Annotated in this window: 49 protein-coding genes, 3 pseudogenes and 1 other annotated feature (2 of these 53 only partly in view); of the genes and pseudogenes, 25 read left to right on the top strand and 27 right to left on the bottom strand. The window is 66.4% G+C overall.

Going from position 1 to position 56,821, the window contains the following annotated elements; all coding sequences use genetic code 11:
- The 8 genes from ACRAQ3_RS12180 to ACRAQ3_RS12145 all read right to left on the bottom strand — a co-directional run.
- Positions 1-655, bottom strand: the 5' portion of a protein-coding gene (locus ACRAQ3_RS12180; protein ID WP_432254804.1) for an ABC transporter permease. It extends 458 nt beyond the left edge of the window; 655 of the gene's 1,113 nt are visible here — the first part of the coding sequence; its start codon is at positions 653-655; its stop codon lies off the left edge, out of view.
- Positions 656-891: 236 nt separating this feature from the next.
- Positions 892-2,103 carry an efflux RND transporter periplasmic adaptor subunit gene (locus tag ACRAQ3_RS12175; protein ID WP_432254803.1) on the bottom strand — a complete coding sequence of 404 codons (1,212 nt, stop codon included), beginning with the start codon at positions 2,101-2,103 and terminating at the stop codon, positions 892-894.
- 4 nt (positions 2,104-2,107) lie between these two features.
- Entirely contained in the window at positions 2,108-4,477 is a 2,370-nt protein-coding gene (locus tag ACRAQ3_RS12170) for an ABC transporter permease (protein WP_432254802.1), read from the bottom strand.
- On the bottom strand, positions 4,471-5,259 hold the full coding sequence (locus ACRAQ3_RS12165) for an ABC transporter ATP-binding protein (protein ID WP_432256287.1): 789 nt from the start codon (positions 5,257-5,259) through the stop codon (positions 4,471-4,473). The genes ACRAQ3_RS12170 and ACRAQ3_RS12165 overlap by 7 nt, the downstream gene beginning before the upstream one ends.
- Positions 5,260-5,694: 435 nt before the next feature.
- Positions 5,695-6,348 carry a DUF6639 family protein gene (locus tag ACRAQ3_RS12160; protein ID WP_432254801.1) on the bottom strand — a complete coding sequence of 218 codons (654 nt, stop codon included), beginning with the start codon at positions 6,346-6,348 and terminating at the stop codon, positions 5,695-5,697.
- A gap of 71 nt (positions 6,349-6,419) precedes the next feature.
- The gene (locus ACRAQ3_RS12155) at positions 6,420-6,596 is read right to left on the bottom strand and encodes a hypothetical protein (protein WP_432254800.1); all 177 of its coding nucleotides are present in this window, start codon (positions 6,594-6,596) and stop codon (positions 6,420-6,422) included.
- A gap of 505 nt (positions 6,597-7,101) precedes the next feature.
- Positions 7,102-8,094, bottom strand: a complete 993-nt coding sequence (locus ACRAQ3_RS12150; RefSeq protein ID WP_432254799.1) for a substrate-binding domain-containing protein — start codon at positions 8,092-8,094, stop codon at positions 7,102-7,104.
- Positions 8,095-8,121: 27 nt separating this feature from the next.
- Positions 8,122-9,399 carry an ROK family protein gene (locus ACRAQ3_RS12145; protein ID WP_432254798.1) on the bottom strand — a complete coding sequence of 426 codons (1,278 nt, stop codon included), beginning with the start codon at positions 9,397-9,399 and terminating at the stop codon, positions 8,122-8,124.
- Between the two features lie 432 nt (positions 9,400-9,831).
- Between ACRAQ3_RS12145 and ACRAQ3_RS12140 the strand changes: the two genes are divergently transcribed.
- The 18 genes and pseudogenes from ACRAQ3_RS12140 to xylA all read left to right on the top strand — a co-directional run bounded on the left by ACRAQ3_RS12140 (position 9,832) and on the right by xylA (position 29,869).
- Positions 9,832-10,656 (top strand): sugar phosphate isomerase/epimerase family protein, encoded by an 825-nt coding sequence (locus tag ACRAQ3_RS12140; protein WP_432254797.1) that lies wholly within the window; start codon positions 9,832-9,834, stop codon positions 10,654-10,656.
- Positions 10,657-10,715: 59 nt separating this feature from the next.
- Positions 10,716-11,837 (top strand): substrate-binding domain-containing protein, encoded by a 1,122-nt coding sequence (locus ACRAQ3_RS12135; protein ID WP_432254796.1) that lies wholly within the window; start codon positions 10,716-10,718, stop codon positions 11,835-11,837.
- Between the two features lie 96 nt (positions 11,838-11,933).
- The gene (locus tag ACRAQ3_RS12130; RefSeq protein ID WP_432254795.1) at positions 11,934-13,103 is read left to right on the top strand and encodes a Gfo/Idh/MocA family protein; all 1,170 of its coding nucleotides are present in this window, start codon (positions 11,934-11,936) and stop codon (positions 13,101-13,103) included.
- On the top strand, positions 13,082-14,683 hold the full coding sequence (locus tag ACRAQ3_RS12125) for a sugar ABC transporter ATP-binding protein (RefSeq protein WP_432254794.1): 1,602 nt from the start codon (positions 13,082-13,084) through the stop codon (positions 14,681-14,683). Before ACRAQ3_RS12130 ends, ACRAQ3_RS12125 begins: the two co-directional genes overlap by 22 nt.
- Positions 14,667-15,638: an ABC transporter permease gene (locus ACRAQ3_RS12120; protein WP_370162794.1), complete on the top strand. Its 972-nt coding sequence runs from the start codon at positions 14,667-14,669 to the stop codon at positions 15,636-15,638. Before ACRAQ3_RS12125 ends, ACRAQ3_RS12120 begins: the two co-directional genes overlap by 17 nt.
- Positions 15,639-15,641: 3 nt before the next feature.
- Positions 15,642-15,950, top strand: coding sequence for a putative quinol monooxygenase (locus ACRAQ3_RS12115; protein WP_099278412.1), 309 nt, complete (start codon positions 15,642-15,644; stop codon positions 15,948-15,950).
- Positions 15,951-15,975: 25 nt separating this feature from the next.
- On the top strand, positions 15,976-17,040 hold the full coding sequence (locus tag ACRAQ3_RS12110) for a sugar phosphate isomerase/epimerase family protein (RefSeq protein WP_432254793.1): 1,065 nt from the start codon (positions 15,976-15,978) through the stop codon (positions 17,038-17,040).
- The gene (locus tag ACRAQ3_RS12105) at positions 17,037-18,152 is read left to right on the top strand and encodes a Gfo/Idh/MocA family protein (protein WP_432254792.1); all 1,116 of its coding nucleotides are present in this window, start codon (positions 17,037-17,039) and stop codon (positions 18,150-18,152) included. Before ACRAQ3_RS12110 ends, ACRAQ3_RS12105 begins: the two co-directional genes overlap by 4 nt.
- Before the next feature lie 145 nt (positions 18,153-18,297).
- A pseudogene (gene xylB, locus ACRAQ3_RS12100) lies at positions 18,298-19,742 on the top strand (xylulokinase).
- Between the two features lie 122 nt (positions 19,743-19,864).
- Entirely contained in the window at positions 19,865-20,893 is a 1,029-nt protein-coding gene (locus tag ACRAQ3_RS12095) for a LacI family DNA-binding transcriptional regulator (RefSeq protein WP_432254791.1), read from the top strand.
- A gap of 118 nt (positions 20,894-21,011) precedes the next feature.
- Positions 21,012-22,271 carry an ABC transporter substrate-binding protein gene (locus tag ACRAQ3_RS12090; RefSeq protein WP_432254790.1) on the top strand — a complete coding sequence of 420 codons (1,260 nt, stop codon included), beginning with the start codon at positions 21,012-21,014 and terminating at the stop codon, positions 22,269-22,271.
- Between the two features lie 73 nt (positions 22,272-22,344).
- The gene (locus ACRAQ3_RS12085; protein ID WP_432254789.1) at positions 22,345-23,274 is read left to right on the top strand and encodes a carbohydrate ABC transporter permease; all 930 of its coding nucleotides are present in this window, start codon (positions 22,345-22,347) and stop codon (positions 23,272-23,274) included.
- Positions 23,271-24,101 carry a carbohydrate ABC transporter permease gene (locus ACRAQ3_RS12080; protein WP_432254788.1) on the top strand — a complete coding sequence of 277 codons (831 nt, stop codon included), beginning with the start codon at positions 23,271-23,273 and terminating at the stop codon, positions 24,099-24,101. The genes ACRAQ3_RS12085 and ACRAQ3_RS12080 overlap by 4 nt, the downstream gene beginning before the upstream one ends.
- A gap of 5 nt (positions 24,102-24,106) precedes the next feature.
- The gene (locus tag ACRAQ3_RS12075; RefSeq protein WP_432254787.1) at positions 24,107-25,753 is read left to right on the top strand and encodes a glycoside hydrolase family 43 protein; all 1,647 of its coding nucleotides are present in this window, start codon (positions 24,107-24,109) and stop codon (positions 25,751-25,753) included.
- Between the two features lie 27 nt (positions 25,754-25,780).
- Positions 25,781-26,788: an ABC transporter ATP-binding protein gene (locus ACRAQ3_RS12070; RefSeq protein ID WP_432254786.1), complete on the top strand. Its 1,008-nt coding sequence runs from the start codon at positions 25,781-25,783 to the stop codon at positions 26,786-26,788.
- Positions 26,785-27,900 (top strand): Gfo/Idh/MocA family protein, encoded by a 1,116-nt coding sequence (locus ACRAQ3_RS12065; protein WP_432254785.1) that lies wholly within the window; start codon positions 26,785-26,787, stop codon positions 27,898-27,900. Before ACRAQ3_RS12070 ends, ACRAQ3_RS12065 begins: the two co-directional genes overlap by 4 nt.
- On the top strand, positions 27,897-28,553 hold the full coding sequence (locus tag ACRAQ3_RS12060) for a ThuA domain-containing protein (protein ID WP_432254784.1): 657 nt from the start codon (positions 27,897-27,899) through the stop codon (positions 28,551-28,553). The genes ACRAQ3_RS12065 and ACRAQ3_RS12060 overlap by 4 nt, the downstream gene beginning before the upstream one ends.
- Positions 28,554-28,567: 14 nt before the next feature.
- Entirely contained in the window at positions 28,568-29,869 is a 1,302-nt protein-coding gene (gene xylA / locus ACRAQ3_RS12055) for a xylose isomerase (RefSeq protein ID WP_432254783.1), read from the top strand.
- Positions 29,870-29,907: 38 nt separating this feature from the next.
- Here xylA and ACRAQ3_RS12050 read toward each other — a convergent pair whose 3' ends face one another.
- The 13 genes from ACRAQ3_RS12050 to ACRAQ3_RS11990 all read right to left on the bottom strand — a co-directional run bounded on the left by ACRAQ3_RS12050 (position 29,908) and on the right by ACRAQ3_RS11990 (position 43,386).
- Positions 29,908-30,855, bottom strand: a complete 948-nt coding sequence (locus ACRAQ3_RS12050; protein WP_432254782.1) for an ABC transporter substrate-binding protein — start codon at positions 30,853-30,855, stop codon at positions 29,908-29,910.
- A gap of 40 nt (positions 30,856-30,895) precedes the next feature.
- Positions 30,896-31,897: an ABC transporter permease gene (locus tag ACRAQ3_RS12045; protein WP_432254781.1), complete on the bottom strand. Its 1,002-nt coding sequence runs from the start codon at positions 31,895-31,897 to the stop codon at positions 30,896-30,898.
- Position 31,898: 1 nt separating this feature from the next.
- Positions 31,899-33,413 (bottom strand): sugar ABC transporter ATP-binding protein, encoded by a 1,515-nt coding sequence (locus ACRAQ3_RS12040; RefSeq protein WP_432254780.1) that lies wholly within the window; start codon positions 33,411-33,413, stop codon positions 31,899-31,901.
- Entirely contained in the window at positions 33,410-34,555 is a 1,146-nt protein-coding gene (locus ACRAQ3_RS12035) for a Gfo/Idh/MocA family protein (RefSeq protein WP_432254779.1), read from the bottom strand. Before ACRAQ3_RS12035 ends, ACRAQ3_RS12040 begins: the two co-directional genes overlap by 4 nt.
- A complete protein-coding gene (locus ACRAQ3_RS12030; RefSeq protein WP_432254778.1) occupies positions 34,552-35,610 on the bottom strand; it encodes a sugar phosphate isomerase/epimerase family protein in 1,059 nt (352 codons plus the stop codon). The genes ACRAQ3_RS12035 and ACRAQ3_RS12030 overlap by 4 nt, the downstream gene beginning before the upstream one ends.
- 196 nt (positions 35,611-35,806) lie before the next feature.
- Positions 35,807-36,628 (bottom strand): TolB family protein, encoded by an 822-nt coding sequence (locus ACRAQ3_RS12025; protein WP_432254777.1) that lies wholly within the window; start codon positions 36,626-36,628, stop codon positions 35,807-35,809.
- Positions 36,629-36,649: 21 nt separating this feature from the next.
- Positions 36,650-37,846: a mandelate racemase/muconate lactonizing enzyme family protein gene (locus ACRAQ3_RS12020; RefSeq protein ID WP_432254776.1), complete on the bottom strand. Its 1,197-nt coding sequence runs from the start codon at positions 37,844-37,846 to the stop codon at positions 36,650-36,652.
- The gene (locus ACRAQ3_RS12015) at positions 37,846-38,601 is read right to left on the bottom strand and encodes a sugar phosphate isomerase/epimerase family protein (RefSeq protein WP_432254775.1); all 756 of its coding nucleotides are present in this window, start codon (positions 38,599-38,601) and stop codon (positions 37,846-37,848) included. Before ACRAQ3_RS12015 ends, ACRAQ3_RS12020 begins: the two co-directional genes overlap by 1 nt.
- Before the next feature lie 17 nt (positions 38,602-38,618).
- Positions 38,619-39,098, bottom strand: coding sequence for a VOC family protein (locus ACRAQ3_RS12010; RefSeq protein WP_432254774.1), 480 nt, complete (start codon positions 39,096-39,098; stop codon positions 38,619-38,621).
- 78 nt (positions 39,099-39,176) lie between these two features.
- The gene (locus ACRAQ3_RS12005; protein WP_432254773.1) at positions 39,177-40,421 is read right to left on the bottom strand and encodes an ABC transporter substrate-binding protein; all 1,245 of its coding nucleotides are present in this window, start codon (positions 40,419-40,421) and stop codon (positions 39,177-39,179) included.
- A gap of 25 nt (positions 40,422-40,446) precedes the next feature.
- On the bottom strand, positions 40,447-41,547 hold the full coding sequence (locus ACRAQ3_RS12000; protein ID WP_432254772.1) for an ABC transporter ATP-binding protein: 1,101 nt from the start codon (positions 41,545-41,547) through the stop codon (positions 40,447-40,449).
- A 13-nt stretch (positions 41,548-41,560) separates the two neighbouring features.
- Positions 41,561-42,490 carry a carbohydrate ABC transporter permease gene (locus ACRAQ3_RS11995; protein WP_432254771.1) on the bottom strand — a complete coding sequence of 310 codons (930 nt, stop codon included), beginning with the start codon at positions 42,488-42,490 and terminating at the stop codon, positions 41,561-41,563.
- Positions 42,487-43,386, bottom strand: a complete 900-nt coding sequence (locus ACRAQ3_RS11990) for a carbohydrate ABC transporter permease (RefSeq protein WP_432254770.1) — start codon at positions 43,384-43,386, stop codon at positions 42,487-42,489. Before ACRAQ3_RS11990 ends, ACRAQ3_RS11995 begins: the two co-directional genes overlap by 4 nt.
- Positions 43,387-43,572: 186 nt before the next feature.
- Here ACRAQ3_RS11990 and ACRAQ3_RS11985 point away from each other — a divergent pair, with 186 nt between their 5' ends.
- The 4 genes from ACRAQ3_RS11985 (at position 43,573) to ACRAQ3_RS11970 (ending at position 47,610) form a co-directional block, all read left to right on the top strand.
- On the top strand, positions 43,573-44,406 hold the full coding sequence (locus tag ACRAQ3_RS11985; protein WP_432254769.1) for an aldo/keto reductase: 834 nt from the start codon (positions 43,573-43,575) through the stop codon (positions 44,404-44,406).
- A gap of 76 nt (positions 44,407-44,482) precedes the next feature.
- Entirely contained in the window at positions 44,483-45,556 is a 1,074-nt protein-coding gene (locus ACRAQ3_RS11980) for a LacI family DNA-binding transcriptional regulator (protein WP_432254768.1), read from the top strand.
- Positions 45,553-46,374 carry an aldo/keto reductase gene (locus ACRAQ3_RS11975; protein ID WP_432254767.1) on the top strand — a complete coding sequence of 274 codons (822 nt, stop codon included), beginning with the start codon at positions 45,553-45,555 and terminating at the stop codon, positions 46,372-46,374. Before ACRAQ3_RS11980 ends, ACRAQ3_RS11975 begins: the two co-directional genes overlap by 4 nt.
- A gap of 105 nt (positions 46,375-46,479) precedes the next feature.
- Positions 46,480-47,610: a Gfo/Idh/MocA family protein gene (locus tag ACRAQ3_RS11970; protein WP_432254766.1), complete on the top strand. Its 1,131-nt coding sequence runs from the start codon at positions 46,480-46,482 to the stop codon at positions 47,608-47,610.
- 607 nt (positions 47,611-48,217) lie between these two features.
- Here the strand turns inward: ACRAQ3_RS11970 and ACRAQ3_RS11965 are convergent.
- Entirely contained in the window at positions 48,218-48,544 is a 327-nt protein-coding gene (locus ACRAQ3_RS11965) for a hypothetical protein (RefSeq protein WP_432256311.1), read from the bottom strand.
- Between ACRAQ3_RS11965 and ACRAQ3_RS11960 the strand changes: the two genes are divergently transcribed.
- The gene (locus tag ACRAQ3_RS11960) at positions 48,528-48,740 is read left to right on the top strand and encodes a hypothetical protein (RefSeq protein WP_099278410.1); all 213 of its coding nucleotides are present in this window, start codon (positions 48,528-48,530) and stop codon (positions 48,738-48,740) included. The genes ACRAQ3_RS11965 and ACRAQ3_RS11960 overlap by 17 nt on opposite strands.
- A gap of 234 nt (positions 48,741-48,974) precedes the next feature.
- Here ACRAQ3_RS11960 and ACRAQ3_RS11955 read toward each other — a convergent pair.
- From ACRAQ3_RS11955 to ACRAQ3_RS11940, 4 genes and pseudogenes are all read right to left on the bottom strand, one after another.
- Positions 48,975-49,316 (bottom strand): annotated as a pseudogene (locus ACRAQ3_RS11955) (relaxase/mobilization nuclease domain-containing protein); the annotation flags it as partial.
- Positions 49,317-49,353: 37 nt separating this feature from the next.
- A complete protein-coding gene (locus ACRAQ3_RS11950) occupies positions 49,354-49,809 on the bottom strand; it encodes a hypothetical protein (protein ID WP_432254765.1) in 456 nt (151 codons plus the stop codon).
- A gap of 501 nt (positions 49,810-50,310) precedes the next feature.
- Complete coding sequence (locus ACRAQ3_RS11945; RefSeq protein ID WP_432254764.1) at positions 50,311-52,467, bottom strand: AAA family ATPase; 2,157 nt, start codon at positions 52,465-52,467, stop codon at positions 50,311-50,313.
- 373 nt (positions 52,468-52,840) lie between these two features.
- Complete coding sequence (locus ACRAQ3_RS11940; protein WP_432254763.1) at positions 52,841-54,157, bottom strand: DUF6035 family protein; 1,317 nt, start codon at positions 54,155-54,157, stop codon at positions 52,841-52,843.
- A 157-nt stretch (positions 54,158-54,314) separates the two neighbouring features.
- Here ACRAQ3_RS11940 and ACRAQ3_RS11935 point away from each other — a divergent pair, with 157 nt between their 5' ends.
- Both ACRAQ3_RS11935 and ACRAQ3_RS11930 read left to right on the top strand, forming a co-directional pair.
- Complete coding sequence (locus ACRAQ3_RS11935; protein ID WP_099278406.1) at positions 54,315-54,560, top strand: helix-turn-helix domain-containing protein; 246 nt, start codon at positions 54,315-54,317, stop codon at positions 54,558-54,560.
- A 77-nt stretch (positions 54,561-54,637) separates the two neighbouring features.
- Positions 54,638-55,327 (top strand): annotated as a pseudogene (locus ACRAQ3_RS11930) (IS3 family transposase); the annotation flags it as partial.
- Positions 54,959-55,072: a sequence feature (AL1L pseudoknot), on the top strand. Its footprint overlaps the pseudogene before it by 114 nt.
- A 23-nt stretch (positions 55,328-55,350) precedes the next feature.
- On the opposite strand, the gene ACRAQ3_RS11925 reads toward ACRAQ3_RS11930, so the two are convergent.
- Positions 55,351-56,821, bottom strand: the 3' portion of a protein-coding gene (locus ACRAQ3_RS11925) for an insulinase family protein (RefSeq protein WP_432254762.1). The gene runs 1,091 nt beyond the window's last position; only the last 1,471 of its 2,562 coding nucleotides appear in the window; its start codon lies beyond the right edge, outside the window — the gene reads right to left on this strand; it ends in the stop codon at positions 55,351-55,353.

The following is a 56,821-nucleotide window of genomic DNA, read 5'->3' as shown; positions in this document are numbered from 1 at the left end:
CGGCGACGATGATCGCGGTGAGCAGGATGCCGAGTTCGCGCAGGATCGAGATGGCGATCAGCTCGACCACGAAGATCTCCGCGCCGAAGGGACGCAGCTGGGTCGCGCCCTGAAAGGCGAGCACGACGCCGATCAGGAACGCCATCAGCGCCACGATCGGCACCGCGCGCAGCCCGACCTCCTCGCAGTGATGCACGAGCGAGGTCAGGTGAAACCCGCGCGGCCGCCGGAGCGCTCCGAGCAGCCGCGCGGTGAAGATGCCGAGATATCCCAGCAGGTCGCGCAGGAAGGCCCCGGCGCCGGCGACCTGCCTGCCGAGCCGGTCGAGCAGCGTGGCGACGGTGAGCGGCGGCCGGGTCGCGGGCTCGGCCCGCTCGAGGTTCGCGCGCACGACCTCCACGAGCGGCAAGGCGTGTGGCGGCACCGATGCGATGGTGAGATCCGTCCCCTCCTGCCGCAGCCGCGCCTGCTCGGTCAGTAGCAGCCACGCGCCCGCGGAATCGAGGCGCTGCAGCGCCGAGAGGTCGAGCGTGGCGTGAGGGGCGAAGGGGATCTGCGCGAAACGGCGGCGGGCCTGTTCGAGTTCGGGCAGGCCGAGGGAACCCGAGATTTCGATCTCTGGCCGTCCGGCCGTCGTGCCGATCTTGATGCTCATCGGTCGGGCCGCCGCGACGCGCGGGCCTCGGACCAGCCAGCCGCGCGGGGCACAGGACGCGCCGCCGGGCATTCGATCGCGGTGAGGATCATGGAGCGGCCTTTCCAGCAGAGGTGGGGCGAGTATCGCCGCCCCTGGACAACCCGGCCCTGATCTGGATCAAGGCACGGGAGCCACGGGTAGATATGATGCCGCCCCGCGATGGGGCGGCGCCTGTCGGGTCGGCGGTCTCCGGGTCATTCGCGCTCGGCCGCCCGGACCGCGACGCCCTCGGCGATTTTCTCGCCGGGATGCGCGATGACCACGTCACCGATCTCCAGTCCGCCCAGCACCTGCGCGACCGTGTCGTTGCGCCGGCCGATCTCTAGCACGGCGCGGCGGGCGCGACCCTCCTCGACCACGAAGCTTGCCCAGTTCTGGCCATGGCGGAACAACGCGGCGATCGGTACCTGCAACTCGTCCGGAGACCGCCACAGCACGATGCGCAGGCGCAGGGCATAGCCGTCCCCGAGCCCGACGGGCGGTGAGTCGGGCGTGGTGAAGTCGAAGATCGCCTCGACCCGCTGCTCTTCGAGCCCGAGCGCCGAGACCTCTGTGCGCGCCGAGGGCTCGATCCGGCGCAGGTGGGCAGGCGGCTCGCTTGCGCCACCCCAGCGCGCGACACGGGCCAGAGCGTCCTCGGGAAGGCGGACGGCATCGCGCGACAGCAGGTCCGCGACGATCTCCAGATCGTTCGGATCGCCGATGTCGAGCAGCCGCTCGCCGGCGGCGACCGGCCGCGCGCTGAGCTGGTCGATGGCGAGGACGACGCCGCTGGCCGGGGCTCGGATCTCGACGCAGCAGCCACCGCCATCCCCGGTCTCGTCGCCGGGACCGATCAGAGCGGCGCGGCTCCGGTCGAGCGCGCCCTGTGCCATGATGCGCGTCGATAGCGCCGTGTCGCGGGCGGCCTGCGCGACCTTGAGCGCCTGCGTCGCCTCCTCCAGCCGGTCCGCCGGGGCGGCGCCGCGCTCGACCAGCGTCCGGGCCTGGTCGTGGCGCGACTTGGCGTAGCTGAGCTCCTGCAGGGCCTGCTGCAACCGGCTTTCGGCGGCGGAAAAGGCCGCCTGGGCCTCCTGCGTGGCGGCCTCGGCCTCGACCCGGCTGCGCCGGTCGAGCAGGCTGGGTTCGATCGGCTCGACCACGGCGACCAGCGTCTCACCGGCTACTACCGCGTCGCCAACCCGGACGGGCGAACGTCGGGCGGTGCCCGTGATCGGCGCCGAGACCTCCCAGACCTCGCGGATCCGCGTCTTTCCCTCCACCTCGAGCGTGACTTCCATCGGCCCGCGCGCGACCTCCACCAACTCGGCGGTGACGGGGATCGGTCGAAACGCGATCCAGAGGAGACTCGCGACGATCAGCGCCGGGATGGCGAACAGGGCGATCAGGCGGATAGGGCGGGCCATGGTTTCATTCCCTCGTCTTGAGGACGTCCAGAAGATCCAGTCGGTCGAAACGCCGCCGGACCAGCAGCGCGGCGGCCAGGATCGCGGTCAGCGTCAGCAGGCTCGCGCGCGCGAAATTGGCCGGGGTCAGCACCAGCGGAATCCGGTAGAGATCGCTGTCGAAGCCCGAGACCATGCCCTGCGCGATCAGCGCGCCGATCCCCCAGCCCAGCGGCTGCGCCAGAAGCGCCAGCACGGCGGTTTCGCCCAGCAGGATCGACGCCACCTCGGTGCGGGTGAAGCCGAGGATTCGCAGGCTGGCCAACTCGCGCGCCCGCTCGGAGAGCTGGATGCGGGCGCCGTTATAGGCGACGCCGGCGGTGATCAGCCCGGAGATCGTCAGGAACAGGATCGTGTTCCAGCGGATGTTCTGCCGGATCGTCTCGCGAAAGCTGTCGCGGACCTCGGTCAGCATGACGCTGGCCGCCAGCGTGGGCAGCGTCTTGAGCGCGGCCTGGAACTCGGGCAACGCGGCGGGGTCCAGCGCCAGATGCAGGGCGGTGACCTGCGGCGCCCGGCCCAGCCGCGCCGCGAGCGCGTCGTGGTCCATGTAGGCCCCGAGGCCGAGATATTGCCGCGTCACCGCCGCGACCGGCTCGCTGAAGTCGCGCTCCCGGTCCCCGGCGACCTCGACCTCGACCACGTCGCCCGGGCCAACCTGCAGCTGCTCGGCCAGCTGGCGCGACAACATCAGCGCCGTCTCCGGAGCCGCGACGACCCGGCCCTCGGTGTCGAGGATCCGGACCAGGTCGCCGCCGGGGGGCTGGGCGGTGATCGAAAGTCGCTTGGACAAATGCCCGTTGCGCAGCGTCACCGCGAGATCGAATTGCGGCTCTACCCGCAGGACGCCGGGCAGGGCACGGGCCTGCAAGGCCGCCCTGGCCGGCGCTTCCGCGCCGAGGACGAGCGTCGCGTGCTGGCGGTTCGCCCGGTAGAAGGCGCTGTCCATCACCACGTCCATCGCGTCGATCATGAAGCTGGAGGCCACGAGGATCGCGACCCCGGCCGAGAGCCCCAGCATCGTCATCGCGGCACGGACCGGCCAGCGCAGCAGCCCGCGCAGCACCATCTTCGCGGGCTGCGACAGCCACCGCCCGGCCGCCAGCCGGTCGAGCGGCCCCTTGCCGAAGTTCGGGGGCGCAGGCGGGGCCATGGCCACCGCCGGGGCCAGCCGCGCCGCGGTCAGCGCGGCCCGTGCGGCCCCCAGCCCGGCCACCACGAGAGCCAGAAGCCCCGAAATCGCGTAGACGTCGAGACCATCCGGTCGGATCAGCCATGGAAAATCGAAGAACCGGGCGTAGATCCGCGCCATGCCGCCCGCCAGCCAGCTGCCGGCAAGCCAGCCGATCGCGATGCCGATGCAGGCCACCAGCATCGCGAGAAGCAGATAGTGCAGCGCGATCTCCGACTTGCGGTAGCCCAACGCCTTGAGCAGGCCAATCTCGGCGCGCTCCAACGCCACGATCCGACCCAAGAGCATGTTGACCAGGAAGCCCGCGATCACGAAGAAGATCGGCGGCAGCACGACGGTCATGTTGCGCAGCTGCTGGAGTTCGGCGGCGATGAAGGCATGGCTCGGATGCTGATCGCGCAGGCGGACGCCGGTGCCGCCCCAAGGCGCAAGCAGCGCATCGACCCGGTCCGCGACCTCCGCCGTGACGGCGGTCGCGTGCAGGGTCAGGGCGACGTCGTTGATGGCGCCTTCGAGGTCGAGCACCGCGCCCGCGGCCCGCTCAGGCATCCAGATGATCGCGAAGCCCGCATCGTCGGGCATCAGCCCGCCGGGGGGCAGGCTGTAGAGGAATTCCGGGCTGCGCAGCATGCCGGTGATCGTCAGGTCGAGCCGCCGTCCATTGGCGATCGCCGCAAGGCCGTCACCGGGGCGAAAGCCGTTGGCCTGCGCGAAGCGGGCGTTGACGGCGACCTCGCGGTCGCTGTCGGGGTCCGGCATCCGCCCCGAGACCAGCAGGGGCATGTTCAGGAGCGGCGCACCGGCGGGCAGGGACATCAGCCGGCCCGATCCCGGTGCCGGTCGATCCGGCAGGTCGAGCGTGACCGGTCCGACCTTTCGCGCCTCGGCCGAGCGGACGCCCTCGATCGCGCGTATTTCCTCGACCAGCTTGCCGGGTGCGCGGCGCACCGAGGCGAACATCTCGGCGAAGCGCTGGCGGCCGTAATAGTCGTTGAGCGTGGTGTCCAACGCCCGGATCATGCCGAAGGCCGTCAGCAGGATCGCCACGCCGCAGGCCAGCACCAGCGCGATCGCCGCGACCTGCGACCACAGCCGGCGCAGGTCGCGCAGCAACTTGCGGTCGATGGCGCGCGGCTTCACCATCGGATGCCCTCGGCCGCGACGCGGTTACGGTTGCGCGCGACGTCGATGACCCGGCCATCCTGAAAACGGATCACCCGATGCGCCATCCGTTCGATGTCGGCATTGTGGGTGATCACGAGGATGGTGGTCCCGAACCGGGCGTTGACCGCTTCGAGCGCCGACAGCACCGCGACGCCGGTGCGGCTGTCCAGCGCGCCGGTCGGCTCGTCGCAGAGCAGCACCTCGGGGCGCTTGGCGATGGCCCGCGCGATGGCGACGCGTTGCTGCTCGCCGCCCGAAAGCTGGGCGGGAAAGTGATCCAGCCGTGCATCGAGCCCGACCAGCGACAGGGCCTCGGCGGCGGGCATGGGGTCCATGGCGATATCGGTGACCAGCTCGACGTTCTCGCGTGCGGTGAGGCTGGCCACGAGGTTGTAGAACTGGAACACGAAGCCGACATGGTCGCGCCGGTAGCGGGTGAGCTGCCGGTCGGTCATCGCGGTGAGCTCCATCTCCCGGAACCACGCGGCCCCGCGCGTCGCGTGGTCCAGACCGCCGAGGATGTTCAGAAGGGTGGATTTGCCGCTGCCCGATGGTCCGAGAAGCACCACGAGTTCCTCGCTCGGCAATTCGAGATCGACGCCGTCGAGCGCGCGGACCTCGTTCGGGCCTCCGGCGCCGTAGGTCTTGCTCAGCCCTTCGGTGCGGAACGCGGCCTGGCGGTCCGTACCCGCGTCATCGGCCGGCGCGCCGGTCTTCGATCGCGCCGAGAGGTTGCGCTGTCGGTCGCCGAGATGATCCATGGGCATCCGGGCCCCCTGTTCCGAGCGCGCCCCGAATTCTTTATCCGAAGGACGCCTGACGATCCCGTTCAGCCCGCAGGCGTTTCGCCCGTCACGACATCAGCCGTCATCATGGGCTTCGCGGTTGAACCAATGTCTCGCCCGATGCTGCGGCCATCGGCCCGAGGCCGCGTTGATCTACGTCAAACGACCCCCGGCACAGATCCGACCGAACCAGCGTCTCGATCTACCGCTTCGTTAACAACAGGCTGGCTGGCGACGGGATGACGCTGAGCATCTGCCGGAGCCACAACCGGCGGCTCCCTTCGCCGTTCGTGAACGCCGGGCCGGGCAGTGGGATCCCACCTCTCACCGCGATCGGCGGGAGCCAGGAGTAGCTTGGAAATCACCAGATCCCGGCCGGGGATCGGGGAACCCCTAGGTCCGGCATCCTCGTCAGAAGCGTTCCCGGTCAAAGAAGGCCGCGCCGCCCATGATCCGTCCAATGAGTTGGCAGCCGTCATCGCGCTGGGTGAAATGCAGCCACGCTTTTTGCGCAAAGCGGTCGGGAGCGAAGGCATGGTACATCGCGCTCAGTTCGTCCCGCGAGACGCGGTGATCGAAGACGGAGGTCGCCTCGAATGCCTCGCGCGCCTCGGTCGGCAGCGACCGAATCTGCATCGCATAAGCGGCGTATTCGGCGGTCGCCGGGCAATCGACGAACGGGCATTCCGCACTGTCGTAGGCGGCGTGTGTCAATTCGTGTACGACCACGCTATCGAAATAGGGCTCGTCCGGCACGCTGGCAAAGGCGAGGTCCGGATCGCGCCGCTTGGCCATGAGCTCAGGCGTCAGCAAGCTGATGAGCGCTTCGCCGCAATGGAAGATGCCCATGCAACCCTCGGGAAGAGTATCCACGAATCTGAGTGTGACCCCCTCGGGCACGGCAACATTGCAGGCTGCAAGCTTCGGAATCTCACGGGCGGCAATCCGGCAGATGCGAGCACGAGTCTCTGACGTCCCACCCTCGACGATAAGACCAGCAGCTTGGCAGATGGTCTCTTCCTCGCCTGCGACGCTTGCGGTTGCCGCCAAAAGCCCGGCGATCAATCCGGCGGACCTGAGCACATCCTCCTCCTCTGGCGGGTCATGCGAAAGGTATCACGGTGCGCGCGCGATGATCAGGCCTTGATGTCCGCTGTCGTCATGGTCGCCCCCTCCATGAGGGGGCTCTTGGCATCGGCGGGGGCGAGCAGGTTGTTCTTCAGTGCGTCCACGATCTTCTGTCCCTCTGTCTCGTAGACCGTGAGCAGCGCGGCAGAGCGCTTCACCGCGTCGAGCGGGATTTCGGTCCGCAAGGAGAGGCACAGAAAAAGGTTTGATCCATGGTTTGGATCGACCTGGGGAAGTCGTTTTCGAAAGTAGAAGACCCGCCCGCGGCGGAGCAGGTAGGGCCCGGCGTGGTGTCGCGCGCGTCGGCGACGTTTGGATGGGCGGGAAGGTCGGGGCTGTGGCACATCATGTGTCACAGCCGCGGACGGCTGTAGCACATGAGTCGACCCAGAGCGCTTGGGGCTCTGATTTCATTGGGTTTTTGTGAAAACCTGGCTGGGGTGGTAGGAGCCCCAGTGAATTTTTCACGATGCCCAAGGCACTGAATATTCTTTAGAAATTCGAGCGAGCGCTGCGTGTATGACGTCCCTGTAGGGTAGCCGTGAATCACTGAGCGTCAAGCGAACCCAGCAGATAAAGCAATGACTCTTCTAACATGCGGGCAGGTTTCCATGGCAATGCCGTCACCTCCTGAAGGGGAGGGCCGCCACGATGCAGCGCACTGAAGGGGCCGCATGGCGGCTTCGTGTGTCACAGGGCAGAGAGGATCTCCTGCGGCGCTTGCGTGCGCCAAACGGTCTGGTAGCTATCGGCCACGTTGGCCTTCGTAACGGCAAGTCCGGGCAGGGCGATCCAACTCGGAACTGCGCGCCCCAAAAGAGAAAGTATCGTCGCTTCCGCGACGGCGACGCCCTGCCGGAACGGCTGCTGCGCGGCGATGCCTACAATGTGATTGTCTTGTGCCAGACATATCGCTGCATCGCGGCCAAGATCGACGGTGGTGACCGGCATGTCGTGCCCGACCGTATTCAGTGCGGCCACGGCTTCCATTGCCGGCGTATCCCAGACCACGAAGAGCCCTGCAAGGTCGGGGCTTTCCTCGATCATCGACAAAGTGGTTTCGTGAACCGCCCCTAGTGATGGGAAGCGGATCGTCCGCAGCTTCAGATCGGGGCGATTGGCCACTATCCAGCGCCCGAAGGCGATTTCGCGCTCATTCGTGGCGTAGAAGTCGACGCCGTAGGTCATTAGCCCTACCTCGCCGCCCTGCGCGATCCTGTCGGAGAGCAGCTTGGCGCCAATCAGCCCCAGACCGAAATTGTCGGCCGAGACGAGCGAGGTGTAATCCGCGCCCGGCAGCATGCCCGTAGGCACGTTGTCGTGCAGGATGAGCCGTATCCCGGCGCGGGACACCTGCCGATGCGCCTCGGCCACCGCGGCGTTCGCCACCGGGATCGAGATGATCGCGTCAAGCCCCTCGTGGCTCAGCCGTTCGAGCGCGGCGATCTGGCTCGCGGCCTGAAAGCCGCAATCGACGACCTCGCTAACGATGACGCCGCAGTCGCCCAAGGTCCCGGCGATCCCGGCGAGCTGCTGGCGGGACCAGTCGCTCTCGCCGGTATGGAGCACAACGGCCACCCGGAACCGCCTGTCACGCGCGGCGGTGACGTCGTTGGGCGTCAGGCTCAGCCGGCTCGGCGGCGCGGCGCGTTCGCCGTGGGGGCCCAGTCCGCTTATCGACATAATCCTTCGTCTTCCCTGTTCAGGTCATCATGCACCGGGCGGCGCGGCGGCTGCGGGGGGCGAAGCGGGCGCGCCGATCGCCGCCGTGCCCATCTGGTCGAGCGCAGCCAAAAGCCGAGGCATCGCTGTCGGGGCGCCGTGGGTGACCCATTCGCGCAGGAAGCTCGGGTCGAACAACGCCTCGCTCACGACCTTGGCGGCTCCAACGAGCCCGGCAGAGCTGCCCATCCGCGAGGCACTTATCCGCAGGTCGCGTGTCACGAGGGGGTGCGATTCGCCATAGACAGCCTCGCGCACCGCGGCGAGGAGGATGTCGTTGGTCTGCGCGATCGAGCCGCTCAGCACAATCAGCGACGGGTTGAGCATGTTGGCAAGCGTGGCAACCAGTTGGCCGATCAGGTGACCGCTGCGCGACATGATCTCCATGCTGACTGAATCGCCGACCTGTGCGGCTTGACCGACCTCAATAGCAGTGATCTCGCCGCCCCGGTTCAGGATGTCGGCCAGCGCAGGGCTGGTGCCGGCCTGCGCGGCGGCGAGGCCGTCGCGAGCGATCATGTCGCTTCCGGCCAGCACGTCGAGCGAGGCGGTTCGGCCGCCCGCCGCCCGCGGCAGATGGCCGATCAACCCTGCCGCCCCTTGCGCGCCGCGATAGAGCTTGCCGTCGAAGACGAAGCTCGCGCCGATCCGCTTGCCAACCTTGATGAAGAGCATCTCATTGATGCCGGCGCCGGCGCCGGCATGCAGTTCGCCCATGGCCATCGTCTCGACGCTACTGCGCATCCAGACCGGCACGCTAAAGCGTCGAGCCAGCTGCTCGACCAGCGGAAAGCCCTCCCATGCGGGCAGGAATGTCGGCGTCGCTTGCAGGAAATCGTCGCCGGGCGACAACTGCACCGGGCCAGGCACCGAAATGCCTAGCCCCCAGAGCGGCGCCGAGTGTTCGTCCTTTGCGAGTAGCCATTCGAACAGCGTTCCGAGCCGCTCCGCCGTCGCCTCGGGCGGGGCGCTGAGATCCATCGCTTCGTGGTGTTCGGTGATCAACCGGCCCGACAGGTCGGCGATGCCGACGCCGAGCGCCGTCTGATCAAGTGTCGCCACGAGGATCCGCGCTCGGTTCGCATTGAACTGCACCAGCCGGGGCGCGCGGCCGCCGCTGGCCTCGGCCAGCGCGCTTTCATCGACCAGCTTGATCTCGCTGAGCGTTGCGAGCCGGTCGGCGACAATAGCGCGGCCCAGCTCGCTCTCGCGCTCCAGTTCCTGACGCGTGTGCGCGGCGCCGCTGCGCACGAGGTTGAGGATCATGCCCAAGCTCTGCGCGGCGCCGTCGGCGTTGCGAGGCCGCCCCTTGCCGCGCTTCGGCCGGCTCGTCTCGACCATGCCGCTGTCAGGCATCGGCTACCGCGCTGCGCCTGTTGGCGCGCCCCTCGGAGTCCCCCGATCCGCCCAAGGGCAGATCACTGTGTGATTCGATGCTTTTGCTGGGCATCCCGCATCCAGTTTTGCCGATAGATCAGGAATACACGACACATTTAAGCGTGGCAACTTTATGCTTATGCAGATAATCTGCAAAAGTGCGCGTAGTTATGCTGATAAAATGTTGACTTAGGATTTTTGCTCGCTTATTCCTGGTTTAACGCAAGGGAAGGACGTGGCGGCGCGTGGCCTCCGCACTGGGCTGGAGGGCTCGGTCGCGACCCGGCGTCTGGGACGGCCCGATGGCCGAGGGAGATGAAAATGACGATATGGAAGCTTGCCTATCAGGCGAATTGCTGGGGCCCACTCGGCGGCAACGCGGTCGGCGTGACCTCGGTCGCCGAGCTGACCTACCGCACCTTCGCCGACATGGACCGCGCCTTCGCGGATATCGCGGCGGCCGGCTATGAGGGGGTCGAGGTCTTCGATGGCAACCTTCTCGACCATTCCGTGGAGGCGTTTCGCACGTTGCTCGAGAAGCACCGGCTGTCGCTGGTCGCGGCCTATTCGGGTGGCAACTTCATATTCGACGACATTCTTGAGGAGGAACTCGACCGCATCCGTCGCGTCGCCGACCGCACGGCCGAGATCGGCGCGCCGCATCTCGTCATCGGTGGCGGAGCCAAGAGGGCAGGGGGTGCGCGCGACGGCGATCACGCGAAGCTTGGTGCGGCGCTGGAGCACATCGTGGGTATTGCCCGCGAGCGCGGACTCAAGGCACATTACCACCCCCACCTGACGACGATTGTCGAGGGCCCCGAGCAGGTGCGCCGGATCTTCGGTGAAACCTCGATCGATTTCTGTCCCGACACCGCGCATCTCGCCGCCGCTGGCGGCGATCCCGCGCAAATGATCCGCGAGCATCGCGAGCGGATCTCCTACGTCCATCTCAAGGGCTGGCAGCGCGAGCCTTTCGCCTTCACGCCGCTGGACCGCGGCGATCTCGATAACGGCTCGATCGTCGAGGCGCTGCTCGAGACCGGCTACGACGGCTGGGTGACGGTCGAGTTGGACGCATGGGACGATCCCCGCGCCGGGGCGGAGGCAAGCCGCCGATATCTGGAGAAACGGCTGAAAACGGCCTGAACCGCAAGACGACCCGCGCGGACGAGAGGGTTCGCGCTCACAGGGAGGGAGACCCGAACATGACTATCATCAATAGCCTTGGCCGAGCCGCCGCCGCGGCCTTCGTGGCCGCCGGCGTGCTAGCTGCACCAGCGCTTGCCGATCCCGACGCGGCGCTCGCAGCGCTGCAATCCGAAGTGCTCTCCAAGGGGCCGAACGGCGAGACAGCGACCCCGGCCGCCGAGCTGTCGCTCTCGGACGAAGAACTTACCCAGATTAGGGAAATGAACGCCACTGCCGCTATCGTGATGCATTATGGCGGCAATGACTGGTCGCGGGCGCAGGTCGAAGGGCTGCGGAACCGGTTCGACGAGATGGGGATCGAGGTGATCGCCGTCACGGATGCCGGCTTCAAGCCTGAGAAGCAGGTCGCGGACATTGAGACCGTTCTGGCGCAGCAGCCCGATATCATCGTCTCGGTGCCGACCGATCCTGCCGCGACGGCCTCTGCCTACAAGGCTGCCGCCGATGCAGGAGTGACTTTGGTCTTTATGGAGAACACCCCCCCGGGGCTGGAAGTCGGTACAGATTACGTCTCGGTCGTCTCGGCCGACAACTACGGCAACGGCGTCGCCTCAGCGCATCTGCTAGCCAAGGCGCTCGAGGGCAAGGGCAAGGTCGGGCTGGTCTACCACGCGGCCGACTTCTTCGTAACGCGGCAGCGCTACGACGCCTTCAAGACGACGATTGCCGAGGAATATCCAGGCATCGAGATCGTGGCCGAGCAGGGCATTGGCGGGCCGGATTTCACCGGTGACGCCGACAAGGTCGCCTCGGCGATGCTGACCTCGAACCCCGATCTCGACGCGATTTGGGCGGTCTGGGATGTGCCGGCCGAGGGCGTGATCTCGGCAGCGCGGGTCGCGGGGCGCGACGATCTGGTCATCACCACCATCGATCTGGGCGAGAACGTCGCGATTAACATGGCGCAGGGCGGCTTCGTCAAAGGCCTCGGAGCACAGCGGCCGTTCGACCAAGGCGTCGCCGAGGCGACGCTCGCGGGTTACGGCCTTCTGGACAAGGAGGCGCCCGCCTTCGTCGCACTGCCGGCGCTGCCGGTCACGCGCGAGACGCTGCTCGATGCCTGGCAGACGGTCTACCGTGCCGACGCCACGGCCAACATCCAGAACAGCATGAACTGATCGAGCGCGACGGGCAGGCCACGCGCCCGCCCGTCGCCGCGGTGACGGCTCCGCGTGGGCCGGTCCCGCCTTCCCATATCTTCCGGAGTTAGACACATGACCAAGACGCTCAATGTGGCGATGATCGGTGGCGGTTTTATGGGCAAGGCCCATGCCATGGCCTACGCATCAATGCCGATGTTCTTCTGGCCCGCCCCGGCGATCCCGCACCGCAAGGTCGTCGTCGACGTCACCGACGAGTTGGCCGAGGACGCTCGCCAGCGCTTCGGCTTTGACGAGGCCTCATCCGACTGGCGCGCGGTTGTGACCCGCGGCGATATCGACGTGGTCGACATCTGCACCCCCAACAACGTCCATGCCGAGATCGCCATCGCGGCGGCCAAGGCAGGCAAGCACATCATCTGTGAGAAGCCGCTGGCGCGCGGCGGCGAGGAAGCGCGGGAGATGCTCGACGCGGTCGAGAAGGCCGGCGTGATCCACATGGTCGCCTTCAACTACCGCCGCACCCCCGCGGTGGCATTGGCCCGCAAATACATTGAGGAGGGACGGATCGGAAAGATCCTCAACTTCCGCGGCACGTACCTGCAGGACTGGTCCGCCGACCCCGACGGGCCGCTGTCTTGGCGTTTTCAGAAGAAGATCGCCGGGTCTGGCGCCATTGGCGACATCGGCACCCATGTGGTCGATCTGGCGCATTACCTCGTCGGTCCGATCGCGGCCGTCACTGCGATGACGCCCACCTATGTGACGTCGCGGCCGGTGCAGGCCGGCGGGCAGGACAAGCTCGGGGCCAGCGAAAAGAACACGGGGGGCGAGCGCGCGACGGTCGATGTCGACGATGAGGTCGTCTCGCTCCTGAAGTTCGAGAACGGCGCCATCGGCTCGCTCGAGGCGACGCGCAATGGCTACGGCCGCAACAACTTCATCACCTTCGAAATTCACGGCACCGAGGGCTCGATCCTGTTCAACTACGAGCGCCGCGACGAGCTGCGCGTCATGTTCAACAGCGACCCCGCCGACGCGCGCGGCTTCCGCACCGTCTATAGCGGCCCGGCGCATCCATACGGCGAGGGGCTTTGGCCGATCCCGGCACTGGGCATCGGCTACTCGGAGACCAAGATCGTCGAGTGCTATGATCTGTTCAAGGCGATCGCCACGGGGGTGCAGCCCTCGCCCAACTTCGCGGATGGCTACCTGACCGAGTTGGTCGCCGATGCGCTGATCGAGTCCGGGGAGACGCAGCAATGGGTCAAGGTGAAGACGTGACCGCCACGCCGCAGGCGGTGGTGATGCGCGGCATCGCCAAGCAGTTCGGCGGTGTGCGGGCGCTGGCCGGGGTCGACTTCGAGGTCGAGGCCGGCGAGGTCCACGCGCTTCTGGGCGGCAACGGCGCGGGCAAGTCGACGATCTTGAAAGTGCTCAACGGCGTGCATGCGCCGGATGCCGGCACGATCGAGATCTGCGGCCAGCGGATCACCCACCCCTCGCCGGAGGCAGCGCGGCAGGCGGGGGTGGCGATGATCTTTCAGGAGATGAGTCTTGTCCCGTCGCTGAGCGTCGCGCAGAACGTTTTTCTCACGCGCGAGACTAAGACCGGCCTCGGGCTGATCGACGACCGCACCGCCGAAAAGAAGGCGCGCGCGCTGTTCGAGATGCTCGAGGTCGACGTGAACCCCCGGGCGCTCGTCGCCGATCTCGGTGCCGGGCAGCGCCAGCTCACCGAGATCGTCAAGGCGATCAGCCAGGAAGCGCGGGTGCTGGTGCTCGACGAGCCATCGACGGCGCTGTCGGTGTCGGACGTGGAGCGGCTCTTCACCTTCTTGCGCAAGCTCAAGGATCGCGGTGTGGCGATCATCTACGTCTCGCACCGCATGGATGAGATCGCCCGCATCGCCGACCGCGCCACGATCCTGCGCGATGGGCGACACGTGATCACCGCGCCGCTGTCGGAGCTACCGATCGACACGATGATCGAGCACATCGTCGGCAAGCGGTCGCGCGGCCTGTCGGATGTCGCGCGCGAGCAGGTCGAGATCGGTGAGCCGCTCTTGGAGCTGGTCAGCGTTTCGGGCCGTCACAAGCCGTGTGATGTCAGCCTGACCGTGCATCGCGGGGAAGTCGTAGGGCTGGCCGGGCTGCTCGGTTCGGGCCGCTCCTCGCTCGCCCGGGTCATCGCGGGGATCGAGCCCAGCATGGCGGGCGAGATTAGAGTCGCGGGCACGCCGATCGAGATCCGCAGCCCGCGCGATGCCATCGACGCGCGCATCGCGCTGGTGCCCGAGGCGCGCGCGACCCAAGGTATCATCGCCACCCATTCGGTGGCCGCCAACCTGTCGATGGCGGTGCTCGACCGGGTGTCGTCCAGCGGCGTCGTTAGTCGCCGCGCCGTCGCGGAGGTGGCCGATCACCAGATCGAACGGCTCGCGATCAAGACCGCCTCGCGCGATCACGCGGTTGGCACGCTCTCGGGCGGCAACCAGCAGAAGGTGGTGATCGGCAAGTGGCTCGCCGCCGATCCCGACATCCTCGTGCTCGACGAACCCACGGCGGGCATCGACATTGGGTCGAAGTCCGAGATCATCCGGCTCGTCCGCGAGCTGGCACGGGCCGGCAAGGCCATCGTGATGATCTCCTCCGAACTTAGCGAGCTGCTGACCGCCTGCGACCGCATCCTGGTGATGTCCGGAGGCCGTGCGGTCAGCAGCTTCGCGCGCCACGACCTCGACGATCCGGATCTTCCGGCCGACGATACGATGCACCGGCTCCAGGCGGCCGAGCAGAAACTCCAATTTCACATTCAGGAGGCCCTGAAGCATCAGGGAGTGCGCCATGTCCACCAGCGATAGCATTCACGTTTCCGGGGTCGCCGCCCGCTTCGGCCTGACCAACTGGCGTCAATACATCATCTATATCGGCTTTGCCGTGATCTTCGCGATCTTCGCGCTGACGCTGAACGACAAGGGGTTCCTCAACCCCAACAACCTGCTCAACATCGTGCGGCAGACGGCGATGATCGCGGTCATGGCGATCGCCATGACCTTCGTGCTCTCGTCGGGGGAAATCGATCTCTCGGTGGGCGCGGTGGCGGGGCTCGCCTCGGTCACGGCGGCGATGGCGATCGCCGCGGGCGGCATCTTCTTCGGCGTCGCCGCCGGTCTGGCCACAGGCATCGCGGTCGGCGTCTTCAACGGGCTCCTGACCACCCGGATCGGCATTCCGTCGTTCCTGACCACGCTCGCGATGATGGGCATCGCCAAAGGCGTCGCGATGTGGATCAGCGGCACCGCCGCCGTGCCGATCATCAACCCCGGCTACTCGTGGCTGTTCGGCGGCGGCTCCATCGGTATCGTGCCGGTGCTGCTTTTGTGGATGCTCGGGCTCGGCGCGGTCGGCCATTTCGTTCTCAAGCGGACGACCTTCGGTCGGCGCGTGCTCGCTACCGGCGGCGGCGAGACCGCGGCGCGCTACTCGGGGATCGACACCAGCTCGGTGAAGTTCCGGGTTCTCGTGATCTCCTCGATGGCTGCGGCCCTTGCCGGAATGCTCTATGCGGGCCGGTTGCAGTCGGGGCGGTTCCAGCTCGGCGAAGGCGACGAGCTGTCGGTGATCGCTGCGGCGGTACTCGGCGGCACCAGCCTCTTCGGCGGCTACGGCACCGTCATCGGTACCATCGTAGGCGCGCTGATGATCGGCCTGATCAACAACGGCCTGATCCTGATGGGCCTCGAGTTCAGCCAGCAGCTGATCGCGCGTGGCGGCATCATCATTCTCGCCGTGGCGCTGAGTCAGAAAAGGAACTGAGCCATGAAACCAGGTTGCACAATCATCGGAACCGTCGTGGCGAAGCCCGACACCCGGGCCGAGCTGCAGGAGATCCTGCATGCGCAGGTCGAACCCACGAGGGCCGAGGCGGGCTGCTTGAACTACGATTTCCACGCCGATGCCAAGGACCCTTGCGTCTTCGTGTTCTACGAGAACTGGACAACGCTTCAGGATCTCGACGCGCATCTGACCAAGCCGCATCTCAAGCCGCTCTTCGACCGGCAGGGCGAGTTGCTCGCCCGCCCGGTCGAGATCCGGCACCTCGAGATGCTGAGCGACATGGCCGGCTGAGCCGCGGTGAAATGGGAGGATCGACATGGGCAGGATGAAGGGGCCAGGGCTCTTCCTGGCACAATTCGCAGGCAACGAGGCACCGTTCGACACGCTGGAGAACATCTCCAGATGGGCGGCGGGGCTGGGCTATCGCGGCGTGCAGATTCCTTGCACAGACGCGCGGCTGTTCGATCTCGGCTTGGCAGCCGAGAGCCAGACCTACTGCGACGAGTTGCGCGGCATTTGCGCCGACGCGGGTGTCGAGATCACCGAGCTGTCGACCCATCTCCTGGGGCAGCTGGTCGCGGTCCACCCGGCCTACGACCTCGCGTTCGACGCTTTCGCGCCGCAGGCCACGCATGGCAAGCCCGCGGCGCGGCAGGCCTGGGCGGTCGAGCAGCTGATGCTCGCCGCCCGCGCTGCGCGCAACCTCGGGCTCGACACGACGGTCGGCTTTACCGGCGCGCTGGCCTTTCCTTATCTCTACCCTTGGCCGCAGCGCCCGGCCGGGCTGATCGAGGAAGCCTTCGCGGAGCTGGCGCGGCGCTGGCGACCGGTCCTCGACGCCCATGATGCGCAAGGCGTCGACATCGGCTTCGAGCTGCATCCCGGCGAGGACGTCTTCGACGGCGCCACCTTCGAGATGTTCCTCGACGCGCTGGATGGCCACGAGCGGGCGCGGATCAACTACGACCCCTCGCACTTCCTGTTGCAGCAGATGGATTATCTCGCCTTCATCGACCTTTATCACGAGCGCATCTGCGCGTTTCACGTGAAGGATGCCGAGTTCAATCCCGACGGGCGGCAGGGGGTCTACTCGGGCTATCAGCCGTGGCTGAGCCGCGCCGGCCGTTTCCGCAGCCTTGGCGACGGACAGGTGGATTTCGGCGCGGTTTTCTCGAAGCTGGCGCGGCATGGCTACGACAGCTGGGCCGTGCTCGAATGGGAATGCTGCCTGAAATCGCCCGAGCAGGGGGCGGCGCAGGGCGCGCCCTTCATTGCGCGCCACATCATCGACGTGACGGACAAAGCCTTTGACGATTTTGCGGGCGCGGCGACGGACGGCGCGCGCAACCGCGCGATGCTCGGGCTGGAGGGCGCGGCATGAACAGGATCAGGCTCGGCATGGTCGGGGGCGGCGAGGGATCGTTCATCGGCTATGTCCACCGCGTCGCGGCGCGGCTTGATGGCGAATACGAGCTGGTGGCAGGCGCACTTTCGTCACGTGCCGACGTCGCGCGACGCTCGGCGGCGGAACTCGGCATTGCGCCCGACCGCGCCTATGACAGCTTCGAGACGATGGCGAAGGTTGAGGCGGCCCGTGCTGACGGGATCGAGGCAGTGGCGATCGTGACGCCGAACCATATGCATTTCGGCCCGGCCAAAGCGTTTCTCGAGGCGGGCATCCATGTGATCTGCGACAAGCCGCTCACCTCCAGCCTTGAGGATGCCGAGGCGCTCGCCGGAATAAGGCCGCGCAACGGCGCCCGCTTCCTGCTAACCCACAACTACACCGGCTATCCGATGGTCCGCGTGGCCCGGGCGATGGTCGCCGAAGGGCGGCTCGGCAAGCTCCGCGTGGCGCAGACGGAATATGTGCAGGACTGGCTCACCGAGGCGGTCGACAACAAGCAGGCCGAGTGGCGCACGGATCCGGCCCGCGCGGGCGGCGGCGGCTGCATCGGCGACATCGGTACGCACGCCTACAACCTAATACGCTACGTCTCCGGCCTGCGGCTTGAGGCGCTGAGCGCCGACCTTGCCGCCTTCGTGCCGGGCCGCAGGCTCGACGACAACGTCCACATGATGCTGCGCTTCGAAGGTGGGGCGCGCGGCATGCTCTGGGCCAGCCAGGTAGCGCCAGGCAACGAGAACGGCATCGCGCTGCGGCTCTATGGCGACAAGGGTGGGATCGAGTGGCGGCAGGCGGAGGCCGACACGCTGTGGTTCACCGCCTTCGGCCAGCCTGCGCAGCGGATCACCCGGGCGAGCGCTGCGGCCGACATACCGACCGCGGGGCACCGTATCCCGCCAGGCCATCCCGAGGGGTACCTCGAAGCCTTCGCCTCTTTGTACCGCGACTTCGCGGCAGTAATACGGGGCGAGCCACGGGAGCAGCTTCCGGGGCTGGCCGACGGGCTCGAAGGTATGCGCTTCGTCACCGCCGCCATCGCCTCCAGTACGGCGAACGCGCGGTGGATTGGCCTCGATGAGATCTGACATCCGTTCTACAGTGACATTCCTCAAATGACTTTCCTAGGGGGGGATGTTGAGGTACGTATGTCACATTCATGAGTTCGGCGCTGGTTTGTGCGGTCGGCACCGCGCTGCGGGGCGGGATAAAAGGCGAGAGTAGGACTGGATGATACTGATCGGGCTTGATCTCGGCACTTCGGGCCTGAAGGCGCTGGCCATCGCCGAGGATCAATCGATCCTGGCAGAAAGCAGCGCCGCGCTTTCGGTCGCACGGCCCCATGACGGCTGGTCCGAGCAGGATCCCGCGGCCTGGATTGCGGCGGCCGAATCCGCGATCGGCGCGCTTATGGACAGGATCGAAGCCAAGGCGGTGCGCGGCATCGGCCTGTCGGGGCAGATGCACGGCGCGACGCTGCTCGACGCCTCCGACCGGGTGCTGCGGCCCTGCATGCTGTGGAACGATACCCGTAGCCATGCTGAGGCCGCGGCGCTCGATGCCGATCCGCGGTTTCGCGAGATCACCGGGAACGTCGTCTTCCCCGGCTTCACTGCCCCCAAGCTCGCCTGGGTGCGGCGCCACGAGCCGCAGGTCTTCGAAAACATCAGCAAGGTGCTGCTTCCCAAGGATTACCTGCGCCTCTGGCTGACCGGAGAGCATGTCTCGGAGATGTCGGATGCCGCCGGGACCGGCTGGCTCGACGTCGCCGCGCGCGACTGGTCCGAGGCGCTGCTCGAGGCGACGGGGTTGGATCGGGGCCGGATGCCACGGCTGGTCGAGGGCTCCGAGGTGTCGGGTCGGCTGCGCCCGGAACTCGCTGTACGCTGGGGCCTGCCTTCGGACGTCGTCGTTGCCGGAGGCGGTGGCGACAACGCGGCCTCGGCGGTGGGCATGGGCGTCGTGAGGCCCGGCACGGCCTTCGTGTCGCTCGGCACCTCTGGCGTGCTTTTCGCCGCGACGGACGGGTTTCATCCGAACGCCGCCAGCGCGGTCCACAGCTTCTGCCACGCGCTGCCCGAGAGCTGGCACCAGATGGGGGTGATCCTCGCCGCGGCGGATGCGATGAACTGGTTTGCCGGCGTGCTGGGGAGTCCGGCCGCCGCGCTGACCGCGGATCTGGGCGATCTGCAGGCGCCGTCCCGTACGCTGTTCCTGCCCTATCTCGGCGGCGAGCGGACGCCGCACAACGATGCGCATGTCCGCGCCTCCTTCCTGCATATGGGGCACGACACGGATCGCGCGGCGCTGGTCCGCGCGGTGCTGGAGGGGGTGAGCTTCGCGATCCGCGACAGCCGCGACGCGCTGGCCTCGACCGGGACCCGCTTCGACCGCCTGATCGGCGTCGGCGGTGGCACGCGCTCGGAATACTGGCTGAAGGCGATTGCCACCGCGCTCCAGATGCCGGTCGATCTGCCGGTCGCGGGGGATTTCGGCGGCGCCTTCGGCGCGGCGCGGCTCGGGCTGATGGCAGCGAGCGGGCAGGGCGCCGAGATCGCCACGCCACCCGCCATTTCGCGGGTGGTGGAACCGAGCGGGATCTGTTTGGCGCCTTCTCGGAGGCGCATGGCCGTTACAAGGAGAGCTACGCGGCGCTCAAGGCTTTGAGCCGGGGGTGACGGCGCGCATGGCGCGCGGTGACCGCAACGCCGCGTCGTTTCCGGCTGGCACCTCTCGCCAAGTTGTCGATCCCGCAGCGCTGCTTTAACCGGGTATCGTAGCAATCCAGAAGGGCCGTCATATGTCGCGACCGACCGTGCATGACGTGGCGCGCGTGGCTAATGTCAGCCTCTCCACCGTCGACCGGGTCCTGAACGGTCGCAACGGGGTGCGGGCGGCCACGCAGGAGCGGGTCCGCGCGGCGATGAAGCAGCTCGGCTACGAGCGCGATCTGATGGCGGCGAACCTGTCGCGCAAGCGGATCTACAAGATCCGCTTCGTGATCCCCGACGGCCCGAACAGCTTTATGCGCAACCTCGCGGCCGAGCTGGAAGCGCATGCGCGGATCGCGCTGCGCGATCGCACCGAGATCGGCGTATCGCTTGTCCCGCCATTCGATGGCCGGGCACTCGCGGCCGAGTTGCGCCGGGCGAGAGAGACGGAGGCCGATGGGGTGGTGATGGTCGCCACGGAGTCGGCCGAGGTCCGGCAGGCCGTCTCGGAGTTGCGCGCGGCCGGGATCCAGGTGGTGACCTTGATCTCCGACCTTTCGGCTTCGGCGCGCGGCCATTTCGTGGGCATCGATAACGTCTCGGCCGGGCGCACCGCCGCCGGGCTGCTGGGAAGGTTCTGCGCCGGTCGGCCCGGCCGCATCGCGATCGTCGCGGGCTCGATGCTGGTGCGCGATCATGTCGAACGCAGGCTCGGCTTCGAGCAGGTCATGCATGCGGAGTTTCCCGAGTTGAAGCTGCTGCCCCCGATCGAGGGCGGCGACGAGGCCGCGCGGGTGGACCGGCTTCTGACCGACCTGCTGCGGGAGCATACTGATATCGTCGGCATCTACAGCCTCGGCGGCGGCAATCGCGGCCTGCGCGACGCCCTGGATCGTGCGGGGCCCGACCCGCGACCCATGGTGGTCGTGCATGAATTGACCGACCAGTCCCGTATGGCCCTGCAGGACGGGGTGTTCGACGCCGTGCTGCAGCAGGACATCCGCAAAGAGGTGACGAGCGCTCTCGTCATCATCCGCAACCTGATCGAGGCGATTCCGATCGATGCCGAGACCGGGCTGATCCACACCGAAATCTTCCTGCGCGACAACCTGCCTTAAAGAAAGCGGATGGTATACCATGCTTGCGTCAATCCAGTTTTGATGTACGTTAGTCATGCACTGCAGAATCGCGGTCGAGGAGGGCCGGGGATTCGGCGTAGTTCTGGGAGGGAAATCGATGAAGCGAACGATGATTATGGCTCTGCTGGCCAGCGTGGCTGGGACTGGCGCGGCCATGGCCCAAGAGGAAATTCGGGTGCTGCGCGTGCAGCCCAGCGACCCTGAGCAGGCCTTCTACGAGAGGGTCGAGGCCGCCTATGAGGCGCAAAATCCCGATGTCGACGTCGTGTTCGAATACATCGCCAACGAGGCCTACAAGTCGAAGCTGCCGACGCTTTTGCAGTCGGATGCTCGGCCCGACATCTTCTACAGCTGGGGTGGCCAGACCATTGTCGAGCAGGCCGAGGCGGGCTTCTTGAAGGACATCTCGGGTGAGATTTCCGAAGAGGTGCGCGCCACCTTCCCCGAGGCCGCGCTGAATGCCTATACCGTGGACGGCGCGCTGCACGGGCTGCCGCTCTATGCGACCGAAGTGGTGTTCTGGGTCAACACCGCGCTGACCGAGCAGGCGGGCGTCGACCATACCGCGATCGAGACTTGGGACGACCTGCTGGCTGCGGTGCAGACCATGAAGGACGCCGGCGTCACGCCGATCGTCGTCGGCGGCCAGGACAAATGGCCGCTGCATTTCTACTGGAGTTACTTGGCGTTGCGTGAAGGCGGCGCCGAGGTCGTGACGGCAGCGATGGAAGGCGAGAATGACGGGTTCGAGGCCGAAGCCTTCGTCGAGGCCGGTGCCGAGTTCCAGAAGTTGACTGATCTGGAGCCGTTCCAGCCGGGCTTCATGGGCACCACCTACGAGACCGCCAGCGGCATGTTCGCCGACGGCAAGGGCGCGCTGCACCTGATGGGCGACTGGGACTACCTGCCGATGCGGGGCCGGTCGCAGAGCGGGGAGGGGCTACCCGATGAACAACTCGCCATTATCTCCTTTCCCGCCGTCGCCGACCCGGTGGCCGAAGGCGGTGACAGTGCCACTTTGGGTGGTATGAATGGCTGGGCCGTTACCTCCGACGCAGCGCCGGGAACGGTCGACTTCCTGACCTTCCTGCTCAACCGCGAGCATCAGGAGGAGGTCGCGCGCGAGGGCATCTTCATCCCGATCGTGAAGGGGGCCGAGCAGGCGCTGGAAAACCCGTTCTTCCAAAAGGTCGCGCAGGACATCGCCGCTGCGAGCTATCACCAGATCTTCCTTGACCAGTTCCTTGGGGCCTCGGTGGGTGCCACGGTGAACGACATCTCGGCCGACCTGGCCCAAGGCGCCATTACGCCCGAGGAGGCCGCGGCTCAGGTCCAAGAGGCCTGGGAGTTCCGCTGACCCGTTCCTCCCCTGACGCGCGCCCGCGATGCGGCGCGCGTCGCCATACGCTCCCGAACCGGAGATGCATTCCATGCAGATGCTCGACGCCCGTGCGCCGGCGTCGCGGCGCCCTGCGCGCCGCCGCCTTGGCGCCCGCTCCAGCCGCCTTACCGCCATCGTCATCCTGCTGCCGCCGGCGCTGATCCTGTTCAGCCTCTTCGTGATCCTGCCATTGGCGGAGTCGGGATATTACGCCTTCTTCGACTGGAACGGCTATGGCACGCCCGAAGACTACGTCGGACTGCGCAACTTCGAGCAGATCGCCGGCCATTCGGTCTTTCATACCGCGATCGGAAACACGCTCAAGATCGTCGCCGTATCGCTTTTGGTGCAGATGCCGCTGGCCCTGTTCCTGGCGCTGCTGATTTACCGCAAGACCCCTACCAATGCCCTGTTCCGCCTTGTCCTTTTCGTGCCTTACATCCTCGCCGAGGTTGCGGCCGGCCTTATCTGGAGCTTCGTATTCGACGGCAACTACGGCATTACCGCCTCGATCGCGCGCTCGATGGGGCAAGAAAGCTTCTTCATTCTGGCAGATCGTGACTGGGCCTTCGTCGCCGTGATGACGGTGATCGTCTGGAAGTATTTCGGCTTCCACATGATGATCTACATCGCGGCCCTGCAAGGCGTGCCCGAGGATCTGATCGAGGCCGCCAAGATCGAGGGCGCGAAGCGGCCACAGATCGTGCGCTACGTGCAGATCCCGCAGATCCGCCCCGCCATTGTGATCAGCGCTTTCTTCGCGATCATCGGCGCGCTGCAGGTCTTCGACGTGATCATCCCGCTGACCAATGGCGGACCGTCGAACCAGACCCACACCATCGTCACCTATCTCTACAGCTTCGGGCTCACCCGGCTGAAGATCGGCTTCGGCAGTGCCGTCGGCGTGCTCCTGTTCCTCGCTGCCATCATCGTGGCGCTGTTCTACCAGCGCATCTTCATGAAGGGGACCAAGGCATGAACAGGGGACATTTCTGGCGCAACTTCGCGCGTGTCGCGATCCTTTGCGTGGTGGCGAGCTTCGTGCTGGCACCAATGATCGCGACGGCCCTCGGCGGCTTCAAAAGCAACGCCGAGATCCGCATGAATGCCTTCGCGCTGCCCCAGCATTGGGACACGAGCTTCTATGCCTCGATCCTGGGCGATCCGCGCTTCTGGCGCTATCTCGCCAACTCGCTGCTGATCTCAACCGGCACGGTAGCACTGACGCTGATCGTCGGCGCGGCGGCAGCCTATGTCTTCGCGCAGATCCGCTTCTTCGGCTCGAGGATGCTGTTCTCCTACCTGCTGCTGGGGCTGATGTTCCCCTTCGCCACGGCGATCCTGCCACTCTTCATCAAAGTCCGCGACATCGGGCTGCTCGACACCTACTGGGCGGTGATCCTGCCACAGACGGCGTTTGGCCTGTCACTGGCGATCCTGCTGTTCCGGACCTTCTTCGAACAGCTGCCGAAGGAGCTGTTCGAGGCGGCACGGATCGACGGCTGCAGCTATGTGCGCTTCTTCTGGCAGATCACCCTGCCGCTCTCCACGCCGATCCTCGCCACGGTGGGCGTCTTCGTCTTCGTGCAGAGCTGGAACAACTTCCTGCTGCCGCTGGTGGTGCTGAACTCGCGCGAGGCCTTCACCTGGCCGCTGGGCATGATGCAGTTCCGGGGCGAGTTCGTGACCGAATGGAACCGCACGCTCGCCTTCGTGACGCTGACCATCCTGCCGGCGATCGTCTTCTTCCTCGCCGCCCAGAAATACATCGTCGCGGGCCTCACCGGCGGCGCCGTCAAAGGATGACCACATTGAACGAGATCCAAAATCCGATCCTGCCCGGCTTCAACCCTGATCCCTCGATCGTGCGGGCGGGCGAAGACTACTACATCGCCACATCGACCTTCGAATGGTATCCCGGCGTGCAGATCCACCATTCGCGCGATCTCGCGAACTGGCGGCTCGCGACCCGGCCGCTGACCCGCGCGATACAACTCGACATGCGCGGCGACCCGGATTCGGGTGGCATATGGGCACCCTGCCTGACCCATGCCGATGGGTTGTTCTGGTTGATCTACACCGATGTGAAGCGCCGCGACGGCGCGTGGAAGGACAGCCACAACTACTTTGTCACCGCGCCGGCGATCGAGGGCCCCTGGTCCGATCCGGTCTATCTCAATTCCTCTGGCTTCGATCCGTCGCTGTTCCACGACGAGGATGGGCGCAAATGGCTCGTCAACATGATCTGGGACCACCGCCAGCAGGGCGGCGACAAGTTCGGCGGCATCGTCTGCCAGGAATACTCGGTGGCCGAGAGGCGTCTGGTGGGCGAGGTGCGCAACATCTATCGCGGCACCGACCACAAGCTGACCGAGGGGCCGCATCTCTACCGCCGCGACGGGTATTACTGGCTGCTCACCGCCGAAGGCGGCACCGGCTACGAGCATGCGGTCACCGTGGCGCGCTCGCGCGATCTCTTCGGTCCCTACGAGACTGATCCTGCAAAGCACCTTCTGACCTCCAAGGACGCGCCCGAAGCCTATCTCCAGCGCGCGGGTCATGCCGACATCGTCGAGACGCAGACCGGCGAGCATTACCTCGTCCACCTGTGTTCGCGTCCGCTCGACGCGACGCGCGGGGATGCGCCGGGCCGGGTGGTGGGCATTCACGAGGAAGACGCGCGACGCTCGCCCCTGGGGCGGGAGACGGCGATCCAGAAGCTCGTCTGGGAACCGGGTGAATTTCCGCGCCTGGCACATGGCGGCTGCGTGCCCGCGCCGACTGCGCCCGCCCCGGATCTGCCTGCACATCCCTCTGCGGCCGAGACGGGCCACACCGAGTTCATGCCCGGCGCGCTGCCGCCCGAGTTCCAGTGGCTGCGCACGCCCGATAGCGCGCGGCTTTTCTCGCTCGACGCGCGTCCCGGCGCGCTACGGCTCTTTGGCCGCGAGGCGCCGGGTTCGCATTTCGAGCATGCGCTGGTCGCACGTCGTCAGACCGACATCGCCTATGCCGCCGAGACGGAGATCAACTACGCCCCCGAGACCTACCAGCAGTTCGCCGGTCTGATCGCGTGGTACAACGGCTTCAAGTTCCACTACCTCGCGGTGACGGCGGGCGACGCGGGGCAGCGCCAGCTCACGGTGCTGAGCTGCCCCGCCGATTGGCCGATGCTGCGCATCGAGCAGCCGCTCGCCACCCCGATCGACCTGCCCGCGACGGGCGTGATCCGGCTCGGTTGCGATGTCGACGGCATGACCTTGCGCTTCCGCTACGCGGTCGAGGAAGGCGACTGGACCGATCTCGGTATTACCCTGGATCAATCCGCGATTTCCGACGAGGCGGGCAACGGACCGGGCAACAACTTCACCGGCGCCTTCATTGGCATGGCCGCACACGACACGTCGGGGCGTGGCGGCTACGCCGACTTCCTGCATTTCCACTATGAGCCTCGCTGATGGCGGGCCGGACAAGGAGGGCCGATCATGGCTGACGTGCAACTGGCGGGCATCACCAAGAGCTTTGGCGCGCATACGGTAATCCCGGGACTGGATCTCAAGGTGCCCGATGGTTCCTTCACGGTGCTGGTCGGCCCTTCGGGCTGCGGCAAGTCCACGCTCCTGCGGATGATCGCCGGGCTGGAAAGCCCGACCGAAGGCGAGATCCGTATCGGCGGCACCGACGTGACGGATGCAGAGCCCTCGGATCGGGGCATCTCGATGGTGTTCCAGTCCTATGCGCTCTACCCGCACATGACAGTGGCGCAGAACATCGATTTCGGCCTGCGGCTGGCCAAGGTGCCCGCCGCCGAGCGGGCCGCCCGCGTGGAGGAGGCCGCGCGCATCCTCTCGCTCGAAGCTTATCTCGACCGCAAGCCGGGGCAGCTCTCGGGCGGACAGCGCCAGCGCGTCGCCATCGGTCGCTCGATCGTGCGCCACCCGGAAGTGTTTCTCTTCGACGAGCCGCTGTCGAATCTCGACGCGGCGCTGCGCACGCAGATGCGGGTCGAGCTGGCGCAGCTGCACCAATCGATCAGCGCGACGATGATCTACGTCACGCATGATCAAGTTGAGGCGATGACGCTGGCCGACCAGATCGTGGTCATGAACGCCGGGCGGATCGAACAGGTCGGTGCGCCGATGGAGCTCTATGACCGGCCGGCGTCGGAGTTCGTGGCGGGCTTCATCGGCTCGCCCAGGATGAACCTGCTGCCGGGGCGCGCCGTCGCGCGCGACGACGTGAAGACCGCCGGCATCCGGCCCGAGCATCTGCACATCGGAACCGAGGGGCAATGGCGCGCCGTGGCCAAGGTCGTCGAGACGCTGGGCGCCGACACCATCGCCTACATGGAGGCCGAGGATCTGGGCGAGATCACGGTGCGGCTGCCGGGGCATATGCGCCTCAAGGCGGGCGAGCGGCTGGGGCTGACCCCGGAGACCGCGAACCTGCATCTTTTCGGACATGACGGACATCGCATGGAGCACGTGGCATGAGCGGTTTGGGAGTGGGCGTCGTCGGCTGCGGCGTCATCAGCGACATCTATCTGAAGAACGCGGCGCTGTTTCCGCAGTTCGAGATCCGCGCCGTCGCGGATCTGCGCGCCGAGGCGGCACGGGCCAAGGCGGAGGAGTACGGCACCGAAGCGCTGTCGGTCGAGGCGCTTCTGGCGCGCGATGACATCGACATCGTGCTTAACCTCACTATACCCGCCGCCCATGCCGAGATCGGCCACCGGGCGCTCGAGGCGGGCAAGCATGTCTATTCCGAAAAGCCGCTCGCGGGGAGCTTCCAGGAGGCGAAGGCGCTCAACGAGGCGGCGCGCGCGGCGGGGCTGCGGCTGGGCTGCGCGCCCGACACCTTCCTTGGGGGCGCGCATCAGACCGCACGGGCGCTGGTCGATGCGGGGCGCATCGGCCGCGCCGTCGCGGGCACCGCGACCCTGATGTTGCCCGGTCACGAGGCCTGGCACCCGAACCCGGATTTCTACTACAGCCAGCCCGGCGGCGGGCCGATGATGGACATGGGGCCCTACTACATCACCGCGATGCTGAACCTGCTGGGCCCGGTGTCGCGCGTCACCGCCCTTGGCGGGCGCTCGCGCGACAGCCGCGAGATCGCCACCGGCCCGCGCGCGGGCGCGCATGTGCCCGTCGAGGTCGATACCCATCTGGCGGGGGTGATGGAGTTCACTCAAGGCGCGCTGGTGCAGATCGCCACGAGCTTCGACGTGCGCGCGCACCAACATAGGCCGCTCGAGCTTTACGGAACCGATGGGTCGATGACGATCCCCGATCCCAACCGCTTCGACGGCACGGTCGAGCTGTTCGAGAACGGGGAATGGCATGGCCAGCCCATGCGGCACGGCCATGGCGACGGCAATTACCGCGGGCTGGGTCTCGCGCAGATGGCGGATGCCATCGGGTCTGACGGTGCCCATTGCGTCAGCGGTGATCTGGCGTTGCACGCGCTGGAGGTGATGGAGGCCATGCACCGCGCGGCCCAGGAGGGCAGGGCGATCGAGATGACCACGCGCTGCGAGCGGCCCGCACCGCTGGCCGCCGGTCTTGGCACCGGCGAAATCGCATTGCAGGAGGAGGCGGCATGAGCGCCAAGGCACTGATCTTTCACGGCGGCTGGGAGGGGCACGAGCCCGAGGCCTGCGCCGCCATCGTCGAGGAAATGCTCGCGGATGAGGGTTTCGACGTTCGTTCCGAGGCGGGCGTAGCGGTGCTGGGCGAGGCCGATCTGGCGAGCTTCGACCTGATCGTGCCGCTTTGCACGCAGATCAGCATCGAGAAGGCACCGCTTGAGCGGCTCTGCGCGGCGATCGAGGCGGGCACTGGCCTGGCGGGCTTTCACGGCGGCATGGGCGACACCTTCCGCGACGCGCCCGCCTACCAATTTATGGTGGGTGGCCAATGGGTTGCCCATCCCGGCGACATCATCGACTACCACGTCGAGATCACGGAGCCACAGCATCCGTTGATGGAGGGGATCGGCGATTTCGAGTACCATTCGGAGCAGTACTTCATGCATGTCGATCCCGGCAATGAGGTGCTGGCGACGACCACCTTCGACGGCAGCCACGCGTCTTGGATTTCGGGCACTGTGATGCCGGTGGTCTGGACCCGCCACCATGGGCGCGGCCGGGTGTTCTATTCCGCCTTGGGCCATCAGGCATCCGAGTTCGCGATCCCTCAGATGCGCGAGATCCTCCGCCGCGGACTGGTCTGGGCCAGCCGCCCGACTGACAAGTGAAAGACGAGACCACCATGACCGATTTTTTCAAGGGCATTCCGGCAATCCGCCACGAGGGACCCGACAGTGACAACGACTTCGCGTTCCGCCACTACGATCCGGACGAGGTCGTGATGGGCAAGCCGATGCGCGACCACCTGCGTTTTTCGGTCGCCTACTGGCACAGCTTCGCCTGGGAGGGGGGTGACCCCTTCGGCGGCCAGACCTTCGATCGGCCCTGGTTCGGCGAGGGGATGGAAAAGGCCAAGCTCAAGGCCGACGTGGCCTTCGAGATGTTCGAGATCCTCGGCGCGCCCTATTTCTGCTTCCACGACGTCGATGCGCGGCCCGAGGGCGCGAGCTTCGCAGAGAACACCCGCAACCTGCGCGAGATCACCGACTACTTCCAAGGCAAGATGGAGGCGACGGGAACGAAGCTCCTGTGGGGCACGGCGAACCTGTTCTCGCATCGCCGCTACATGTCGGGGGCGGCCACCAACCCCGACCCGGACGTTTATGCCTTCGCCGCCGCAACGGTGAAGTCCTGCATCGACGCGACGCATCAGCTCGGCGGCGAGAACTATGTGCTCTGGGGCGGGCGCGAGGGCTACGAGACGCTGCTCAACACCGACATGGGGCGCGAGCGGCAGCAGGCGGGCCGGTTCCTGACACAAGCCGTCGAATACGCCCGCAAGATCGGCTTCGATGGCACCATCCTGATCGAGCCCAAGCCGCAGGAGCCGACCAAGCACCAATACGACTACGACGTCGCGACGGTCTATGGCTTCCTCAAGGACTTCGGGCTGGAGAGTGAGGTGAAGGTCAACATCGAGCAGGGCCACGCGATCCTCGCCGGCCACAGCTTCGAGCACGAGCTGGCGCTGGCGCGTGAGCTGGGGATCTTCGGCTCGATCGATATGAACCGCAACGATTACCAGTCGGGCTGGGACACCGACCAGTTCCCGAACAACGTGCCCGAGATGGCGCTGGCCTATTACGAGGTTCTGCGCGCCGGCGGCTTCACCACCGGCGGCACCAATTTCGACGCCAAGCTGCGGCGCCAGTCGCTCGACGCCGAAGACCTGATCCTCGCCCATGTCGGCGGCATGGACGCCTGCGCGGCGGGCTTCAAGGCGGCGGCAAAGATGCTCGAGGATGGCAAGCTCGAGGCCGCGCGCGAGGCACGGTATGCGGGCTGGGATACGCCGGAGGCCAAGGACATGCTCGCGGGCGGCTTCGAGGAAATCGCGGCCCGGGTCGAGAGCGAGGGGATCAACCCCGAGCCGCGTTCGGGCCGACAGGAGCGGCTCGAGAACCTCGTGAACCGCTACCTTTGACAGATGGCGGCGGCCCCCGCGGGGCCGCCGCCTCCCGATCAGAACGGGCTGTCGGGGAAGTAGTAGTCCTCGGCGTTTTCGGGCGTGACCAGCACGGAGCCGATGGTGAAGGTGCCCGAGACCGGCGCGTTCGAGACCTGTCCCACCACCGTCAGCTCGATCGCGGTGGCGATCATCGCGGGCGGGTAGGTGACGTTGGCGGGGATCATCGGGTCATTGTCGCGGGTGCGCGCGATCATCTCCTTCATGCCCGCGCCGCCTAGCACGAACTGCACGTCGTCGCGCCCGGCCGCCTCGATCGCGGCGAGCACGCCCACCGCCATGTCGTCGTCCGAGGCCCAGACAGCATCGATCTGGGGAAAGCGCGACAGGAAGTCCTGCATGACGGTGAAGCTGTCGTCACGGTTCCAGTTGCCGTGCTCCATGCCGAGGATCTCAATGTTCTTGCCCTCGATCGCCGCCTCGAAACCGGCGACGCGCATGTTGTCGATGGTGGTCGGGATGCCGCGCAGGGCGACGATCTTGCCGCCTTCGGGCATCCGCTCGGCCATGAACTCGCCCGAGACGCGGCCAAAGCCCGCGTTGTCGCCCGCGACGTAGAGATCCTCGATCCCCTCGACCGAGAGGCCGCGGTCCACCACCGTGACCCAGACGCCGCTGTCGGCCACGGCCTGCACCGGCCCGGTCAGCGGCTCGGATTCGAAGGGCAGCACCACCAGCGCGTCGATGCCGCGGGTGGCCACCATGTCCTCGATGTCCGAAACCTGCTCGGCCGGGTCCGAGGCGGTCGAGAGCACGAGGTCGACCTGCGGATAGACCTCCTCCAGCCGCTCGATCGTCTCTTGCGCATGAAAGTTCATGCCGCCCGCCCAGCCATGCGTCGCGGCGGGGATCGAGACGCCCACCGTGATATCCTGCGCCATGGCGGGGGCCGCCAGCGCCGTGAGCGTGCCCGCCGCTAGCGCAGCCCTGAATGTGATGCCCATGTCCCGTCTCTCCTCCACTGGAAAATACCGGCCCGCTCCCTCAGGCCGATCTGCCTTCGCGCTGCAAGATCACAGCGAGAATGATGATGACCCCTTGGATCGCGCCGTTGAGATAGGGCGAGACGAGGTCGGTCAGGTTCAGGATGTTCTCGATCAGTCCAAGGATCAGCACGCCCAGCACCGTGCCCCAGACCCGGCCGAAGCCGCCCTTGAGCACCGTGCCGCCGATGATCACCGCGGCGATCGCCTCCAATTCCCACAGCACGCCGGTCGAAGCCGAGGCCGAGCCGAGGCGCGGCACGTACATGATGGTGGCGACACCGACGAGCAGGCCCAGCATCGCATAGGTCATGAGCCGCACCCGCGCGACCTTCACGTTGGAATAATGCGCCACGTGCTCGTTGCTGCCCGTGGCGGCGCAATGGCGGCCAAAGACGCCGCGGCTCATCAGGATCTCGCCCGCGATCACAACGAGAGCGAAGACGATCATCGGCCAGGTCACGCCAAGAATGCCGTCGAAGTAGATCGGCCGGATGTAGGTGCGCAGCCCGAAGTCGAGCGAGAGCGTGCCGCCATCGGCCAGCCAGGTGACGAGGCTGCGGTAGATGCCCATGGTGCCCAGCGTCACGATGAAGGCCTCAATCCCCAGCGCCGTGACCATCAGCCCGTTCAGCAGCCCCGCCACGAGCCCTGCCAGCAGCGCCGCGCCGATGCCCAGGAGCACCACCGGCACGCCGGGCCCGAGGCTCGGCAGCGCCGCGTTCATCACCAGGATCATCAGCCCGGCGATAAAGGCCGCCATGGCGCCGACCGAAAGATCAAGCCCGCCGGCCGTGATGACGAAGGTCATGCCAACGGCGATGATGCCGATGAAGGCCGAGCGCGACAGCACGTTGGTCAGGTTCGCGGGGCTGAGAAAGTTGGGGTTCATCAGCGTGCCCAGCAGCACCAGGATCACCAGCGCGAGGATCGGCCCCAGCACGGTCATCGAGGGCAGGCGGTACCGCGTCCGCGGGCTCTTGTCGGCATCCAGCAGCGTCATCTCAGGCCTCCTCCCGCCGGGCTGCCCCGACCCCCATGGCGAGCCGCACGATCGCGTCCTCGCCGATTTCGCCGACCTCGAGCACCCCCGCGAGGCGGCCGCGCCTGAGCACCATCACCCTGTCGCACAGGCCGATCACCTCCTGCATCTCCGACGACACCACCACCACCGAATGCCCCCTCGCGGCCAGATCGCGCAGGAAGGCGTAGATCTGCTGCTTGGTGCCGATGTCGATGCCGCGCGTCGGCTCGTCCACCACGAGGATGCGCGGCTCGGACAGCATGGTCTTGGCCAGCAGCAGCTTCTGCTGGTTGCCGCCCGAGAGGTTTCCGGCCCGCATCCGGCGGTCGCCCGCGCGGATGTCGAAGGTCTCGATCGCGTGGTCGAGCGCGCGCTCCTCGGCGGCGGTATCGACGAAATGCCGTCCGAACCGCCACAGTGCCTGCAACGTCAGGTTCTCGCGCAGGCCCTTGTCGAGCAGCAGCCCGCGCAGCTTGCGGTCCTCGGTCAAATAGCACAGCCCGCGTGCCAGCGCGTCAGAGGGGCGGCGGATCGTGGCGGGCGCGCCCTCGATCTCGAGCGCATCCAACCGCGCCGGGCGCAGGCCGCACAGCCCCTCCATCGCCTCGGTGCGCCCCGCGCCGATCAGCCCGGCGATGCCGAGGATCTCGCCGCGCCCGAGATCCATGTCGAGCCCGTCGACATGGCCGGGCACCGTGAGGCCGCGCAGCCTGAGCACGCGCTCGGCGCGCGTACGCGCCGCGGGCTTGGGCGGGTAGAGACCGGAGACATCGCGCCCGACCATGCGGGCGGCCATCTCGTCCTCGGTGATCGCGGCGGCCGGGCCGGTATGGACCACCGCCCCGTCGCGCATGACGGTGACGCGGTCGGCCATCAGCCGCACCTCGTCGAGCTTGTGGGACGTGAACAGGATCGCGGTCCCGGCGGCGCGCAGCGCGCGGACCTGTTCGAATAGGATCTCCGCCTCGGCATTGGTGAGCACCGCCGTCGGCTCGTCCATGACGAGAACGCGCGCGCGCCGCGACAGCGCCTTGGCGATCTCGACCATCTGCTTGTCGGAGTTCGACAGCCGCGAGACCGGGGTCGACGGGTCCACGTCGCAATTGAGCCGATCGAGCAGCGCCCGCGTCTCGCGGCGCATGGCGGTGCGGTCGGCCAGCGGGCCGCGCCGGATCTCGCGGCCCAGGAACACGTTCTGCTCGACGGTGAGCTGCTCGGCGAGGTTGAACTCCTGATGGATCATGACGATCCCGGCCTCTTCGCCCTCGTGCAGGCCCGAAAAGCGCGTCTCCTGACCGTCGAGCCTGATCTGACCGGAGGAGGGGGGCTGGTAGCCCGCCATGATCTTCATGGTGGTGGACTTGCCTGCCCCGTTCTCTCCGATCAGCGCGTGGACCTCGCCCGGATACAGGTCGAGATCGACCCCATGCAACACTTCGACCGGTCCGAATCTGCGGCGGATCTCGCGCAGCGACAGGATCGGCGCGTGTGTCACAGCTTCGTCCAGGCCGCGTCACGTTGCGAGGAGGCGACGCAGGCGGCGATGAAGGCCATGCCCGCCATGCCGTCCTCGATCCCCGGCAGCAGCGCCCGCGCGGCCTCGCGGTCGCTGCCCTGTTGCACCGCGCGGATCGCGTCGGCGGCCTCGGCATAGAGCGTGGCAAAGGCTTCGAGATAGCCCTCGGGGTGACCCGCCGGGATGCGGCTCACGGCGTTAGCCGCCTCATGCGCGCCGCCTCCGCCGCGACGGATCAGGCGCTTGGCCTCGCCATGCGGGGTGAACCACAGGGCGTTCGGGTCTTCCTGTGCCCATTCGAGCCCGCCCTTGTCGCCGTAGACGCGCAGGCGCAGCGCGTTCTCGTTGCCCGGTGCCACTTGGCTCGACCACAGCATGCCGCGCGCGCCACCGCCAAACCGTAGCAGCACATGGGCGTTGTCGTCGAGGCTGCGGCCCGGGCCGAAGCTCTGCAGATCGGCGGCGAGGCTTTCGGCGGCGAGACCGGTGACGAAGCAGGCGAGGTTGTAGGCGTGGGTGCCGATGTCGCCCACCGAGCCGCCAGCGCCCGAGCGGGCGGGATCGGTGCGCCACTCGGCCTGCTTGTTGTCGCCCGTGCTCTCGACGGAGTCGGTCATCCAGTCCTGCGGGTATTCGACCTGCACCACGCGGATCGCACCGATCGCGCCCTCGGCCACCATGGTGCGGGCCTGCCGGACCATCGGGTAACCTGTGTAGTTGTGGGTGAGGATGAAAAGCGCCTTCGAGCCCGCCACGGCAGTGCGCATCGCCTCGGCCTGCTCGGCCGTGGCGGCGAGCGGCTTGTCGCAGATCACGTGGATGCTGCGCTCGAGAAAGGCCTCGGCTGCCTCGGCATGGACATGGTTGGGCGTGACGATCGAGACCGCCTCGATTCCGTCCTCGCGCGCGGCCTCGGCCTCGGCCATCGCCTCGAAGGAGGGGTAGCAGCGGTCGGGATCGACCCCGAGCGCCGCGCCGCTCTCGGCGGATCTTTTCGGGGTCGAAGAGAACGCGCCTGCGACCAGATCAAAGCGCCCGTCGATGCGGCTCGCGATGCGGTGGACCCCGCCGATGAAGGCGTCCTTGCCGCCGCCCACCATGCCCAGCCTGATCCGTGTCATCGGTCGATCCCCAGCATGTGGCGGTTGGCCGCCTCGTCGGTGCCGCCATCGGCGAAATCGTCGAAGGCCTGCGGCGTCACGCGGATGATATGGTCGCGCACGAAGGCCGCGCCCTCGCGCGCGCCGTCCTCGGGATGCTTAAGCGCGCATTCCCATTCGACCACGGCCCAGCCATCGAAATCATTGGCCGCCATCTTCGAGAAGATCGCGCCGAAATCGACCTGCCCGTCGCCCAAGCTGCGGAAGCGCCCAGCGCGGTTCACCCATGACTGGTAGCCGCCATAGACCCCCTGCCGTCCCGTCGGGTTCAGCTCGGCGTCCTTGACGTGGAACATGCGGATCCGCTCGGCATAGATGTCGATGTTGTCGAGGTAATCGAGGTGCTGCAGCACGTAATGCGAGGGATCGTAGAGCATGTTGCAGCGCGGATGGTTGCCGACTCGCTCGAGGAACATCTCGAAGCTCACCCCGTCGTGCAGATCCTCTCCGGGATGGATCTCGTAGCAGATATCCACCCCCATCTCCTCGGCGTGATCGAGGATCGGCCGCCAGCGCGCGGCCAGCTCGTCGAAGGCCGCCTCGACCAGCCCAGCGGGGCGTTGCGGCCAGGGATAGACATAGGGCCAGGCCAGCGCGCCCGAAAAGCTTGCCTGCGCGCCAATCCCGAGGTTGCGCGAGGCGGTCAGCGCCTTCTTCACCTGATCGACCGCCCATGCCTGCCGGGCCTTGGGGTTGCCGCGCACCTGCGGTACGGCAAATCCCTCGAAGGCCGCGTCATAGGCGGGATGCACCGCGACGAGCTGCCCCTGCAGATGCGTCGACAGCTCCGTCACGGCGATGCCGTTCTCGGCCGCGCGGCCCTTGAACTCGTCGCAGTAGTCGCGGCTCTCGGCGGCGCGGTCGAGGTCGATCAGCCGTGCGTCCCAGCTCGGCACCTGCACGCCCTCATAGCCGCAATCGGCGGCCCAGGCGGTGATGCTCTCCCAGGAATTGAACGGCGCCTCGTCGCTCGCGAACTGCGCCAGAAACAGCGCAGGCCCCTTGATCGTTTTCATATGGCTCTCCCTTCCCCCGATGAAGCGGGCCGCCGGTCTCGGCCTTCGCGAAAGCCAAAGCACCGAATGCCGCCGCGCCCTCAGGGGGCTCTCTAACTTCACGTTATGAAGTGATATGACTTACGTCAATCATTTGTCGGATCATGCGTGAGCCGGCTGATCACGGAGAACTTTTCCGTCTCGGCCGGGGCTCGTCTCAGGATTGGTAGCGGACGAAGGCGAAGCGCTTGCTGTCGGGCGCCCAGCAGGGGACGTTGATCGTCCCCTGACCCCCGAAGAGATCGAGCAGCTTGCGGCTCAGCCCGCCCTGCGCCGGCATGAGCCGCAGCGCGACGTGCCGCTCGGCGGGATGCCCTTCGGTTCCGGGCGCATAGGCGAGATAGAGGACATGGCGTCCGTCGGGCGAGGGATGGGGGAACCAGTTCACCGTCTCCTCGTCAGTCATCCGCTCCAACGACCCGCCATCCGGCCGGACCCGCCAGAGCTGCACGGCGCCGTCGCGCTCGCCGTTGAACCAGATCCACTCTCCGTCCGGCGTGTAATCCGGGCCGTCGCAATGGTCGAAACCGGCGGTGACGGCCGTCTCCGCGCCGTCTTCGACCGAGCAGGTGTGGATCTGGTAGCCCGATCCGCGCTGCGCGGTATAGGCCAGCGTGGAGCCGTCAGGCGACCAGCCATGCCAGTATGAGGGGGTGCGCGCGGTGATGCGGCGCGGCGTGCCGCCCTCAATGGGCAGAAGGTAGATCGCGCTGTCGCCCGTCTCGGTCTGATCGCTGATCGCGAGAAGGGTGCCGTCGGGCGAAATGCCGTGGTCGTTGTTGATGCGTTCGGCAAAGCCGGTGTCGATGCGCGCAAGCTCCGGCGCATCGAGCGCCACCCGGAACAGCGCGCCGCCGCCGTTGACGATCAGCGCCGTGCCGTCAGGGGTCCAGTTCGGGGCCTCGATGTGGCGGTCGGGCACGAGAACCGTCCGATCCTCGCAGGTGTCGATGTCAAAGATCGCGATTTCGCTTTGCATGGCATGTTCCTTCCTTGGGCTTCAGTCAAAGAAGCCGTCGTCCTTTGGTGAGAGATGGCGGATCGCCTTTTCGGGAATCAGATCCACGCCAAGGCCGGGTCGGTTTCCGACCTCGACATGGCCGTCCACGACGATCCGCTCGGGCAGTCCGTCGACGATGTCGTACCACCAGTCCGGATCGCCGATCGGGTATTCGAACGCGATAAAATTGCCTGGAAGCGTCGCGCAGACCTGGACGAGGGCGGCGAGGCCCAGAAGCCCGTTGGCGGTGCCGTGCGGCGCGATCAGGAGCCCGTGCAGATCGGCATGCTCGGCGATCCACTTCAGCTCGGCCAGACCGCCCACGTCGCCCGGATCAGGGCCGATCACGTTGACCGCCTTGCTTTCGATCAGCGGGCGGAAGTTCTGGCGCAGGTAGATCTGCTCGCCGGTGTGGATCGGCGTCGTGGTCCGGGTCGTGACCTCTCGGTAGTGATCGGCGTCGACGCTCGGGGAATAGTCGCCCGTGAGCAGATCCTCGAGCCACAGCAGGTTCATCGGCTCCACCGCGCGGGCAAACCGGATTGCGTCCGGCACGGTCCAGCCCGGCCCGCAATCGAGCGCAAGCCCGACCTCGTCGCCAAGCGCCTCCTTCATCGCGACCACGCAGTCGACCATGTGGGTGAGCCCGCGCTCGGTCAGCAGGCCGCGATCATGGGTGCCATGACGGGGCAGGGGCATGGGGTCGCCGTAATAGAATCCCGGCTGGTCGCGGTGCATGGCGCTGTGAAAGCCGATCGGCTGCTTGACGATGGTGAACCCCTCGCCGCAGGCTCTCATCGCTCGGCAATCCGCGGCGTAATCTTCGGGCGTGAAACGGGTCAGCGGCGTGCGGCGCGCGCCGTTGTAGACCCGGACCCGGTCGCGCAGCTTGCCGCCCAGCAGCTTGTGGACCGGCAGGCCCGCGGCCTTGCCGGCGATGTCCCACAAGGCGATCTCCACCGTGCTCACCGTCGCGCCCCAGGGCTTGAAGCCGCCCCGATGCCGGATCCGGCTCATGCAGCGGGCCACGTCGGTCGGATCCTCGCCTAGCAACATCTCCCGCAGCGCGAGGATGTTGGGGACGAGAAAGGGCTTCCATGTCTCGGCTTGGGCAAAGCCGTCGATCCCGGCGTCGGTGACGATCCGGACCACCGGGCTTTGCCCCAGCAGGACACAGCGGAGATCTGTGATGCGCATCAGAGGCCGAGGCCCCGCAGCGTGTCGATGGAGCGTTGTGCAAAGCGCTCCCAATCCGCCGGCGCGTCGTGCTCGGTGACGATATGATGCGCGGCCGTCTTGCGAAACAGCGGCGCCAGTGCAGCCCAATCGATGGTGCCATCCCCGGTCGCGGCCCAGCCACCTTCGACGGTGTCGCCGGGGCGGCGCAGATCCTTGGGCTGGATCGCCACGATCCGCTCCGCATACCGAACCAGCTCCTCGGCGGGATCGGCACCGGCGCGTGCGATCCAGCCGCAGTCGATCTCGAAGCCCACTGCCTCGCTCTGGCCCAAGATATGCTCGATCGGGCGCGAGCCGTCGGGCAAGGGGCGGTATTCAAAATCGTGGTTGTGCCAGGCCACTCGCAACCCATGGCGCGCGGCATGCTCGGCGCCGGCGGCCAGCGTCTCGCCGATCCCCATCCAGAACCCGGCGCTGTCCTTGCGCTCGGCCTCCGGAACGAAGGGCGGGATCAGGTAGGTCGCGCCTAGGATCTGCGCGATTTCCACGTAGCGGCCGGGTTCATCGCGCAGTCCCGAAAGCGGCATGTGAAAGCCAAAGCAGGCAAGCCCCGCCGCATCGAGCATGCGGCGCAGGCCCTCGGGGTCGTTCTCATAGGCCGGAAGCCAAGGCTCGACCGCGTCGTAGCCCATGGCCTTGAGCTTGGGCAGCTGCGGCGGGAGCGGCCAAGACTCGCGGCTGGAATAGAGCTGGAAGGAGATCGGATAGGTCATGCGGGTGTCGCGGGGTCTCAGCCCTGCGCCTCCTTGTCGCTGTCAAACTCCAACAGTTCGAGCATCACGCCCATTTGGGGAACGGTGTCGTAATAAGCGTAGCGGCCATGCCCGCCGTCGAACTCGCCGCGTTGCAGCAGCCGGTGGCCCTTGTCTTCGAGATAGGCGTGCCGATTGGTCAGGTTGCGCGTGCGAAAGGCGATGTGATGGCAACCGGGGCCCTTTTCCTCGAGCAGGTCGCGCCACGCGCTCTTCTCGGGGCCGGGCTGCAGGAATTCGACATCGATGTTACCGAACTCGAACATGCGGATGGTGCATCCGACGCGCGCGGGCTTGCCGTCATAGACCGCTTGCGCCTCGTCGGGATCGGCGGCGCGGCCTTCCGGGGGAAGCGGTTTGCCGGTCAGGTCAGAGAACCAGCGCGCGGATTTTTCGGCGTCTTCGGTAACGAAGCAGATCTGCATGACCTCGTCACGCTCGAGCAAGCGGTTGTCCATGGGAGGACTCCTTTGGAATGTCGGGGTGGGTTTTGGGTGGGGGCAGCCATGGGGTGCCGCCCCCGGGGAGGGACGTGATCAGTAGAGGATCACGTCAAAGCTGTCTCTGAGTTCGGTAATCGCCTCTTCGGTGGTCATCGACGGGTCGGACCAGAAGTTGAACGCGGTTTCCCAGATGGCGCTCTGCCAGTCGGCATCGGTCATGGAATGCGGATTCTGGACCTGGGCCGCGGGATCTTCGAGCATCTCAAGCGTCTTGATCGAGCAGATGTCGAGCCTGTCGGTCGGCACGTCGGTGCGGATCGGCGTCGCGCCCTTCTCATAGGCGAACTCCGCATTGATCGCGGGGTCGACCGCCATGAGCGCGAACTCGATCTCCGCGGCGTCCTTGGCCTCACTCTGGCCGCCGAGCACGCCCCAGCCGTCGACCGTCACCGGCAGCGCCTCGGCGCCGGGGATCTTGATGCAGCCGAAATCCTCGCCCGCGACCTTGCCTGCCGCGCGCCATTCGCCCTTCATCCAGTCACCATGGATCTGCATGAGCGCATCGCCATTGATCACCATGTTGGTAGTCATGTTCCAGTCGCGGTTGGACGAGCCGTTGTCGGCGGCCTGCTGGAACTTGCGCAGCCAATCGAAAGTGGCGGCGAAGGCGGGGTCGTCGAGCGCGGCAAGCTCCGGCTCGGGCCCATAGATGCGGTTGAACAGATCCGCGCCGCCCAGGCTCGCCACCAGCGAATGGGTCAGATAGCCCACCTGCCAAGCCTGCGCCCCAAGGGCCAGCGGCACGACACCCGCCGCCTCGATCTTGGGAAAATCGGCATACATCTCGTCGAGCGTGGACCAGCCGTTCGGGTCGATGCCGATCCGTTCGGCCACTTCAGTGTTGTAGAACAGCATGCCGTCGATATGCAGCCCGAGCGGGAAAGAACGGATCTCGCCATCCACAGTAATTGATCGGCGCACGGCTTCAGGCAAGTGCGGCATTACCCCCGCCACCTCGAACTCGGCGCTGAGCGAGCGCCCGAGTCCCATTTCGGAAAGGTCGCGGTACACGGCCGGGTTCTTCTCCGAGAAGATATTCGGCGGTTGGCCCCCGGTGACGAGGTTGAGCAGGCTCACGTTGGAGCCGGTGTCGTGCGGGATTGTGATGTCGATCCACTCGATGCCGCGCTCAGTGGCCGCGTCTTGCAGAACGCGCAGAGCGCGCACTTCGGCGGGCGACGACCATTTCTGGAAGATCACCAGTTCCTCCGCGCGGGCCGCGGGGGCGAGGGCCGTCATCAGGCCGAGCCCGGCCACGCTTGCTTTCAACAGGTTCATTCTCAGTTCCTCCCTTGATTGTCGTTCAAATCCGTCGCCCGGTCCGGGCGTCGAAGACGTTGAGCTTGCCGCGCGGGTAGCTGAGCCGGGCACGAGCGCCGGAGCGCAGCCCCGCGGCCTGGTCGGGCTCGGCGCGCGCGGCGATGGCGTGCCCCTCGAAGTCGAGCGTCACGACCGTGTCGGAGCCGGTTCGCTCGATCCCGCACACCGGCAGGTCGAGCGTGCAGGCGGCGTGCGGCAGAGGCGCGTCGGGTGCGCTGAAGTGCTCGGGCCGCAGCCCGAGGATGATCTCCATCCCGTCCTGGGGCGCCCGGTCGAAGGCATAGCCCAACAGGTCGACACGGGTGCCGCCCGTGAACACCGCCGTCGGCATGCCTTCTCCCATGCGCAGCACGGCGGGCAGCAGGTTCATCTGCGGGGCCCCGATGAAGCCCGCGACGAACAGCGTTTCGGGCCTCTCGTAGACCTCGTCCGGGGTGCCGAACTGCTGGATCTCGCCGCCGTTCATCACGGCGATCTTCGTCGCCATGGTCATCGCCTCGATCTGGTCGTGCGTGACATAGACGACCGTCGGGTTGAGCCGGTCGTGCAGCTTCTTGATCTCCATGCGCATCTCGGTGCGCAGCTTGGCGTCGAGGTTCGACAGCGGCTCGTCGAAGAGTAGCACGTCGGCGTGTTTGACCAAGGCCCGGCCGATGGCGACGCGCTGGCGCTGGCCGCCCGAAAGCTGGGCCGGGCGGCGGTCCATCAGCGCATCGAGCTGCAAAAGCTCGCTGACCCAGCGGATCCGGTTCTCGACCTCATCGCGCGGCAGCTTCGTGGCCGCGAGGCCGAACTTCAGGTTTCCGCGCACGGTCTTGGTCGGGTAGAGCGCATAGGACTGGAAGACCATGGCAAGGCCGCGATCCTTGGGGTCGAGATCGGTGACGTCGCGCTCCCCGATCATGATCCGCCCGGAGGTGACCTCTCCGAGACCGGCCATCAGGTTCAGCAGCGTGGACTTGCCGCAGCCCGAGGGTCCGAGAAGGACGAGGAAGTCTCCGTCCTCGATCTTTAGGTTGAGCCCTTCGAGGACCGTGACCTCGCCATAGCTCTTGACGATCTGTTCGAACGATACATTGGGCATCAGGTCGTTCCTCCTATCCCTTGATGGCGCCGGCGGCGATGCCCTGAACGAAGAACTTGCCCAGGATGAAGTAGATGACGAGCGGCGGGATCGCCGTGAGCAGCGCCGCGGCCATGTTGACGTTGTACGAAACGGTGCCGGTCGACACGGTGACCATGTTGGCGAGGTTCACTGTCATCGGCTGCGAGTTGAGACCACCGAAGGTGACGCCGACGAGGTAGTCGTTCCAGATGTGGGTGATCTGCATGATCAGCACGACGATCAGGATGTTGCCCGACATCGGCAGGATGATCTCCACGAAGATCCGCCAGAAGCTGCCCGAGTCGATCACCGCGGCGTGGATCAGCTCGCGCGGCATGTCCTTGTAGAAATTGCGGAAAATCAGGGTCAGGATCGGCAGGGTCAGGATGGTGTGGATCAGTGCCACGGCCCATAGCGTGCCAAAGATGCCCATCTTCACGGTCAGGACGATCAGCGGATACATGATGATCTGAAACGGCACAAAGGCGGCCATGAACAGCGCGAAGAGAAAGCCGTTCGCCCATTTCACGTCCCACATGGCGAGCGCGTAACCGGTCACCGCCGAGATCGAGATGGAGGCGATCAGCGAAGGCATCAGGATTCGGATCGAGTTCCAGAAGCCGACCTTCAGACCCTCGCAGGTGATGCCGGAGCAGGCCTCGTTCCAGGCGAAATTCCAAGCCTCCAGCGTCCAGATTGCGGGCAGGGCGAAGATCGCACCCTCGCGGATCTGCTCCATGGATTTGAACGAGGTGACGATCAGCACGTAGAGCGGGACGCAGAAGAAGGCGGCGGCCATGGTAAGGAAGGCGAGGATGGTGATCGTGCTGCCTTTGAGCCGCCTGCGGCTTCTGGGCCGCGGGATCGTGGTGGAGGGCTTGCCGATCGCGGCGGCGGGGCGGCTGGCGGTGAGATCAGTCATTGGGCGGCTCCCTTGCGAGCGCGGCGCTGCTGCCAGGCGGTGACCAGGACGAGCGGCAGGAAGACCATCAGGGTCAGCACCAGCATCATCGTGGCAGCAGCCGAGGCATAGCCGAGATTTCCCCTGTTCGTCATGGCGTTGATCGTGAAGTAGGCCGGCACCCAGGTCGATTGCCCCGGCCCCCCGTTGGTCATGGCGACGACGATGTCATAGGCCTTGATCACGCCGAGGGAGAGCAGGATGGCGCAGGTCAGGAAGGTGAACTTCATCATCGGGATGATGACCTCGACATAGACCCGCCAGAGCGGCACACCGTCGAGACGCGCGGCGTTCCAGATCTCGTCGGAGATGCCTTTGAGTCCAGCCAGCATCAGCGCCATGTAGAAGCCCGAGCTCTGCCAGATCGAAGCGATGATGATCGCGTACATCGCGGTGTCGCCGTTCGAGAGCCAGTCGAAGTCGACCCAGGTCAGGCCGATCGCGTGCAGCGCACCTTGAAGGCCGAGCTGCGGGTTGAAGATCCAGCGCCAGGCGACGCCGGTCACGATCAGCGAGACCGCGAGGGGATAGAGAAAGACGGTGCGAAAGAGATCCTCGCCGCGCCGCTCGCGCTCGATCATCGCGGCGAGAAGAAAGCCGAAGCCAATGGCGATGGCGCTGCCGAGCGCCAGGATAAAGAGGTTCGACAGCGAGATGGTCCATGCCGCGTCACCGAAGAGGCGGCGGTACTGGCGAAACGGATCGCTCCAGTCGATCGCATAATCCGGCAATCGCCGGCTGCGGGTGAGCGATACGTAGACCGTCCACAGGATCGATCCCGCGAAGGCGACGAGTGTTAGCGTTGCCGCAGGGGCGAGCGCCAGCTGCGGCGTGGCCCGGCTCCATCGGATTGTCATCATGTCCTCCCTCGCCGTGACGGCGGGCCTCCTCTGCCCGGGCGTCGCGCCGATGTGTCCTGACAGGCTCGCTTGCCAGTCGATGTATTAACGTTAATATTAGGTGATGCCGTCTGTCAATGCCGTTGCGGCAGCGGCGTGTTACAAGCGCGGGTTTTCCGGACGAGCCATGGCAGAGAGGCGCATATGAAGAAGGACAAGGCTATGACAGGATTGGATATTCCAATGATCGGTTTCGGGACTTACGGCCGGACGGGCCGAGATGGGATCGAGCTGATCCGCATGGCATTGGAGATGGGATACCGTCATCTCGACACGGCCCAGACTTATGGCACCGAGACCGAAACGGGGGCGGCGCTGCGCGAATCAGGGGTGGCGCGAGACTCAGTTTTCCTGACGACGAAGATCGCGGCGGAGCATCTTGCGCCGGGTCGGCTGGTCTCTTCGCTGGCGCAAAGCTGTGCGCGGATGGGCATGGACCGCGTGGATCTGGCGCTGATCCATTGGCCCGCGCCGAATGACGAGCGACCCTTGTCGGACTACCTGCCACAGCTCGTGGAGGCCCGTGAGGCGGGGCTGACTAGGCACATCGGCGTGTCGAACTTTCCCATCGCCTATCTTGAGCAAGCGGAAGAGATCATCGGGCCGGACCAGATCCTGACAAACCAGATCGAGTGCAATGTAATGTTTCAAAACAGGAATCTAGTTGAATTCTGCCGCTCTTGTGGGATCTTGGTCACCTGTTACCAGCCGATTGCTCATGGGGCCGTGACAGGTGCGGCCGACCTCAAGAGCATCGCGCAGGAAGTTGGGGCGACCGAGGCGCAGGTGGCTCTGGCTTGGGCGCTAGGCAAGGGATATGCCGTGATACCGACCTCATCGAAGCCCTCTCGGATCGCTGAGAACTTCCTAGCGAAAAATCTTCGGCTAAGTGCAGAGCAGATCTCCCGCCTCGACGCGATGCCGCAAAAGCCGCGCTCGATCGACCCCGACTGGGGGCCCGAGTGGGATCCGGTCTGACCTTTGGCCAAGCTCCGCATTGCCAGCAGCTTTCGACGTCTATATTATCGTTAACTCATATCTTGGGAGCAGCTGGATGGCTCAGAACGGGGCACGCCTCAAAGACATCGCGGAAGCTTCGGGCTTTTCGGTCAACACCGTATCTCTGGCCTTGCGTGGCAGCTCGAGGATCTCAGAAGATACGCAAAAACGCGTTCGCGAGATCGCCGAACGGTTGAACTACGTCCCCAATATAGTGGCGCAATCGCTGGTGAGCCAACAGACCCGCTCCGTCGGTCTCGTCCTGACAGATCTGAGCAACCCGATCCTGACCTCCGTGGCGCAGTCGATCGAGACCGAGCTCAGCTCGCGCAACTACGCGACGCTTTTCGCCACGTCGAACAACCGCCTCGACGAGGAACAGCGTGTCATCGACTTCCTGCGCCGCAGGCGGGTCGATGGTCTGCTGGTCTTTCCCTGCCAACATCACCGGCTCGATCACCTGCGTGCCTTGCGCGATAAGGGCATGCCGCTGGTGCTTCTGGTGGGTGATCCCGAGGCGCGTCTCGACGTGGTGGCGATGAACGAGCAGGCCGGTGCGCTCAAGGCGACGCGCTATCTTCTGGCCGCGGGACATCGCCGCGTGGGGTTCATCGATGGCGGTGCCGGCTTGGGCAACCGCGAAAAGCTCGCAGGATATGAGCAGGCGCTTGCCGAGCGCGGCCTGACCTTGGATCCCAGGCTGGTGGTCGACAGCCGTGGCCATTCCGCTAAGGCCGGCTATTGGGGTGCGCAGGCGATGATCGAAAGCGGCGCCGCCCCGAGCGCCATATTCGCGACGACGGATTCCATGGCGCTCGGCGCGATGCGTTATTGCGCTCAAAAGGGCATCCGAGTGCCCGAGGACATCGCGATCGTCGGCTTCGACAACATCGAGTTCGCCGAATACGCCCGGACCCCGATCACCTCCGTCGCCTTCGACGTCGACAGGATCTCGCGGCTCGCTGTGGACCGGCTAATCGAGCTGTCGGGGGCCGAGGACAGCCTGCCGGCGCCACGCGCTACACTCGTCGATCCCGAATTGATCCTGCGCGAAAGCTCCGAAGCGATCGTGCCGGGCACATGGCCGCACACGCCCATACCCGCCATTCACACCAAGGATACCCCATGACGAGCATCCCCCACATCGGCCCCATTCCACAGATCGGCTTTGGCACCTGGAATCGTCATGGAGACGAGGCCCGAAAGGGCGTCCTCTGCGCGCTCGAGACTGGCTACCGACACATCGACACGGCCGAGGGGTACGACAATGAGGAATTCGTAGGCCAAGCGATCGCCGAGAGCGGCGTTGCGCGCGACGATATCTTCCTGACCACCAAGGTTGCCCCGGAAAGCTTCGGACCTGGCTGTATTCGTCCTGCCGTGGAGCGCTCGCTCGAAAAGCTGCGGGTCGATCAGGTCGATCTCCTGCTGCTGCACTACCCTTCGATCAACGACGGATACGCCATCGAGGATTACATCGGGCAGTTCGCCGAGGTCTACGACACTAAGCTGACACGGCATATCGGCGTTTCAAACTTCACGGTCCGTCATATCGACCGCGCCCGCGCACTTCTTGGCGATCGGGCAATCACGACCAATCAGGTCGAGCTGCATCCCTATTTGCGAAATGCGCCGATCGTGGAGCATTGCCGCACCCTCGGGATTCCCCTGACAGCCTATTCCCCCCTCGCGCGCGGTGCCGTCGCCGATGATGAGGTGTTGCAGCGCATTGCAGAGGAAAAGCGCGCGACTCCGGCACAGATCGCCTTGGCCTTCCTGTTGGCCGAGAGACACGTGGTCATTCCGTCCTCCGCCTCGCCCGAGCGCATCGCATCGAACTTTGCTGCCAAGGACATTCAGCTGTCAGCGGCGGACCTCGATGCGATCCGGGCGCTGGACGAGAACCGCCGGCTTGTCGACGGTCCGTGGTGCCCAACCTGGGACTGACCGCGCTCTTCGCCGCGCGACGTCAGAAATTCAATCGGTAGACAGGTTTAGGGCCGAGGTTCCGGTGCGGACCACGTCTTGCAAAGTGCAGTGAGGACTAGCCCCATGACCAACCCGCTTCGCATCGGCCTGATCGGCTGCGGCAACATCTCCACCTCGTATCTCGCGCGCGCCAAGAACTTCGGCGCCGTCAGCTTCCGCGCCGTGGCCGACATCAACCCCGCGACCGCGCAGGCGCGCGGCGAGGAATTCGGCGTCGAGGCGATGAGCGTCGACGCGCTGCTCGCGCACCCGGAGGTCGACCTCGTCCTCAACCTCACCATCCCGGCCGCGCATTTCGAGATTTCTTCCCGCGCGCTCGAGGCGGGCAAGCACGTCTATTCAGAAAAGCCCTACGTCCTGACCGTGGAGGAAGGGCAGGCGCTGGCGAAGCTCGCCGCCGAGAAAGGCCTGCGCATCGGCTCGGCTCCCGACACGGTGCTGGGCGCCTCGCACCAGCTGGCGCGCAAGTTGATCGACGATGGCGCGGTGGGGCGGGTCACCTCGGGCACCTGCGCGGTGATGAGCCCCGGCATGGAGAGCTGGCATCCGAACCCCGACTTCTTCTTCCTGAAGGGCGGCGGTCCAATCCTCGACCTCGGCCCCTACTACATCGCCAACCTGGTGCAGCTCATCGGCCCGGTCGCTCGCGTCTCGGCGCTCACCTCGACGCCCTCGAAAACCCGCACCATCGGCAACGGGCCGCGGCTGGGTGAAACCGTGCCGGTCGAAACGCCGACCACGATCCACGCGCTATTGGAGTTCCACTCCGGCGCGGTGGTGACCCTGATGGCAAGCTGGGACGTCTGGCAGTCGGACATCGCGCCGATGGCGCTTTACGGCAGCGAAGGCACGATCCACATCCCCGACCCGAACTTCTTCGACGGTGAGGTGCGGATCACCAAGCGCGACGAGGCCGCCGAGTTGCCCGCCTGGGACCACCCGCTGGGGCCGCCTAACCGCGAGATCCCCGAGGGCATGGTCGCCGACTACCGCAGCGCTGGTCTGGCGGACATGGCGCAGGCCATCGTCGAAAGGCGGCCGCATCGTTGCAACGACGCCTACGCGCTGCACGTGGTCGAGGTGATGACTGCGATCCTGCAGGCGGGCGAGGAGCGGCGCTCAGTCGAGATCGAAACCGACTGCGAGCGGCCCGCGCCCCTCGGCATTAATGCGGCTCATGCTTTAATCGGATGAGGTTCGGCGCACGAGCGGCTGCAGGCAAGAAAGCTTTTACAAGCGTCTGCATACGTCGTTCGAGTTTAGTGACGTGTGCTGCTGCCGGTCCCGTGGGCAGCAAGTTAAGGTAACATCGCGCGGGCCTCGAACTCCATCGGGCTGATATGGCCCAGCTTTAAGTGGCGGCGCCTCATCAGGGCATCGCCGTGGCGCTCGAAGGTGTGTAAGAAATGAAGCTCGATGGCCGCGACTGAGTTCGGTCATTTACGCGATTTGCCCGTAGGACGGTTCAAGAGACGCGGCGCATAAGTGCCTCGTTAGCGTCATGCGGGCTGATACTAGATTTATGTCGGGAAATCGATGTCGGGATCGGGAGGTTCCGCTTACGGAAAAGCGTTCCCGATCGGTGCTCCATCTTGCTGTTCGACTGTCTCTAGGCCCCCTTCAATACGAGGCGCGTCGAGCCGCTTTCCAAGTAGGCGCCTTTCAAGTTTGACGACGCCATCCTGTCCGGGCAGCTGAATTACAGCGAATATTCTTCCGTCGGGCTGATGCTCGACCCGTACCAGCTGACCTTTCATCGTCCGGATGACTGGAGCGAGTTGTCGAAGTCGTTCGGCTAAGGTCAGATGCTGATCTTGGCTCCCAAGAGTTTGGCCACTTCCCGCATGGCCTGTGCCACTTGGTGGAGCTCTTCTTTCTGCGCTTCCATGCTGGCCTTCAGTTCGTCGCGGTCTGTCCGGATCACCCGCAACTCTTCCTGTACGTCCCGCAGGACCGTATGGACGCGAATCAGCATCCCGTGTCCACTCGGGTCGGTTTCCGTCTCCAGCAGATCGAGCAGCGGCATCAGTTCGTCGAGCTTGCCATCTATCGTGGTCATCTTCTGCAGCATGAGGCTGTCGTGCTTCAGCGGTTCGATCGGGGAGGGCGGGATGTCGTTCTTCGACATGGGAGAGCCTTTTCTCTGGAGGAAGGGATGCGTCGTATTGGGCCAGCTGCCGCATGGCGTCGCGCAGGTCGAGCAGGCTGCTCAAAAGACGGAAACGCTTTACCAACCGATACCGCCGCTCGAGCTGTCGGGGATAGTAGGCCTCTCCGAGCAAGCCGAGCCGACCCTCGAAGCCATGGCCATCGACCTCGAATGACATTACCTGATGGTAATTGGAGCTCAGCTTGGCATCGTAGCCCGCCTCCGACAGACCGGCAATCAATGCTTGGTGGGAGTCAGGCACCAGTCGGCGGAATAGGTCCGACAGGACGGCAACGAGCCGCGCTGCCGCGGGCCCCCGTTGGCGTCGCTTCGGGACGTGCGGCACGAGCCGGGGCGGTGCTGCGGGGTCAAACTCTGGCAAGAGCGGCTGCCCGAAGGCTTCGCGCAGCTTGCGATCGTTCGCATTCGACTGTGCGTACGTCAGGTTAAGGTTGATCGGTCGACCGAGAAACGTGACCTGCGCGACGGCGACATGGAAGTGGTCGCAGGTCCGGTCGGTATGGCGAACGGCTGCCCACGGGATGGCATGCGGGTCGATCCCACGATGCGACAGCTCGGTTGCGATCATTCGCAATGCGACGCTGTCAGCCGCACGTGTCCCCTCGGGCAGCGAGAGGGTGATGTGCAGGAACGGTCGATCGCCTCCTAACCGGACGAGGCGCTCGGTCAAGTCATCGCGGCCGCGCCAGTAGAGTGATCCACCTAGAGGCTTGGTTCCCGATTTGTACATATAGCCTGTCAGTTGCCGGGCATCCTCCACCTCCCTGTTATGTGCTCGCATCGGATTGCCTCACATGGTCGATGACCGCCTGCATGGTGACGTCGAGCCGATGGGCGAGGTCGATTGTCTTGCGGCGGGAGAGGGGGCGATCATCGGGGCGGTGGTGCAAATCGCTGGCGAGCGCGAGAATGCGCCCGAGAAGCACTTCGAGGTCATCGTGCCGAGGCATGCTCATCGCCGCCTCGCAGTTCACGAGGTAGGTCGAGAGACTTGAACCGGCCGCTGTCGCGCGCTCGGTCATGGCCCGATGACGCCTCGCCGATACTCGAACCTTGATCGTTTCTTCTTTCTTCCCACTGTCCGGACCGACGTCCGGTAGGATCGGCAGGACGCCCGGCGGCACCCAAGTATTGTCGCGATCCTCGAACACGATGGACGAGATTACGTCCTGCTTGGTGTCATCTGACCCTGTCGTAACGTTCGCACTTGTTTCGTCAGCCATGGCTCACCTCCTGCCCTCCACCGTCGATCGCCCACTGGGCTCATCGATATAGTCTGCATCATAGAGGTCGCCCTCTGCGTGCAGGAGAGGGTATCGGCCATGCGACACGCGAAACCTGTGGATTGTCGGATTCCGTTCGACGCCCTTTGGATCGGAGCGACGGCACCTGAATCGTCTTGGCAGCTTGCCGCGACCGAACGTCCCCCCGGATCGGAGCGACAGGGCGCCCAGTTTCCTTGGCATCGTATTTCAATCTTGATGCCGAGATTTTCTCCGCCTGGTCCGTCGGCGGGGGGTTATAAGGACCTAGGGAGTGGGCCCTGTCCAGTCGTGGGAAACACTCAGGGCACTGTCTTCTACTATGGAAACACCCCGGCCGATGGTTGGGGCATCCGCCGCCCTGCCGAAGGCTGCCACTCGTACGGCGGGCAGCCATCTACAAAGAGAAAAGGCCCGGACGAAACGCCCAGGCCATATAAGTTTTCCGCAAAAAGCCGAACGTCAGGGCCTTAGTTCGACAGGCTCTCCGAGCAGCGCTAGCAACGCCTCGCCCTCGATCTCCTCCTCGACCAACAACCGATGGGCGAGCCTCTGCAGCGTTTCGAGATGCAGTTTGAGCAGGTGGCCTGCCGCTGTCTCGGCCGCCTCCAGCCGCTCCCGGACCCGAGCTGCGAGGGCGCGGTCGAGGGTGAGATGCTGAGCCGATCCCGGGATCCAGAGCGGTCCTTGGCCGCCTAGGCCGAACACGGTTTCGATCCGGAGCGCGGTCTCCGTGGCCATGGCCAGGTCGCTGCCCTCTCCGCCACCCGCGCCTGCCGAAACGTTACCGAGCAGCAGCCGCTCGGCGGCGCGTCCGGCGAGCAGCGTCTGCAGTCGCACCTCGAACTGAGCCAGCGTCTGCGGCTCGACCAGCGTCTCGACCTCGACCATGCCGCCAGTGAGCGTCAGCCGCATCGCCATGGGGCGAGTGATCCCAAGCAGATGGTGCGCTAGCGCATGTCCCGCCTCTTGGATCGCGATGCGCTCACGATGCGCCGCACAGCCCCGCGGCCGCAGACCGTCGAGCGCGCGCTGCAGATCCATGCCATCGATCGCTCGTCGGGCCGCCCGCGCCGTGGCCCGGGCCTGCCGGATGAGCGCGGCGATGTCGGCTGCCGAAAGCCCCGCCGCCTGTCGGGCGAGCGGCATCAGGTCGAGGCCGGACAGATCGCGACCCAGATGATGGCGCAGCATGCCCGCGATCTGGACCGGGCGCGGCAGCGGCAGTTCCAGGATGCGCCCGAGTCGGCCCGGACGGCGCAGGGCGGGATCGACGAGTTCGGGCAGGTTGGTAGCGCCGAGCACGATTACGCCTTCGCGGCCGGACGTGCCGTCGATCAGTTCCAGCATCGTTGCGACGACCTTGTTCTCGTAAGCAGCGCCGCGATCGCTGCCTCCCGCACTGCGATTGCCGATCGCGTCGACTTCGTCGATGAACAGGATGCAGCCGTTCGGCATCCGCCGCGCCTCTTCGAACGTCTCCCGGGCTGCCCGCTGCATTTCCCCGAGGTGCCCTGCCGCCTGCCACTGCGCATAGGAGGCGGCAACCAGCGGCACACCGGCGGTCCGGGCCAACGCTGCTGCGAGCATGGTCTTGCCGGTGCCGGGCGGTCCCCAGATCAGCCACCCGGTCTCGATGTCCGTCCACGGCAGATCGCCAATGCGCCAAGCCTCAAGGTCTACCGCGAGCTGGGCGAGCGGATCATGCACGGCCTGCGGCAGGTGCAGTTCCCCCAGGCATGGTCCGGTGCCGCCCTGGTCCCGCTGCATGCGCTCGGCCTGACGCCCCAGCGTCTCTGCGACCGCGAGGGTCGTCGATTGGCGTAGCGCATAGACCAGCCCGTCGGGAGAGGTCGCCGCAAGCGCTGCGGGGGTGGGCAGCCGCCTACGGATCTCCGCCTCATGCAGGTAGCCAGTCGCGCTGCACCAGCGTCGCAGCATTGCCAGCAGCAGATCAGCGTCGAGCGGAGGCAGCGCTACGATGGGCAGACCGAGCGCCTGCAGCTGCGGGCTGAGTTGATTGCGGCTTTCGACCAGAACGACCAGTGGCTCCTGCCGGCGCAGCTCGGGCAGCGCGTCCTGTGGTCGATTGGTGCGGCGATGCCGCAGAACTTCACCGCTGTCGTAGATCAGCGATCCGAGAGACGGGATCGCGGTCGGCAGGTTCGCGTGCATCACCGCGCCGAGCAGGGCGATTTGTTCTTCTGGGGCCGTGCGGATCAGCCGGACCAGCTCCTTTAAGGCCGTTTCCGTTTTCACACTGGCAGGACCGTGGTCGGTCTCGATGATCGTCACGGCCGATGGCGCAAACAACTGCGCAATGTGGTTCTCTCGCGCCAACGCTACGCAGAGCGGCAGCAGGTCGATCAGATCCTCGAGTGCGGCGGGAGGATACGGGGGCACCTGCGTCCTATGCGTCTGCATGACCGCGTAGAGGTCGATGCCGCAGGCGGCGGCCGCGGCGACCTCTGTCGGGCTGCGACCGATGGCGGCGGGGCAGGGCGGGCCGAACGGCACCTCTTCCTGCGGCGCGACCGGGGCCGGGCCGGGATCCTCGATCTCCGGAAGGTTAACCGGACCGCCAAAGATCGCCTCGACGGCTTCGTCGTACGCTCCCATGGTTTTCCGGTACTGACGATGCGCGGCGTTATCGGCACGATGCCAGTCTTAAGGGCAGCGGCATGCGCCTCGGCCGCTTTGCGCGCCATCAGCCAATCGAAGAGCAGCACGCCGCCGGTAGCATGGCAATGGCTGTCGAGGTGGGAGGCGACATCAGCTGAGCTGAGCAGGGTCATAGGGGCAGTGCAGACGTTGGAGGCAGGGCAGGGCATCAGGGACATGGAAGACCTCGTCATGTGTGGAGGATGCAGGGGGTCGGCCCGATGCCGCGGGGCATCAGGAGTGGTGTTTGCGGAGGGGAGAGATCGGGTGGGCGGTCAGTGTGTAGGGTCAGCCACCTCTCTGCGGGGGAGGCAGATCCTTGCGACCGGTGTCAGTCTGGCAGTTGGGGAAACAGGCGCCGGAGGACGGGGCGCCAACGCTGCTCGAGGGCGTCGGCGCGCTGTGGAGCCCGGCCGATGACTCGCAGATTCCGCGAGACCTTGCTCCATGTGCTCCGGCGCGCCATCCGACCTGCCGCCTCGACGGTCGAGTTGCCCACCACGGCGACGACCCGGCTCCAGTCGCGCAGGCTCGGCGCCTCAAGGGCCGAGTTCAGGATCGCCGCAGCCGCATCATTGGCATAGCCCGAGGGCGCCGCCTTGCGGCCGGTGAGCAGCGTGACCAGCACCGGTACGATGCGATCAAACCCATCCTGCTGCGCGTCGTGCCAGCTTAAGTCCGCACCGCAGCTCTGCACCAAGAGGGTGAACGCGGCACCGGCAGCGCGGCTGTCACCCCGGGCCAAGGCATCGAGCATGACGCGGGCCAGCGGATCCACCGCGATGCTCGGGTGCCGATCCGGCACGTCGAGACCGAGGAATGTTCGCACGGCATCGAGTCCGACCAGTTCGCTGCTCCACTCCAGCCGGTTGTCGATCTGAGTTACCGTCACCTGGTGCAGCCGCAGCGCGCCGGCGCACTTGCTCTCGGCCAGAGCCTCGTCGTCGATGGCGAAAACCGCCCCGCCCTGCGGCCAGTAGACGTCTTGGAAGCCCTGCAGGGGCAGCGAGGCGTCCAGCTGCGTCTTGTCCATGACCCACAGCAGGGCGACGCGGGCGTCTGCATAGAACTGCGCCCTGCCGACGATCGTTGCCATCTGCGGCGAGGCGAGCTGAACTTCGAACGCGATGCGGTCGCCGGAGGCCAGCATGGCCAGCACGTCGGGACGGCGAAACCGCCGATCGGCGATCACGGGCTGCTCGGCTGCGACAGAGATGACCTCCACGTCCCTGTACAGGGCGTCAACCAATCCCTTTTTAAGCGCTTCGTGTCGCACCCCCTCCTGGCGCCCTTCGAACTGGCGGGCGTTGATCGCATCAGGCGTCATGCCTTCCTCGGTATTAATCAGGCAGCCGACGGCGCGGCTGTTCCGGGCATGGTAGAACCGGGCGCGGCGGCCGCCCAGCTCACGGCACGACCGGACGCTGTCGGTCCGTACGAGCAGCGGGCCATTGCAGGACACGCAGCGGAACGCCGGTGCCCGGGCCACATGCGACAGGGTCGTGGTCCGGCGCAGCTGCGCCAGCTCGGATGCATCCAGCGAGTCGAGCAGGGAGGCGGCGTAGGCCATGTCGCCATCCGGATAGCGGCGGCAATCGAGGACGACATCGAGGAGGCGGGGAACAGCAGTGGGGAGAGGGGTCAGCATGGCAAACTCCTAAGTTTCAGCAGGCCGCAGAGGCTCACCCGAAGCCACCCATAGGCGCTACGGTGTTTGCACTGGCGAACCTCTTTCGTTATGTTTCATACATAGGAGTGCTGATGGGTGAAGTAAAGTATGAAACATAGTAAAGTAGGTTTAGAACGTGATAAGTATTGAGCAGGTGAAAGCAGCCCGCCTCTTTCTGCATATGGATCAACGACAACTGGCAGAGCTGTCAGGAGTATCCCTTCCCACTATTCAACGGATCGAGAACCCACAGTTCGGCCCAACAAGGTCTTCCGTTAGGATTGTCACTGCAGTGAAGGAGGCCCTAGAAAAGGCTGGTATCGAATTTCTGCCTACTACCAGTGAGGCAGGCGAAGGGGTTCGCCTCAAGATGCAGCAGTAAAAGTTGCTACCGGCGATCTTGGAATACTGAACCGCCCCGGGTTTGTCGGAGGCTCCAACTCCTGAGTAAGGTGGAGCATGAGCAAGACGACGAACAAGTATGCGCCTGAAGTGCGCGAGCGTGCGGTTCGCATGGTTCTGGGCAACGAAGGGCAGCATGAGTCCCGCTGGGCGGCCATCCTGTCGATCTCGGCCAAGATTGGCTGCGCGCCGCAGACGCTGAACGAGTGGATCAACAGGGCAGAGATCGACAGCGGCCAGCGAGCGGGCATACCGGCTGAGGCCGCCGAGAAGATGAAGGCGCTGGAGCGGGAGAACCGCGAGTTGCGCCAAGCCAACGAGATCCTGCGGAAGGCCTCAGCGTCGATCACGCCACTCGAACCGGTGGCGTGACGTGATCGACTTTGTGCAGGCGGAGCTCGACCGCTGGTCGAAATGATGGTCGCCTTTATCGACGAACATCGTAAAGAGCACGGGGTCGAGCCGATCTGCAAGGTGCTGCCGATCGCCCCGTCCACCTACTATGACCACGTAGCGAAACGGGCTGATCCGGCCCAGCGGTCGGAGCGTGCCAAGCGGGATGCAGAGCTGCGCCCCGAGATTGCACGCGTGTTCGATGCCAACTTCCGCGTTTACGGCGTCCGCAAGGTGTGGCGCCAGCTGGAGCGGGAGGGTTTCGACGTGGCGCGCTGCACGGTGGCGCGACTGATGAGGTCCATGGGGCTCCAGGGCGTCATTCGCGGTAAGCCGATCAAGACAACCCGATCGGCCATTGCCGCTGATATAGCGGCTCAACCCGGCGCGATCACCACCAGATGCGGCTGATGGGCCGCGGCGCGCATCGCCGCCGCTAGGTCTGGCAGGGCACGTGCGCCGGCCGCGATCAGCTCGGCCCGGCGGCGGGGGCCGGCGATGTCGCCGGCCAGATGCGCCATAGCGTGGCTTATGAGCTCCTCGCGCCAGAGCAGAGGCCGGTCGAGCATAGCCAGAGCCGGGACAATCCCGCGCTCGATCCCCTCGGCGCGGTCGAGCCAGTCAGGGGCCTCGGCAAAGACCGCGAGCGTGGCCTGAATGCCCGGGTCGCGGATCGAGATCAGCCGCAGATGGCCGGTCACCGGGTCGAGCCGGGCCTGCGCGCCATAGGCGCCGATCCGGTCGCGGACATGCGGCCAGAGCCAGCCAGTAGCGAGGCGCTGCGCCGCCGCCGCCACGCTGCCCGGCTGCGGGCCGAGATCGAGGCCGCGCGCCACCGTCGCCGCGGCGACCGGCAGCGCGAGGCGGACGGGTCCTAAGCAGGGGGGCGCCGGCCGTGCCGGGCTTGGCGGGGCGCCTTCGGCGACGGTTCGGGCCAGCGCGTCGTGCAGTGCGTCCAGCGTCGCGGCGGGACCGGAGAGTGCGCAGAAGGGGCGCGTGCCGAGCAGCCGGTCGCGCAGCGCGGCGAGGCGGGCGGCGTCGGCCCTGGCGGGGGCTGTGAGCGCGGCCTCGGTCGCGCCCGCGGCCCCCATCTGGGCGCGCAGCATCAGGTCGGCGGCCTCGTGGCCCTGCCCGGTGAGGTGCGCATGATGGCGGGCGGCGCGGGACGCCGCCAGCGGTGCCGGGTCGGGCAGGGGGGTGGTGCCGCGCGCGAGCAGTGCGGCGACCAGTTCGCGCGCCTCGGCCACCGGCGCGGTGCCGCGCAGCCAGAGCCGGGCGGCCACGCCGCCATCCGGGCGCGGGGCGGCGCGGGTCTCGGCGGTGATGCCGGGGGGCGCGGCGTGGCGCAGCGCCTCGGCCAGCAGACCGGCAAGGGGCAGGTCGGCGGCAGGCAGCTGCGCGAGGTCGAAGCCGAGATCGAGCTGCACCAGACCGCTGTCTCTCGGCATCGACAGCGCCTCGGCCGGGCCGATGCGAACGAGACGGGCGGGGCGCTCGGGGGCGTCGCGCGGCCAGTCGGCGCGGGCGGGGGCGCCGAGTGCGGCGCGCGCGCCGGGCCGTTCGGGGCGGTCCATGGTCGCGGCGAGGCGGCGGGCGCGGCGGCGGATCACCGGGTCGGCGGCCATCGCCCGGGCGCGGGCGGCGAGGTCCGGGGTGGCGGCCTCTCGGGTCAGGGTGACGCGGTGCGGGTTGTCGCGCAGTTCGGTGGCGACCAGCGCCGCGAGCCGGGCGGGGTCGGCGCTGGCGTCGCCGAGGCGCAGCGCCCCGATCGGGTCGCCGCCGTCGCGCCAGCCGCGCAGGGCCGCGAGCCCGCGTAACAGCGGGGCCGGGCGGCGGGGATCCTCGGCC

Origin of the sequence: Limimaricola sp. AA108-03 (assembly GCF_050847355.1) — a bacterium.
Lineage (GTDB): Bacteria > Pseudomonadota > Alphaproteobacteria > Rhodobacterales > Rhodobacteraceae > Limimaricola.
The sequence above is the reverse complement of the archived record's forward strand: the minus strand, read 5'-3'. Positions and strand labels throughout refer to the sequence as shown.

Bases quoted from the DNA above. Each gene is read 5' to 3' on its own strand.
- ACRAQ3_RS12175 (WP_432254803.1), bottom strand. From the start codon at position 2,103: ATGGCCCGCCCTATCCGCCTGATCGCCCTGTTCGCCATCCCGGCGCTG.
- ACRAQ3_RS12170 (WP_432254802.1), bottom strand. From the start codon at position 4,477: ATGGTGAAGCCGCGCGCCATCGACCGCAAGTTGCTGCGCGACCTGCGC.
- ACRAQ3_RS12165 (WP_432256287.1), bottom strand. From the start codon at position 5,259: ATGGATCATCTCGGCGACCGACAGCGCAACCTCTCGGCGCGATCGAAG.
- ACRAQ3_RS12150 (WP_432254799.1), bottom strand. From the start codon at position 8,094: ATGTCGATAAGCGGACTGGGCCCCCACGGCGAACGCGCCGCGCCGCCG.
- ACRAQ3_RS12145 (WP_432254798.1), bottom strand. From the start codon at position 9,399: ATGATCCTCAACCTCGTGCGCAGCGGCGCCGCGCACACGCGTCAGGAA.
- ACRAQ3_RS12140 (WP_432254797.1), top strand. From the start codon at position 9,832: ATGACGATATGGAAGCTTGCCTATCAGGCGAATTGCTGGGGCCCACTC.
- ACRAQ3_RS12135 (WP_432254796.1), top strand. From the start codon at position 10,716: ATGACTATCATCAATAGCCTTGGCCGAGCCGCCGCCGCGGCCTTCGTG.
- ACRAQ3_RS12130 (WP_432254795.1), top strand. From the start codon at position 11,934: ATGACCAAGACGCTCAATGTGGCGATGATCGGTGGCGGTTTTATGGGC.
- ACRAQ3_RS12125 (WP_432254794.1), top strand. From the start codon at position 13,082: ATGGGTCAAGGTGAAGACGTGACCGCCACGCCGCAGGCGGTGGTGATG.
- ACRAQ3_RS12120 (WP_370162794.1), top strand. From the start codon at position 14,667: ATGTCCACCAGCGATAGCATTCACGTTTCCGGGGTCGCCGCCCGCTTC.
- ACRAQ3_RS12115 (WP_099278412.1), top strand. From the start codon at position 15,642: ATGAAACCAGGTTGCACAATCATCGGAACCGTCGTGGCGAAGCCCGAC.
- ACRAQ3_RS12110 (WP_432254793.1), top strand. From the start codon at position 15,976: ATGGGCAGGATGAAGGGGCCAGGGCTCTTCCTGGCACAATTCGCAGGC.
- ACRAQ3_RS12105 (WP_432254792.1), top strand. From the start codon at position 17,037: ATGAACAGGATCAGGCTCGGCATGGTCGGGGGCGGCGAGGGATCGTTC.
- ACRAQ3_RS12095 (WP_432254791.1), top strand. From the start codon at position 19,865: ATGTCGCGACCGACCGTGCATGACGTGGCGCGCGTGGCTAATGTCAGC.
- ACRAQ3_RS12090 (WP_432254790.1), top strand. From the start codon at position 21,012: ATGAAGCGAACGATGATTATGGCTCTGCTGGCCAGCGTGGCTGGGACT.
- ACRAQ3_RS12085 (WP_432254789.1), top strand. From the start codon at position 22,345: ATGCAGATGCTCGACGCCCGTGCGCCGGCGTCGCGGCGCCCTGCGCGC.
- ACRAQ3_RS12080 (WP_432254788.1), top strand. From the start codon at position 23,271: ATGAACAGGGGACATTTCTGGCGCAACTTCGCGCGTGTCGCGATCCTT.
- ACRAQ3_RS12070 (WP_432254786.1), top strand. From the start codon at position 25,781: ATGGCTGACGTGCAACTGGCGGGCATCACCAAGAGCTTTGGCGCGCAT.
- ACRAQ3_RS12065 (WP_432254785.1), top strand. From the start codon at position 26,785: ATGAGCGGTTTGGGAGTGGGCGTCGTCGGCTGCGGCGTCATCAGCGAC.
- ACRAQ3_RS12060 (WP_432254784.1), top strand. From the start codon at position 27,897: ATGAGCGCCAAGGCACTGATCTTTCACGGCGGCTGGGAGGGGCACGAG.
- xylA (WP_432254783.1), top strand. From the start codon at position 28,568: ATGACCGATTTTTTCAAGGGCATTCCGGCAATCCGCCACGAGGGACCC.
- ACRAQ3_RS12050 (WP_432254782.1), bottom strand. From the start codon at position 30,855: ATGGGCATCACATTCAGGGCTGCGCTAGCGGCGGGCACGCTCACGGCG.
- ACRAQ3_RS12045 (WP_432254781.1), bottom strand. From the start codon at position 31,897: ATGACGCTGCTGGATGCCGACAAGAGCCCGCGGACGCGGTACCGCCTG.
- ACRAQ3_RS12035 (WP_432254779.1), bottom strand. From the start codon at position 34,555: ATGACACGGATCAGGCTGGGCATGGTGGGCGGCGGCAAGGACGCCTTC.
- ACRAQ3_RS12030 (WP_432254778.1), bottom strand. From the start codon at position 35,610: ATGAAAACGATCAAGGGGCCTGCGCTGTTTCTGGCGCAGTTCGCGAGC.
- ACRAQ3_RS12025 (WP_432254777.1), bottom strand. From the start codon at position 36,628: ATGCAAAGCGAAATCGCGATCTTTGACATCGACACCTGCGAGGATCGG.
- ACRAQ3_RS12020 (WP_432254776.1), bottom strand. From the start codon at position 37,846: ATGCGCATCACAGATCTCCGCTGTGTCCTGCTGGGGCAAAGCCCGGTG.
- ACRAQ3_RS12015 (WP_432254775.1), bottom strand. From the start codon at position 38,601: ATGACCTATCCGATCTCCTTCCAGCTCTATTCCAGCCGCGAGTCTTGG.
- ACRAQ3_RS12010 (WP_432254774.1), bottom strand. From the start codon at position 39,098: ATGGACAACCGCTTGCTCGAGCGTGACGAGGTCATGCAGATCTGCTTC.
- ACRAQ3_RS12005 (WP_432254773.1), bottom strand. From the start codon at position 40,421: ATGAACCTGTTGAAAGCAAGCGTGGCCGGGCTCGGCCTGATGACGGCC.
- ACRAQ3_RS12000 (WP_432254772.1), bottom strand. From the start codon at position 41,547: ATGCCCAATGTATCGTTCGAACAGATCGTCAAGAGCTATGGCGAGGTC.
- ACRAQ3_RS11995 (WP_432254771.1), bottom strand. From the start codon at position 42,490: ATGACTGATCTCACCGCCAGCCGCCCCGCCGCCGCGATCGGCAAGCCC.
- ACRAQ3_RS11990 (WP_432254770.1), bottom strand. From the start codon at position 43,386: ATGACAATCCGATGGAGCCGGGCCACGCCGCAGCTGGCGCTCGCCCCT.
- ACRAQ3_RS11985 (WP_432254769.1), top strand. From the start codon at position 43,573: ATGAAGAAGGACAAGGCTATGACAGGATTGGATATTCCAATGATCGGT.
- ACRAQ3_RS11980 (WP_432254768.1), top strand. From the start codon at position 44,483: ATGGCTCAGAACGGGGCACGCCTCAAAGACATCGCGGAAGCTTCGGGC.
- ACRAQ3_RS11975 (WP_432254767.1), top strand. From the start codon at position 45,553: ATGACGAGCATCCCCCACATCGGCCCCATTCCACAGATCGGCTTTGGC.
- ACRAQ3_RS11970 (WP_432254766.1), top strand. From the start codon at position 46,480: ATGACCAACCCGCTTCGCATCGGCCTGATCGGCTGCGGCAACATCTCC.
- ACRAQ3_RS11960 (WP_099278410.1), top strand. From the start codon at position 48,528: ATGTCGTTCTTCGACATGGGAGAGCCTTTTCTCTGGAGGAAGGGATGC.
- ACRAQ3_RS11965 (WP_432256311.1), bottom strand. From the start codon at position 48,544: ATGTCGAAGAACGACATCCCGCCCTCCCCGATCGAACCGCTGAAGCAC.
- ACRAQ3_RS11950 (WP_432254765.1), bottom strand. From the start codon at position 49,809: ATGGCTGACGAAACAAGTGCGAACGTTACGACAGGGTCAGATGACACC.
- ACRAQ3_RS11945 (WP_432254764.1), bottom strand. From the start codon at position 52,467: ATGGGAGCGTACGACGAAGCCGTCGAGGCGATCTTTGGCGGTCCGGTT.
- ACRAQ3_RS11940 (WP_432254763.1), bottom strand. From the start codon at position 54,157: ATGCTGACCCCTCTCCCCACTGCTGTTCCCCGCCTCCTCGATGTCGTC.